This window comes from Pseudomonas sp. TWR1-1-4 (assembly GCF_049897165.1).
Classification (GTDB): domain Bacteria; phylum Pseudomonadota; class Gammaproteobacteria; order Pseudomonadales; family Pseudomonadaceae; genus Aquipseudomonas; species Aquipseudomonas canadensis.
Genome location: NZ_JAFCVS010000001.1, coordinates 681,892 through 737,272 on the forward strand (window position 1 = coordinate 681,892; position 55,381 = coordinate 737,272).

General features: G+C 59.7%; 58 protein-coding genes and 4 tRNA genes (2 of these 62 running past the window's edge). 17 read left to right on the forward strand and 45 right to left on the reverse strand.

What is annotated here, in order from left to right:
* From pheS to thrS, 5 genes are all read right to left on the reverse strand, one after another.
* Positions 1-853, reverse strand: partial view of a phenylalanine--tRNA ligase subunit alpha gene (gene pheS, locus ACP7C6_RS03180; protein WP_017737822.1) — the 5' portion only. Its footprint begins 164 nt before the window's first position; the window shows 853 of its 1,017 coding nt (coding positions 1-853); the start codon lies at positions 851-853; the stop codon falls past the left edge of the window.
* A gap of 109 nt (positions 854-962) precedes the next feature.
* Complete coding sequence (rplT, locus tag ACP7C6_RS03185; protein ID WP_003174975.1) at positions 963-1,319, reverse strand: 50S ribosomal protein L20; 357 nt, start codon at positions 1,317-1,319, stop codon at positions 963-965.
* Positions 1,320-1,349: 30 nt separating this feature from the next.
* Positions 1,350-1,544, reverse strand: coding sequence for a 50S ribosomal protein L35 (gene rpmI / locus ACP7C6_RS03190; protein WP_002553160.1), 195 nt, complete (start codon positions 1,542-1,544; stop codon positions 1,350-1,352).
* Positions 1,545-1,604: 60 nt separating this feature from the next.
* Positions 1,605-2,156 (reverse strand): translation initiation factor IF-3, encoded by a 552-nt coding sequence (gene infC / locus ACP7C6_RS03195; RefSeq protein WP_169850653.1) that lies wholly within the window; start codon positions 2,154-2,156, stop codon positions 1,605-1,607.
* Positions 2,156-4,078 carry a threonine--tRNA ligase gene (thrS, locus tag ACP7C6_RS03200; RefSeq protein ID WP_028617090.1) on the reverse strand — a complete coding sequence of 641 codons (1,923 nt, stop codon included), beginning with the start codon at positions 4,076-4,078 and terminating at the stop codon, positions 2,156-2,158. Before thrS ends, infC begins: the two co-directional genes overlap by 1 nt.
* 368 nt (positions 4,079-4,446) lie before the next feature.
* Between thrS and ACP7C6_RS03205 the strand changes: the two genes are divergently transcribed.
* Both ACP7C6_RS03205 and ACP7C6_RS03210 read left to right on the forward strand, forming a co-directional pair.
* Entirely contained in the window at positions 4,447-4,761 is a 315-nt protein-coding gene (locus ACP7C6_RS03205) for a hypothetical protein (protein ID WP_016978147.1), read from the forward strand.
* Positions 4,762-5,050: 289 nt separating this feature from the next.
* Positions 5,051-5,263, forward strand: a complete 213-nt coding sequence (locus ACP7C6_RS03210) for a cold-shock protein (protein WP_003234260.1) — start codon at positions 5,051-5,053, stop codon at positions 5,261-5,263.
* Between the two features lie 73 nt (positions 5,264-5,336).
* Here ACP7C6_RS03210 and ACP7C6_RS03215 read toward each other — a convergent pair whose 3' ends face one another.
* Positions 5,337-5,657 (reverse strand): I78 family peptidase inhibitor, encoded by a 321-nt coding sequence (locus ACP7C6_RS03215; protein WP_025857833.1) that lies wholly within the window; start codon positions 5,655-5,657, stop codon positions 5,337-5,339.
* A 144-nt stretch (positions 5,658-5,801) separates the two neighbouring features.
* A complete protein-coding gene (locus tag ACP7C6_RS03220; protein WP_311893142.1) occupies positions 5,802-6,110 on the reverse strand; it encodes a hypothetical protein in 309 nt (102 codons plus the stop codon).
* A gap of 170 nt (positions 6,111-6,280) precedes the next feature.
* Between ACP7C6_RS03220 and ACP7C6_RS03225 the strand changes: the two genes are divergently transcribed.
* Positions 6,281-6,493: a hypothetical protein gene (locus ACP7C6_RS03225; protein WP_010209115.1), complete on the forward strand. Its 213-nt coding sequence runs from the start codon at positions 6,281-6,283 to the stop codon at positions 6,491-6,493.
* A 33-nt stretch (positions 6,494-6,526) separates the two neighbouring features.
* Here the strand turns inward: ACP7C6_RS03225 and ACP7C6_RS03230 are convergent, their stop codons facing one another.
* The 7 genes from ACP7C6_RS03230 to ACP7C6_RS03260 are packed head-to-tail and all read right to left on the reverse strand — an operon-like array spanning position 6,527 to position 13,490.
* Positions 6,527-7,555, reverse strand: a complete 1,029-nt coding sequence (locus tag ACP7C6_RS03230) for a nucleoside hydrolase (RefSeq protein ID WP_068934153.1) — start codon at positions 7,553-7,555, stop codon at positions 6,527-6,529.
* A gap of 25 nt (positions 7,556-7,580) precedes the next feature.
* Positions 7,581-7,985, reverse strand: coding sequence for a D-ribose pyranase (gene rbsD, locus ACP7C6_RS03235; protein ID WP_068934151.1), 405 nt, complete (start codon positions 7,983-7,985; stop codon positions 7,581-7,583).
* Positions 7,982-8,899 (reverse strand): ribokinase, encoded by a 918-nt coding sequence (rbsK, locus tag ACP7C6_RS03240; protein WP_426108253.1) that lies wholly within the window; start codon positions 8,897-8,899, stop codon positions 7,982-7,984. The genes rbsD and rbsK overlap by 4 nt, the downstream gene beginning before the upstream one ends.
* A gap of 23 nt (positions 8,900-8,922) precedes the next feature.
* A complete protein-coding gene (locus tag ACP7C6_RS03245) occupies positions 8,923-9,945 on the reverse strand; it encodes a LacI family DNA-binding transcriptional regulator (RefSeq protein ID WP_016978154.1) in 1,023 nt (340 codons plus the stop codon).
* A gap of 3 nt (positions 9,946-9,948) precedes the next feature.
* Positions 9,949-10,926: an ABC transporter permease gene (locus ACP7C6_RS03250; RefSeq protein WP_010209107.1), complete on the reverse strand. Its 978-nt coding sequence runs from the start codon at positions 10,924-10,926 to the stop codon at positions 9,949-9,951.
* Entirely contained in the window at positions 10,923-12,476 is a 1,554-nt protein-coding gene (locus ACP7C6_RS03255) for a sugar ABC transporter ATP-binding protein (RefSeq protein ID WP_016978156.1), read from the reverse strand. The genes ACP7C6_RS03250 and ACP7C6_RS03255 overlap by 4 nt, the downstream gene beginning before the upstream one ends.
* A gap of 57 nt (positions 12,477-12,533) precedes the next feature.
* Positions 12,534-13,490, reverse strand: a complete 957-nt coding sequence (locus tag ACP7C6_RS03260; RefSeq protein WP_028617095.1) for a sugar ABC transporter substrate-binding protein — start codon at positions 13,488-13,490, stop codon at positions 12,534-12,536.
* Positions 13,491-14,044: 554 nt separating this feature from the next.
* On the opposite strand from ACP7C6_RS03260, the gene ACP7C6_RS03265 reads away from it, so the two are divergent.
* The 3 genes from ACP7C6_RS03265 (at position 14,045) to ACP7C6_RS03275 (ending at position 16,320) form a co-directional block, all read left to right on the forward strand.
* The gene (locus ACP7C6_RS03265) at positions 14,045-15,133 is read left to right on the forward strand and encodes an asparaginase (protein WP_010209102.1); all 1,089 of its coding nucleotides are present in this window, start codon (positions 14,045-14,047) and stop codon (positions 15,131-15,133) included.
* Positions 15,134-15,374: 241 nt separating this feature from the next.
* Positions 15,375-15,626 carry a DUF1654 domain-containing protein gene (locus ACP7C6_RS03270; RefSeq protein ID WP_028617096.1) on the forward strand — a complete coding sequence of 84 codons (252 nt, stop codon included), beginning with the start codon at positions 15,375-15,377 and terminating at the stop codon, positions 15,624-15,626.
* A gap of 4 nt (positions 15,627-15,630) precedes the next feature.
* Positions 15,631-16,320, forward strand: coding sequence for an endonuclease (locus ACP7C6_RS03275; RefSeq protein ID WP_028617097.1), 690 nt, complete (start codon positions 15,631-15,633; stop codon positions 16,318-16,320).
* Positions 16,321-16,351: 31 nt separating this feature from the next.
* Here the strand turns inward: ACP7C6_RS03275 and ACP7C6_RS03280 are convergent, their stop codons facing one another.
* Positions 16,352-16,717 (reverse strand): SPOR domain-containing protein, encoded by a 366-nt coding sequence (locus ACP7C6_RS03280; protein WP_032864195.1) that lies wholly within the window; start codon positions 16,715-16,717, stop codon positions 16,352-16,354.
* A 262-nt stretch (positions 16,718-16,979) separates the two neighbouring features.
* On the opposite strand from ACP7C6_RS03280, the gene csrA reads away from it, so the two are divergent.
* Positions 16,980-17,174 carry a carbon storage regulator CsrA gene (csrA, locus tag ACP7C6_RS03285; RefSeq protein ID WP_003192511.1) on the forward strand — a complete coding sequence of 65 codons (195 nt, stop codon included), beginning with the start codon at positions 16,980-16,982 and terminating at the stop codon, positions 17,172-17,174.
* Positions 17,175-17,467: 293 nt separating this feature from the next.
* On the opposite strand, the gene ACP7C6_RS03290 is transcribed toward csrA, so the two are convergent.
* Positions 17,468-18,145 carry an HAD family hydrolase gene (locus tag ACP7C6_RS03290; protein WP_236321341.1) on the reverse strand — a complete coding sequence of 226 codons (678 nt, stop codon included), beginning with the start codon at positions 18,143-18,145 and terminating at the stop codon, positions 17,468-17,470.
* A 206-nt stretch (positions 18,146-18,351) separates the two neighbouring features.
* On the opposite strand from ACP7C6_RS03290, the gene ACP7C6_RS03295 reads away from it, so the two are divergent.
* The 5 genes from ACP7C6_RS03295 (at position 18,352) to ACP7C6_RS03315 (ending at position 21,941) form a co-directional block, all read left to right on the forward strand.
* Complete coding sequence (locus tag ACP7C6_RS03295; RefSeq protein ID WP_028617100.1) at positions 18,352-19,122, forward strand: alpha/beta fold hydrolase; 771 nt, start codon at positions 18,352-18,354, stop codon at positions 19,120-19,122.
* Between the two features lie 111 nt (positions 19,123-19,233).
* Positions 19,234-19,479 carry a DUF2790 domain-containing protein gene (locus ACP7C6_RS03300; protein ID WP_028617101.1) on the forward strand — a complete coding sequence of 82 codons (246 nt, stop codon included), beginning with the start codon at positions 19,234-19,236 and terminating at the stop codon, positions 19,477-19,479.
* Positions 19,480-19,521: 42 nt separating this feature from the next.
* Positions 19,522-20,193, forward strand: a complete 672-nt coding sequence (locus tag ACP7C6_RS03305) for a heavy metal response regulator transcription factor (RefSeq protein WP_033901736.1) — start codon at positions 19,522-19,524, stop codon at positions 20,191-20,193.
* Complete coding sequence (locus ACP7C6_RS03310; protein ID WP_068934142.1) at positions 20,190-21,590, forward strand: heavy metal sensor histidine kinase; 1,401 nt, start codon at positions 20,190-20,192, stop codon at positions 21,588-21,590. Before ACP7C6_RS03305 ends, ACP7C6_RS03310 begins: the two co-directional genes overlap by 4 nt.
* A 126-nt stretch (positions 21,591-21,716) precedes the next feature.
* The gene (locus tag ACP7C6_RS03315) at positions 21,717-21,941 is read left to right on the forward strand and encodes a hypothetical protein (RefSeq protein ID WP_028617104.1); all 225 of its coding nucleotides are present in this window, start codon (positions 21,717-21,719) and stop codon (positions 21,939-21,941) included.
* Positions 21,942-21,956: 15 nt separating this feature from the next.
* On the opposite strand, the gene pcp is transcribed toward ACP7C6_RS03315, so the two are convergent.
* From pcp to ACP7C6_RS03330, 3 genes are read right to left on the reverse strand one after another with little or no spacing between them, the layout of a single operon-like run.
* The gene (gene pcp / locus ACP7C6_RS03320) at positions 21,957-22,598 is read right to left on the reverse strand and encodes a pyroglutamyl-peptidase I (protein ID WP_028617105.1); all 642 of its coding nucleotides are present in this window, start codon (positions 22,596-22,598) and stop codon (positions 21,957-21,959) included.
* A 7-nt stretch (positions 22,599-22,605) separates the two neighbouring features.
* Complete coding sequence (locus tag ACP7C6_RS03325; RefSeq protein ID WP_028617106.1) at positions 22,606-23,556, reverse strand: DUF979 domain-containing protein; 951 nt, start codon at positions 23,554-23,556, stop codon at positions 22,606-22,608.
* Positions 23,553-24,269: a DUF969 domain-containing protein gene (locus ACP7C6_RS03330; protein ID WP_028617107.1), complete on the reverse strand. Its 717-nt coding sequence runs from the start codon at positions 24,267-24,269 to the stop codon at positions 23,553-23,555. Before ACP7C6_RS03330 ends, ACP7C6_RS03325 begins: the two co-directional genes overlap by 4 nt.
* Positions 24,270-24,593: 324 nt before the next feature.
* Between ACP7C6_RS03330 and ACP7C6_RS03335 the strand changes: the two genes are divergently transcribed.
* Both ACP7C6_RS03335 and ACP7C6_RS03340 read left to right on the forward strand, forming a co-directional pair.
* Complete coding sequence (locus ACP7C6_RS03335; RefSeq protein ID WP_028617108.1) at positions 24,594-25,139, forward strand: DUF4410 domain-containing protein; 546 nt, start codon at positions 24,594-24,596, stop codon at positions 25,137-25,139.
* A 9-nt stretch (positions 25,140-25,148) separates the two neighbouring features.
* Complete coding sequence (locus tag ACP7C6_RS03340; protein ID WP_028617109.1) at positions 25,149-25,334, forward strand: hypothetical protein; 186 nt, start codon at positions 25,149-25,151, stop codon at positions 25,332-25,334.
* A gap of 85 nt (positions 25,335-25,419) precedes the next feature.
* Here the strand turns inward: ACP7C6_RS03340 and ACP7C6_RS03345 are convergent.
* A tRNA-Val gene (locus ACP7C6_RS03345) sits at positions 25,420-25,496 on the reverse strand.
* A 184-nt stretch (positions 25,497-25,680) separates the two neighbouring features.
* Here ACP7C6_RS03345 and ACP7C6_RS03350 point away from each other — a divergent pair.
* Positions 25,681-26,964 (forward strand): NAD(P)/FAD-dependent oxidoreductase, encoded by a 1,284-nt coding sequence (locus ACP7C6_RS03350; RefSeq protein ID WP_426108254.1) that lies wholly within the window; start codon positions 25,681-25,683, stop codon positions 26,962-26,964.
* Positions 26,965-27,165: 201 nt separating this feature from the next.
* Here ACP7C6_RS03350 and ACP7C6_RS03355 read toward each other — a convergent pair.
* The 19 genes from ACP7C6_RS03355 to leuC form a co-directional block, all read right to left on the reverse strand.
* A tRNA-Asp gene (locus tag ACP7C6_RS03355) sits at positions 27,166-27,242 on the reverse strand.
* A 105-nt stretch (positions 27,243-27,347) separates the two neighbouring features.
* Positions 27,348-27,424: transfer RNA gene (locus tag ACP7C6_RS03360), tRNA-Asp, on the reverse strand.
* A 55-nt stretch (positions 27,425-27,479) separates the two neighbouring features.
* Positions 27,480-27,555 (reverse strand) — tRNA-Val (locus ACP7C6_RS03365).
* Between the two features lie 107 nt (positions 27,556-27,662).
* The gene (locus ACP7C6_RS03370; protein WP_020372640.1) at positions 27,663-28,427 is read right to left on the reverse strand and encodes an SDR family oxidoreductase; all 765 of its coding nucleotides are present in this window, start codon (positions 28,425-28,427) and stop codon (positions 27,663-27,665) included.
* A gap of 11 nt (positions 28,428-28,438) precedes the next feature.
* Positions 28,439-29,650: an O-succinylhomoserine sulfhydrylase gene (locus tag ACP7C6_RS03375; RefSeq protein ID WP_028617111.1), complete on the reverse strand. Its 1,212-nt coding sequence runs from the start codon at positions 29,648-29,650 to the stop codon at positions 28,439-28,441.
* Positions 29,651-29,715: 65 nt separating this feature from the next.
* Positions 29,716-31,221 carry an amidophosphoribosyltransferase gene (gene purF / locus ACP7C6_RS03380; RefSeq protein ID WP_015884965.1) on the reverse strand — a complete coding sequence of 502 codons (1,506 nt, stop codon included), beginning with the start codon at positions 31,219-31,221 and terminating at the stop codon, positions 29,716-29,718.
* Between the two features lie 41 nt (positions 31,222-31,262).
* Positions 31,263-31,820, reverse strand: coding sequence for a CvpA family protein (locus ACP7C6_RS03385; RefSeq protein ID WP_028617112.1), 558 nt, complete (start codon positions 31,818-31,820; stop codon positions 31,263-31,265).
* Positions 31,821-32,022: 202 nt separating this feature from the next.
* On the reverse strand, positions 32,023-32,682 hold the full coding sequence (locus ACP7C6_RS03390) for an SPOR domain-containing protein (RefSeq protein ID WP_028617113.1): 660 nt from the start codon (positions 32,680-32,682) through the stop codon (positions 32,023-32,025).
* A complete protein-coding gene (folC, locus tag ACP7C6_RS03395) occupies positions 32,666-33,973 on the reverse strand; it encodes a bifunctional tetrahydrofolate synthase/dihydrofolate synthase (protein ID WP_028617114.1) in 1,308 nt (435 codons plus the stop codon). The genes ACP7C6_RS03390 and folC overlap by 17 nt, the downstream gene beginning before the upstream one ends.
* Entirely contained in the window at positions 33,970-34,890 is a 921-nt protein-coding gene (accD, locus tag ACP7C6_RS03400; RefSeq protein ID WP_016976632.1) for an acetyl-CoA carboxylase, carboxyltransferase subunit beta, read from the reverse strand. The genes folC and accD overlap by 4 nt, the downstream gene beginning before the upstream one ends.
* A 244-nt stretch (positions 34,891-35,134) precedes the next feature.
* Positions 35,135-35,767, reverse strand: a complete 633-nt coding sequence (locus tag ACP7C6_RS03405; protein ID WP_028617115.1) for a phosphoribosylanthranilate isomerase — start codon at positions 35,765-35,767, stop codon at positions 35,135-35,137.
* 64 nt (positions 35,768-35,831) lie between these two features.
* A complete protein-coding gene (gene truA / locus ACP7C6_RS03410; RefSeq protein ID WP_028617116.1) occupies positions 35,832-36,656 on the reverse strand; it encodes a tRNA pseudouridine(38-40) synthase TruA in 825 nt (274 codons plus the stop codon).
* Between the two features lie 141 nt (positions 36,657-36,797).
* The gene (locus ACP7C6_RS03415; RefSeq protein ID WP_426108255.1) at positions 36,798-39,350 is read right to left on the reverse strand and encodes a FimV/HubP family polar landmark protein; all 2,553 of its coding nucleotides are present in this window, start codon (positions 39,348-39,350) and stop codon (positions 36,798-36,800) included.
* A gap of 162 nt (positions 39,351-39,512) precedes the next feature.
* Positions 39,513-40,523 carry an aspartate-semialdehyde dehydrogenase gene (locus tag ACP7C6_RS03420; RefSeq protein WP_028617118.1) on the reverse strand — a complete coding sequence of 337 codons (1,011 nt, stop codon included), beginning with the start codon at positions 40,521-40,523 and terminating at the stop codon, positions 39,513-39,515.
* 150 nt (positions 40,524-40,673) lie between these two features.
* Positions 40,674-41,786, reverse strand: a complete 1,113-nt coding sequence (gene asd / locus ACP7C6_RS03425; RefSeq protein WP_016976627.1) for an aspartate-semialdehyde dehydrogenase — start codon at positions 41,784-41,786, stop codon at positions 40,674-40,676.
* A 64-nt stretch (positions 41,787-41,850) separates the two neighbouring features.
* Positions 41,851-42,933: a 3-isopropylmalate dehydrogenase gene (leuB, locus tag ACP7C6_RS03430; RefSeq protein ID WP_028617119.1), complete on the reverse strand. Its 1,083-nt coding sequence runs from the start codon at positions 42,931-42,933 to the stop codon at positions 41,851-41,853.
* 53 nt (positions 42,934-42,986) lie between these two features.
* Positions 42,987-43,751: a class I SAM-dependent methyltransferase gene (locus tag ACP7C6_RS03435; protein ID WP_028617120.1), complete on the reverse strand. Its 765-nt coding sequence runs from the start codon at positions 43,749-43,751 to the stop codon at positions 42,987-42,989.
* A 135-nt stretch (positions 43,752-43,886) separates the two neighbouring features.
* Positions 43,887-44,531 (reverse strand): 3-isopropylmalate dehydratase small subunit, encoded by a 645-nt coding sequence (gene leuD, locus ACP7C6_RS03440; protein ID WP_017256547.1) that lies wholly within the window; start codon positions 44,529-44,531, stop codon positions 43,887-43,889.
* Between the two features lie 10 nt (positions 44,532-44,541).
* Complete coding sequence (gene leuC, locus ACP7C6_RS03445) at positions 44,542-45,960, reverse strand: 3-isopropylmalate dehydratase large subunit (protein ID WP_426108256.1); 1,419 nt, start codon at positions 45,958-45,960, stop codon at positions 44,542-44,544.
* A gap of 140 nt (positions 45,961-46,100) precedes the next feature.
* Between leuC and ACP7C6_RS03450 the strand changes: the two genes are divergently transcribed.
* Together ACP7C6_RS03450 and ACP7C6_RS03455 are read left to right on the forward strand one after the other, a co-directional pair.
* Positions 46,101-46,991 (forward strand): LysR family transcriptional regulator, encoded by an 891-nt coding sequence (locus ACP7C6_RS03450; RefSeq protein WP_028617122.1) that lies wholly within the window; start codon positions 46,101-46,103, stop codon positions 46,989-46,991.
* Between the two features lie 66 nt (positions 46,992-47,057).
* A complete protein-coding gene (locus ACP7C6_RS03455) occupies positions 47,058-50,354 on the forward strand; it encodes an EAL domain-containing protein (protein WP_028617123.1) in 3,297 nt (1,098 codons plus the stop codon).
* Here the strand turns inward: ACP7C6_RS03455 and ACP7C6_RS03460 are convergent.
* From ACP7C6_RS03460 to ACP7C6_RS03485, 6 genes are all read right to left on the reverse strand, one after another.
* The gene (locus ACP7C6_RS03460; protein ID WP_426108257.1) at positions 50,351-52,276 is read right to left on the reverse strand and encodes a hypothetical protein; all 1,926 of its coding nucleotides are present in this window, start codon (positions 52,274-52,276) and stop codon (positions 50,351-50,353) included. The two genes, ACP7C6_RS03455 and ACP7C6_RS03460, sit on opposite strands and share 4 nt — an antisense overlap.
* A 57-nt stretch (positions 52,277-52,333) precedes the next feature.
* Positions 52,334-52,750 (reverse strand): hypothetical protein, encoded by a 417-nt coding sequence (locus ACP7C6_RS03465; RefSeq protein ID WP_426108258.1) that lies wholly within the window; start codon positions 52,748-52,750, stop codon positions 52,334-52,336.
* 92 nt (positions 52,751-52,842) lie between these two features.
* Positions 52,843-53,820, reverse strand: a complete 978-nt coding sequence (locus ACP7C6_RS03470; protein ID WP_028617127.1) for a tRNA dihydrouridine synthase — start codon at positions 53,818-53,820, stop codon at positions 52,843-52,845.
* Between the two features lie 55 nt (positions 53,821-53,875).
* Positions 53,876-54,310, reverse strand: coding sequence for an acyl-CoA thioesterase (locus ACP7C6_RS03475; RefSeq protein WP_028617128.1), 435 nt, complete (start codon positions 54,308-54,310; stop codon positions 53,876-53,878).
* A gap of 39 nt (positions 54,311-54,349) precedes the next feature.
* Complete coding sequence (locus tag ACP7C6_RS03480) at positions 54,350-55,183, reverse strand: alpha/beta hydrolase (protein WP_426108259.1); 834 nt, start codon at positions 55,181-55,183, stop codon at positions 54,350-54,352.
* A 15-nt stretch (positions 55,184-55,198) separates the two neighbouring features.
* Positions 55,199-55,381 carry the final stretch of a TetR/AcrR family transcriptional regulator gene (locus tag ACP7C6_RS03485; protein WP_010209050.1) on the reverse strand. It continues 357 nt past the right edge of the window, so 183 of the gene's 540 nt are visible here — the last part of the coding sequence; its start codon lies off the right edge, out of view; the stop codon is at positions 55,199-55,201.

Consider the following 55,381-nt stretch of genomic DNA (forward strand, 5'->3'; position numbering starts at 1 on the left):
TGCCGCAGCCCATGACTTCCAGCCAGCCGGTCTGCTTGCAAACGCGGCAGCCTTTGCCGCTGCACATCACGCATTCCATATCGACTTCAGCGGATGGCTCGGTGAACGGGAAGAACGATGGGCGGAACCGCACCGCCAACTCCTTCTCGAAGAACACCCGCAGGAATTCTTCGATGGTGCCTTTGAGGTCGGCGAAGTTGATGTCGCGATCAACCAGCAGGCCTTCGACCTGGTGGAACATCGGCGAGTGGGTGATATCGGAGTCGCTACGGTACACACGGCCTGGGCAGACAATGCGGATCGGCGGCTTGTTCGCTTCCATGGTGCGGACCTGTACCGGAGAGGTATGGGTGCGCAACAGCATGTTCGCGTTGAAATAGAAGGTGTCGTGCATCGACCGGGCCGGGTGATGGCCTGGGATGTTGAGCGCCTCGAAGTTGTGATAATCGTCTTCGACCTCGGGGCCTTCGGCAATGCCGTAGCCAATGTGGGTGAAGAACTGCTCGATACGTTCCAGAGTCCGGGTGATCGGGTGCAGACCGCCCGAGGCCTGGCCGCGACCAGGCAAGGTTACATCAATGGACTCGGCGGCGAGTTTGGCCGCGAGATCGGCCTCCTCCATGGTCGCCTTGCGCGCATTGAGTACCTCTGTGACACGCTCCTTGGCGACGTTGATCAGCGCACCGACTTGCGGACGCTCTTCAGCCGGCAAATTCCCCAGGGTCTTCATCACCTGAGTCAATTCACCTTTCTTGCCAAGGTAGTGAACCCGGATTTGCTCCAGGGCATTGATATCTTCAGCGCTTTGCACAGCCTCAAGGGCTTGGGCGACGAGCGCGTCCAGGTTTTCCATGTACAGACTCCAGATACAAAATAGGGGAAGAGCTTGAAGGCTCTTCCCCTATTTAAGACGTTTACCACCTTGGGCTACAGACGTAACCCAGGGTGATTGTCGGGGGTACTTAAGCCAGAGTGGCTTTAGCTTTCTCGACAATCGCAGCAAACACCGCTTTTTCGTTCACTGCCAGTTCGGCCAGAACCTTACGGTCGATCTCGATGGAAGCTTTTTTCAGGCCAGCGATGAAACGGCTGTAGGACAGACCGTTAACACGTGCACCAGCGTTGATACGAGCGATCCACAGAGCGCGGAACTGACGTTTTTTCTGACGACGGTCGCGGTAGGCGTATTGGCCTGCCTTGATTACCGCTTGCTTGGCAACACGGAATACGCGTGAACGCGCGCCGTAGTAGCCTTTAGCAAGTTTCAGAATTTTTTTGTGACGTTTACGGGCAATGACGCCACGCTTTACACGAGCCATGAGTTACTTCCTCTATTCTTGATCCAAAAATTAACGAAGGCGCAGCATGCGCTCGACTTTTGCCACGTCAGACGGATGCAGCAAGCTGCTACCGCGCAGTTGACGCTTACGCTTGGTCGACATTTTGGTCAGGATGTGGCTCTTGAAAGCGTGCTTGTGCTTGATACCGTTAGCAGTTTTCAGAAACCGCTTAGCAGCACCACTTTTAGTCTTCATCTTTGGCATGTTCGGATACTCCGCATTCAGTTGATAAACATAATCAGAAGGCCTGCCGTGCCCTGTTGATTACTTCTTCTTTTTCGGGGCGATGACCATGATCAGCTGGCGTCCTTCCATCTTAGGATGCTGTTCAACGGAACCGTACTCCAACAGGTCAGCTTCAACCCGCTTGAGGAGTTCCATGCCCAGCTCCTGGTGGGCCATCTCACGGCCGCGGAATCGCAAGGATACCTTGGCCCTGTCCCCATCACTCAGGAAACGTACCAGGTTGCGCAGTTTTACCTGGTAATCCCCTTCCTCCGTCCCTGGACGAAACTTGATTTCTTTTACTTGAATCTGCTTCTGGTTCTTCTTCGCCGCTGCAATCTGCTTCTTCTTTTCGAAGATCGACTTGCCGTAATCCATCACCCGGCAAACAGGCGGGACTGCGTCGGCGGAGATTTCCACCAGGTCCAATTTGGACTCTTCAGCGATACGAAGCGCTTCATCAATCGAGACGATGCCAATCTGCTCGCCGTCAGCGCCAATTAACCGAACCTCGCGTGCCGAGATATTCTCGTTGATCGGGGCTTTCGGTGCAGCTCGTTTATCTTGTCTCATTTCACGCTTAATAATAATTACTCCGAATCTGGGCGACCACGCCGGGAAACCGCTTGCGCGAGGAACTCAGCGAACTGGGCGACGGGCATCGAGCCCAGGTCAGCACCTTCACGAGTACGCACAGCGACAGTCTGCATCTCGACTTCCCGATCTCCGATAACCAAAAGATAGGGAACCTTGAGCAAAGTATGCTCGCGGATTTTAAAGCCGATCTTTTCATTTCTCAAGTCGGACTTGGCACGAAACCCGCTTTCGTTGAGAGTTTTTTCAACTTCGGCGGCAAAATCTGCCTGTTTATCAGTGATATTCATGATCACTGCCTGGGTCGGAGCCAGCCACGCAGGGAATGCACCCTCGTAGTGCTCGATCAGGATCCCGACGAACCGTTCGAACGAACCGAGGATCGCCCGGTGCAGCATAACCGGGTGTTTACGGCTGTTGTCTTCGGACACGTATTCGGCGCCCAGACGGATCGGCAGGTTAAAATCGAGCTGCAGGGTACCACACTGCCAGACGCGACCAAGGCAATCTTTCAGCGAGAACTCGATCTTCGGACCGTAGAAGGCGCCTTCGCCAGGCTGCAGATCGTACGCAAGGCCCGCGCTGTCGAGCGCAGCGGCCAGTGCAGCTTCGGCGCGATCCCATAGCTCGTCGGAACCGACGCGTTTTTCCGGACGAGTGGACAGCTTCATCTCGACTTCGGTAAAGCCGAAATCGCGATAAACGTCCATGGTCAGCTTGATGAAGGCGGCGGATTCGGCCTGCATCTGCTCTTCGGTGCAGAAGATGTGGGCGTCGTCCTGGGTAAAACCACGCACGCGCATGATGCCGTGCAGCGCACCGGATGGCTCGTTACGGTGGCAGGCACCGAACTCGGCCAGGCGCATCGGCAACTCGCGGTAGCTTTTCAGGCCTTGGTTGAACACCTGCACGTGGCACGGGCAGTTCATTGGCTTGATAGCGTAGTCGCGGTTTTCCGACTGAGTCGTGAACATGTTGTCGGCGTAGTTGGCCCAGTGCCCGGATTTTTCCCAGAGGCTACGGTCAACAACCTGGGGCGTCTTGATCTCTAGGTAGCCATTGTCGCGCTGTACTTTGCGCATGTACTGCTCAAGCACCTGGTACAGGGTCCAGCCGTTCGGGTGCCAGAACACCATGCCCGGTGCTTCTTCCTGAAGATGGAACAGGTTCAGGCGCTTGCCGATCTTGCGGTGGTCGCGTTTCTCAGCTTCTTCGATGCGCTGGATGTAGGCCGCCAGCTGCTTCTTGTCAGCCCAGGCGGTGCCGTAGATCCGCTGCAGTTGCTCGTTCTTCGCGTCGCCACGCCAGTAGGCGCCGGACAGCTTGGTCAGCTTGAACGACTTGAGGAAACGTGTGTTCGGCACGTGTGGGCCACGGCACATATCGACGTATTCTTCGTGGTAGTACAGGCCCATGGCCTGCTCTTCCGGCATGTCTTCCACCAGGCGCAGCTTGTAGTCCTCGCCACGGGCGGTGAACACGTCGATCACTTCGGCGCGCGGCGTGACCTTCTTGATCACGTCGTAATCTTTTTCGATCAGCTGGTGCATGCGCTGTTCGATCGCAGCCAGGTCGTCCGGAGTAAAAGGCCGCTCATAGGCGATGTCGTAATAGAAGCCTTCTTCAATGACCGGGCCGATCACCATTTTCGCGGTTGGATACAGTTGCTTGACCGCGTGGCCAATCAAATGCGCGCAAGAGTGGCGAATGATCTCCAGCCCCTCTTGATCCTTGGGCGTGATGATTTGCAGGCTGGCATCGCCGGTGATCAAGTCGCTGGCATCGACGAGCTTGCCGTCGACCTTGCCGGCCACGGTGGCCTTGGCCAGGCCAGCACCAATGGATGCGGCGACCTCGGCTACGGAAACCGAATGATCGAATGAACGTTGACTGCCGTCGGGAAGAGTAATAGTTGGCATGGCGCCTCCTCTCCTAGTGGTGACCCCTACCAAAGGTCACGTGGGTTGGGATGAGCCAGTACAAGATCCAACACCAGGCCGTTCAATGATGAACGCCTGCCTTACAGCGGCAGGAGCCTTTCGGCCAACCGATAATCGAACCAGAGTGACTGGAGTGAGCTAAAAAAGAACCTGGCAAGGCGGTAATTGGCACGCCTGTAAATAGCCAAGCGCAAGATGCTAGCACAGATGAACGGTCATCGCGGCGCTGCTATCTTGCGTAAATACAAATTCCGCCCTTTATAGCTGCAAAAGTGAACTTGGGCTGTACGCGAGCCCTCAAACCCTCCGAGAATCGCCGTTCGTCCTCGACCCAAAGGAGCATCCTCATGATGCGTTTTACCTCTACCCTCGCTCTCGCCGCCTCCCTGACCCTACTTTCCCTCGGCGCACAGGCGGCAGCCCCGTCGAACTGGCCAGCCGGTGCCCGCGACAGCTTCGTCAGCGACTGCAGCGCCGCCGCCAGCCAGAACGTAGACGTCAAAACCGCCAAAGCCCATTGCGAATGTGGCGCTGACAAGATCAACGCCGAACTGAGCACTGCCGAAATCAAAGAACTGATGACCAATCAGAACGCTAGTCCGGAGCTTAAAAACAAAGCTGTCGCGGCTATCTCTTCCTGCAAAGTCGTGAAGAAAAAGTAAGATTTGCGACTGATCACACAGCTGTTTTGCCGGAAAAATGGCCCGAAAACTGCCATTTCTCACAAATTACACAGGTTTTACGGCTTTTTTTACCAGCTGATATTTCGAGCTTAAGCCCCGTAAATCGGGGCTTTCAGCCGATCAAGGCACTAAACGCAACGCTATTGATTAGCAAACAATGCCTTGGGGGGGCTCCCAAGCCGAACATTTCGACTATGATAGCCCGGTGTGCCCAGTTGGCCTGAGCAGCACAGCACTACTGAAAATATATGTTTCTTGGAGATACACCATGTCTAATCGCCAAACCGGCACCGTTAAATGGTTCAACGATGAAAAAGGCTTCGGCTTCATCACTCCTCAAGGTGGCGGTGACGACCTGTTCGTACACTTCAAAGCTATCGAAAGCGACGGTTTCAAAAGCCTGAAAGAAGGCCAAACCGTTTCCTTCGTGGCTGAGAAAGGCCAAAAGGGTATGCAAGCTGCACAGGTTCGCGGCGAGTAATTCTCCGCTGAGCTAAAAAAACCCCGTCCATGTGACGGGGTTTTTTATGGGCGCTGCAAAAGCCTGGAGCGACTTATCCGCAATTGACCCGTGTGATCACCAGATTGTCGTCGGTGTTCAGGTTCAAGCGATCGGAGCGGTACTCCAGGGTGATCATGTCGTTCGGCTTGAGGATGCGCGCATTCTGCGCACCGGCACGGGTACGCGCCTGCTCCAGCAACTGGGGCGAAGCTTTCTGGCCGATGGTGAATTCGGCGGCCTTCGACTCACAGCGGCTATGACCGGCATCGGCCACGGCGGCGTCTTTGGCTGGCTCAGAGGCACCCGGGGTGCTGCAACCCGCCAACGCGAGTGCTGCCAACAAAGTACCGAATGATGCGAGCTTCCAAGGCATGAAGCCTCCTATGATAAAAAATGGACAGAGATCGTGCGACAGCGATTGTGCGGATTGGTTTCAAGACGTAAACCGCCGCTGGGCAAGTCTGCCTGACTCTCGACAGGCATTCGCCCGGTCAATCGTGACCAGATATGAATGTATTCAGTAGATGTCGATGTAGTCGAACGCCGGCTTCGGCCAGTTTTCCTTCAGCGCATTGAAAATCTGCGTCACCCAGACTTCGTCGCTGGCGGCCACATTGCCTACGTACCCGGAACCCTCGGCCCAGGTCTCCAGGCGAAACAGCAGCCCGTCGATGTCTACACCGCCTACAACCTTCCCAGAGGAGATGTAGGCGATTCCAGCTTTGGTCACCCGTAACTGGTTATGTTCGTCGTCGTTGGCACTGGCGAGCAGTTGGCGCACATTCGCCAATGTCAGGTTCTCGGGGTTGCTCAAATCGATCTGCACGTGGTGTCCCCGGCAATTAAACAGGCGGACAGTGTCGCACAGCGCTGCCGTCATTCCGAATCGCCTCATGCCTAAGTATCAGTGCCAAACGCGATACAAAATGGTTAACTGGCCCGGTAAGCACCGCGTTCCAGCGCACTACCCAGTACTTTCAGCCCCGCGAGACAGTCATGACCACCGTAACGCTCCAAGCCGACATCAAAGCCAAGTGGCCCCAAGGGCAAAGCTCATACAGCCCCGGCAGCCCAGAGGAATTGGCAATCATCGGTATCGACCTGCTGGTCAAGGAACTGGGCACGCAGGCGGCACAAGCGTTCATCGGCCAGATATTCGAGAAATATCCGGCCGATCATATGGGGGCACACGACCCCGAGCGCGAATAAGAACCGGCCGGCGAACACCGACCGGTAGAACCATTACTTCAGACGCGCCAGGCGCTCGGTCAGCAGATCGAAAAAGCCCTGGGCGTCGCCGTTCTCAACCCAGAACACATTCTTTTCCTGCTTCAGGCCGTCGTACCAATCGACGATGGTCTGGCCAAAGGTCGGCCCCTCACGGCTATCCACCACCATATTGGCCTGACGACCACTGAACAGCGAAGGCTTGAGCAGGTAAGCAATGACGGTAGCGTCATGCACCGGGCCACCTGGAATACCGTAGTGCTCCATGTCGCCCTTGACGTATTCGTTAAGAATATCGCCCACCACCTTGCTCGCGTTGTTCTTGATGTCGGCGATCTTTTTCAGGCGTGCTTCGCTGGTCAGCACCTTGTGGGTCACGTCCAACGGCAGGTAGGTCAGCTTGACGCCGCTCTTGAGCACAATCTCGGCTGCCACCGGGTCGGCGAACAGGTTGAATTCCGCCACCGGAGTGATATTGCCGCCATTGAAGTGCGCGCCACCCATCACCACCACTTCCTTGATGCCTTGGGTGATTTCCGGCGCCTGGGTCAGTGCCAGCGCCAGGTTGGTCTGCGGGCCGAGCATGGCGATGGTGATGCTGTGCGGCTTGGCGGTGCTCAGGGTCTTGATCAGGTAGTCAACGGCATTGCCGTCCGCCAGGCCCTTCTTGGGCTCATGCACGGTGACGCCGGAAATACCCTCCTTGCCATGGATGTTCTCGGCGTAGATCGGCTTGCGCAGCAGCGGCGCTGGCGCACCGGCGTACACCGGGATTTCCTCGCGCCCTGCCCACTCGCGGGCCAGGCGCGCGTTGCGGGAGGTCTTGTCCAGGCGCACGTTGCCGGCGACGGTGGTCAGCGCACGGATATTCAGCTCATCCGGGGAGGCCATGGCGAACAGCAAGGCCACTACATCATCAGCACCGGGGTCGGTATCGATGATCAGATCGATCTTTTCCGCCGCCTGGGCGCTTGCAGCAGTGAGTGCGGACAAAAGCAGAACACTCCGGAACAGGTTTTTCAGGGTTGGGAGACCACGTTGCATAAAACACTCCTTGTCGTTGGGAACGCTAGAACGTTACGCCGGATACCAGCGCGATATTGCAGTAAGGCTGACATTCGCCAGTGCGCACCACGGCGCGCGCCTTGCGGCTGAGCTGCTTGAATTCTTCATGGCTGACCAGGCGTCGCTCACCGAGGGCAGCCTGTTCTGTGAGCGTGTTGAGTTCAGCCAGCGCCGGCGGTTGTTTGAGCAGGATTTCTTCGGCCAACACATGGCACTCCACCTGCATTTCACTGAGCACGATACGCAAGGTGCTGATGAAGTCCGGGATGCCTTGGGTCAACGCCAGGTCAATCAGCTCGACGCCAGGGGGCACCGGCAGGCCAGCATCACCGATCACCAGGATGTCGCCGTGCCCAAGTGAGGCGATCACACGCGACAGGGCAATATTGAGCAGAGGTGTCTTTTTCATGAGTGCACAAAACCTTGTACGTCGTGCAGCGTTGGAATAGAGGGTTGCGCGCCGGCACGGGTGACCGACAACGCCGCCGCGACCTGGCCAAAACGGATGGCCTCTGCCTCGCTCTTGCCGTTGGCCAGTGCCGCCGCAAAGCCGCCGACGAAGGTGTCGCCCGCGGCCGTGGTGTCTACCGCCTTGACCTTTGGCGCTTGCAGATGCTCAAAGCGTTGGCCGTCGGTAAACAGCGCGCCCTGAGAGCCCAGGGTGATGATCACTTTACCGGCTCCGGCCTGGATCAGTTGGGTCGCCGCCACCTTGGCGTTGTCAATTGAGTCGACCGTCACGCCGCTCAATGCGGCGGCTTCGCTTTCATTGGGAATGAGGTAGTCGATCGACGCGTACCACTCAGCCGGCAATGGGCCGCTGGCCGGGGCTGGGTTGAGGATCACCGTCTTGCCCAGCTCTCGGCCGCGCTTGAGGGTGTAGCCCACCGTATTCATCGGCACCTCCAGCTGGCAGACGATCACGTCAGCCGCCTGCAGCACCGCGTCGAACGCCTGCAACGAGGCCGGCGTCAGTTCGCCGTTGCTGCCCGCCACGATCACAATCGCGTTCTGGCTGCTGTCATCCACCACGATCAAGGCCACGCCACTGGAGCCATCCACGGTACTGACGGCCTGGCAATCAATCCCCTCAACCAGCAATGCGTCACGCAATTGAGTGCCATAGGCATCGGTGCCGACGCAGCCGATCATCGACACATCGGCGCCCAGTCTCGCCGAAGCGACGGCCTGGTTCGCGCCCTTTCCGCCAGGCACGGTGGAAAATGTCTGCCCGATGAGTGTTTCACCGGCACGCGGCAGCCGGCTGGCGCGGGTCACCAGGTCCATGTTCAAGCTGCCTACTACCACTACTTTTGCTGGCATACATCAGTACTCATCAATTCGGTTCAGCGGTATTGAGCGAATGTGCCGGCGACGGGCGCCGTCGACTCACGCAATACGATGCTCGGCGTCACGATGCGTTGATCGATCGGCATGTGGGGTGTCGCAATTCTTCGCAGTAACAGCTCGGCCGCCGTCTCGCCCAGTTGCACGATCGACTGCCCGACCGTCGTCAACGCCGGGTAGACGTAACGGCCCATTTGAATATCATCAAAACCGATCACTGACAGCTCGCCCGGCACGCGGATATTGCGCTCGGCTGCTGCGCGCAACACGCCGAAACCGATCATGTCGTTGCTGGCAAAAATCGCGCTGGGCGGATTGTGCGCCAACAACTGCACGGCGGCGGCATAACCGCCCGTGCTGGTGAAGTCGCTCTCCTGGGTGCGATTGGCTGCCACGTCGACTCCCGCCTCTCGCAGCGCGCGGTGATACCCCGCCAGACGCATCTGCGCGACACGGGTATGGGCCGGACCGCCGATGCAGGCGATGTCTCGGTGGCCCAGTTCGAGCAAGTGTCGGGTCGCCAGGTAGGCGCCCTCCTCATGGTCGATACGCACCAGGTCCACGTCAATGCCATCCAGCGCCCGGTCGACGATCACCATGGGCGTACGCACCGCGCTCAAGCCGGCGGCAAGACCGCTGTCGTCGCCGCCCACCGAGGTCACGATCAAGCCGTCGATGCGTTTTTCCAGTAACACACGCAAATAGTTGCGCTGCTTTTCAGCGTTGTCGTCGGAGTTGCACAGGATCACGCAATAGCCGTTACGCTCGCAGTAATCCTCGATGCCGCGGGCCAGTTCCGCAAAATACGGGTTGAGGCTGTTGGGCACCAGCAAACCGATGGTGGCCGTGGTCTTGGCCTTGAGCGAACGCGCTACGGCACTGGGCACGTAGTCGAGCTGCTTGATCGCCGCTTCGACCTTGATACGTACCGGCTCGCTGACCGGGCGCGTCTTGTTCACCACATGGGACACCGTGGTGTAGGAAATACCCGCAAGCGCTGCCACATCCTTGATCGTTGCCATAGTTCAGCCTCGCCGACTGGCGCGCTGACTGCGGTAGGTATCGAGGACCACGGCAATCACGATCACGGCGCCGGTAATGATGCGCTTCGTGGGCTCCGTGGCACCGATCTGCGCCAGGCCGGCGGCCAATACTGAAATAATCAACACACCAAAAAAGGTGCTGATCACTGAGCCGCGCCCGCCCATCAGGCTGGTACCGCCGATCACCACCGCCGCAATCACTTGCAGCTCAAGGCCGGAGCCGGCATTCGGGTCTGCCGCTTCCAGGCGCGAGATCTGGAACAGCGCGGCCACACCGGCCAGCAGGCCCATGAGGCTGAACACCAGGATCTTGTAGGGCTTGGGATTGATCCCTGCCAGACGCACGGCCTCTTCGTTGGTGCCGATACCGATCAGGTAACGACCAAACACGGTACGCGTCAGTACAAGCTGCGCAGCGATGATCACCAGCAAGGCAATGATGAATGACGGGGAGATGCCAAAGGCAATCGGGTTGGACAGCCAGGCAAACGAATCACCGATGTAAGCGGTACGCGAGCCGGTCATTTGGTACGCCACGCCACGAGCCATTTCCAGCACGCCCAGGGACACGATGAACGACGGAATGCGCCAGGCCACGGTGATCGAGCCGGTAATGGTGCCCGCCAACGCCGCACAGCCCATGCCCAGCACGGCAGCCGGCAACACGCTCCAGCCCCAGCCGAGAATCGCCACGCTGACAGCCGACGCCGCCAGGGCCAGTACAGAACCTACCGACAGGTCGATGCCGCCGATGATGAGGATGAAGGTCATGCCCACCGCCAGCACCATCAGGTCTGGAATCTGGTTGGCCAGGGTGCTGAAGGTGTCATAGGACAGGAAGTGGTCGCTAAGTACCGAGAACAGCGCAATCATCGCCAGCAAGGCGCCCGCCAGCCCCAGGTAAGTACCCAGGCCATAGAAATTGCCGCCAGTCTTGCCGGGGGAAGTTGTGGTTTTCATGGGGTATCCCTAAGCACTGCGTCATTGAGCAGCGCATCACGTTTCTGATAGCCGGCGAAAGCGGCGGCGAGCAATTCGTCCTGGGTCCAGCTGTCGCGCTCGAAGGTCTCGATCAAGCGCCCGGCGGACAACACACCGATGCGGTCGCAAATCAGCATGAGTTCACGCAGGTCGCTGGACACCACCACCAGCGCTTTGCCCTGACGGGTCAACTCGCCCAGCAAGGCATAAATATCGAACTTGGCACCGACGTCGATGCCACGGGTCGGCTCATCGAACAGCATTACCGAGCAATCACGCTCCAGCCAGCGGCCTATCACCACTTTCTGCTGGTTACCACCGGACAGCTCGGAGACCAACTGCGCCGGACTGGAACTGCGGATGCGCATGGCATCGATCTGACGCTTGGCCAGCGCGGTTTCATTGCGGCTGTTGACGACGCCACCGCCGGAAATTTCCGGCATGTTGCCCAGGGCAATGTTGGCGCTGATGGATTGAGTCAGCAGCAGGCCTTCACCCTTGCGGTCCTCGGTTATCAGGGCAATGCCATGACCCACCGCGTCCACCGGCGAGCGAATGCTCACCACTTGGGCTGGCGAGCCGAGCGCCACGGTGCCGCTGTCGGCCAGGTCGGCGCCGAAGATCAGGCGCAACAGTTCAGTACGACCGGCACCGATCAGGCCGGAGATGCCGTAAATCTCGCCCGCACGCACTTCGAAGGACACGTCGCGGACTTTGTCCGAGCGGGTCAGGCCTTTCACCGTCAGGGCCGGGCCACCAATGGTGCGCGGGCCCAGGTCGATGTGCTCGCCCAGCTCGCGACCTACCATCAAAGTGACCAGTTGTTCGCTGTTGTAGTTGGCCATCGGCTCGACACAGACCAGCTTGCCGTCGCGCAATACCGCAATGCGTTGAGCCACACGGGCCAGCTCTTCCAGCCGGTGTGAAATGTAGATGATCGCCACGCCCCGGGCCTGCAGGCGGGTGATTTGTTCAAATAGCATCTCGACTTCACGCGCCGTGAGCATCGCCGTGGGTTCGTCGAGGATCAGTACGTGGCAGTCGCCAATCAGGTTACGGGCGATCTCGACCATCTGCTGATGGCCAATACCCAGGCTGCCGACCAGTGTGTCCGGGTCGATAGCATCCAGGCCGACTTGGGCCATGGCCTCGATCGCAGCCTTGCGCAGTTGTTTGCGGCTGATCCAACCACAGTGGCTGGGCAGGTTATCCAGGAACAGGTTTTCGGCGACGGTCAGTGTCGGCAGCAGGTTGAGTTCCTGCATGACCATGCGCACGCCCAGTTCTTCGGCCTGGGTGCGACTGCCGGGGCGATAGTCCTGCCCATTGAACTGCATGTGCCCGGTGGTCGGCGTGACCAGCCCGCCGATGATCTTCGACAAGGTGCTTTTGCCTGCGCCGTTCTCACCGGTCAACGCCAGCACTTCCCCGCGATTGAGCGTCAGGGTGATGTCGGACAGAACCGGCTGGGCATAGGTCTTGCCGATACCGCTGACCGAGAGGACAGCGTTCGGGGCGGAAGATGACATAGGAAAATCTCCAGGCGCCCGCTCAGGACGAGCGGGCGCTGTTGGGTACTGCCAGGATTACTTCTTGAGAACGAGCTCGACCGGGGTTTCGATCACGCCATCTTTGGCATCGACTTTCTCACCCTTGACCAGCTTGAGCGCATTCTGGATACCGAACACGGCTTGCTGGGCAGCGGCCTGGTCAGCGGTGGCGAGTACGCGGCCGTCTTGCAACATCGGCTTGATGGCTTCGATGTTGTCGTAGCCCACGACCAGTACTTTGCCGGCCTTGCCTGCCGCACGTACGGCGGAGACAGCGCCCAACGCCATGTTGTCGTTACCGGCCAGCAGGGCCTTGAGGTCCGGGTACTCACTCAGCATGGCGGACGCGACCTTCTGGCCCTGGTCGATTTCCCAGTTGCCGGATTGGGTGGAGACGATCTTCATGCCGGCAGCGTCCATCGCATCCTTGTAGCCTGCGGTACGCTGCTGGGCGTTGGTGGTCGTCGGCACGCCTTCGATGATGCCGACCTTGTCACCCGAGGCCAGCTGCTTGGCCAGGTAGTCGCCCACCAACTTGGAGCCTTTGCGGTTGTCCGGACCTACGAACGGAATATCGAGGTTTTTGCTTTTGAGCACATCCGGGTCCAGGCGGTTGTCGATGTTGACGACCTTGATACCGGCATCCGAAGCCTTCTTCAGCACGGTGACCAGCGCCTTGGAGTCAGCCGGCGCGATGACGATGGCATTGACCTTGGCGAGGATCATCTGGTTGACGATATCGATCTGCGCACTGGTGTCGGTTTCGTTCTTGATCCCGTTGGTGATCATGTCGAAATCGGCGGCGTGATCTTTCTGATAGGTCTTGGCACCGTCTTGCATGGTGACAAAGAATTCATTGGCGAGGGATTTCATGACCAGGCCGACCTTGGGTTTGGCGGCGTCATCGGCAAATGCAGAGGAGAGAGGCAAGGCAGCGGATGCGGCAGCAAGCACAGCGACAGCAAGAAGACGTCCAGCGAATGGCAGCTTCATGGGTTCACTCCGATCTTATGATTATTGTGAGCAACGCTTGCACCGAAGATCGCTTCGGCAGCCTTCCCACCCGGGTGGCTGATACGAGCTGTCACGATACTCCAGGAGTAATCCGTGAAACATCCCGCAAACGTTTGCGTTGTTCAAACTATGAGAACCTTGTCGAGATTTGTCAACGGTTGAAAACTGCCTTTCATCCACGCCCTCCCTTACGCCTGACCTTGGGTGCAGTTAAACATTGCACGCTTCCGGTCGTTCTCTAAAACGACAGGCTGCGCGACATCATTCATGCAAACTCAAAAGCCAAGCGGTCAACACTTTTCGGACAACCGAACGCAATACCGTCCGATGTTCGGAAAGCCGGACGCCTACTTCATCCCAGTCACCAGAAAAATAGTAAAAACCGTTATATATCAAATATTTATTTTATAACCATAAACACAATCAGCCTGGTACAGATCCTGCTCTACTCCATCACCTCGTGGCATTCAGAACCGCCCGGGTGTTCTAGATGAACCTGCTACAGCACTCATCAAAAACCAGAGAGAAAAATAATGAAATCTGCACTGAAAAACTTTGTTCCGGGCGCTTTAGCCCTCCTGCTGTTGTTCCCCGTTGCCGCCCAGGCAAAGGAAGTTGAATCCAAGACCAAACTGTCCAATGTGGTGATCCTTGCCACCGGCGGCACTATTGCCGGCGCCGGCGCCAGCGCGGCCAACAGTGCCACCTACCAGGCGGCCAAGGTCGGCATCGAGCAATTGATCGCCGGTGTTCCTGAGCTTAGCCAGATCGCCAATGTACGCGGCGAACAAGTTATGCAAATTGCGTCCGAAAGCATCAACAATGAAAACCTGCTGCAACTGGGGCGTCGCGTCGCCGAACTGGCTGACAGCAAGGACGTGGACGGCATCGTGATCACCCACGGTACCGACACCCTGGAAGAAACCGCCTACTTCCTGAACCTGGTGGAAAAAACCGACAAGCCAATCGTAGTGGTCGGCTCCATGCGCCCAGGCACCGCCATGTCGGCAGACGGCATGCTCAACCTGTACAACGCCGTGGCCGTGGCCGGTAGCAAAGATGCACGCGGCAAGGGCGTGCTGGTCACCATGAACGACGAGATCCAGTCGGGTCGCGACGTCAGCAAGATGATCAATATCAAGACCGAAGCATTCAAGAGCCCATGGGGCCCGCTGGGCATGGTGGTTGAAGGCAAATCCTACTGGTTCCGCTTGCCAGCCAAGCGTCACACCATGGATTCTGAATTCGATATCAAAAACATCAAGAGCCTGCCCGATGTCGAGATTGCCTATGGCTATGGCAACGTGAGCGATACCGCTTACAAGGCTCTGGCTCAAGCTGGCGCCAAAGCGATCATCCACGCTGGCACCGGCAATGGCTCAGTGTCCTCCAAGGTCGTGCCTGCTCTGGTAGAACTGCGCAAGCAAGGTGTGCAGATCATTCGTTCTTCCCATGTGAACGCCGGCGGCATGGTGCTGCGTAACGCCGAACAGCCTGACGACAAATACGATTGGGTCGCGGCCCTCGACCTCAACCCACAGAAAGCCCGCATCCTGGCGATGGTCGCCCTGACCAAGACCCAGGACAGCAAAGAGTTGCAACGGATGTTCTGGGAATACTGATTCCTGCCGTCCTCTGTAGGAGCGAGCTTGCTCGCGAAGGTCGTTAACACTGACGCTGTTTGTCTGGATTAACCCATCGCCTCAAGCTTCTCGCGAGCAAGCTTGCTCCTACAAACCCCTTCTACCGCCCTACACGAAATTGCCTGAATTGCTGTCAGACGGACTTCTTGAAGTTTAAGTAGTTGCGAAATCACCTACAGTTAAATACTGTATGTGCGTACAGCTTATTAAGGAATACTCCGTGGCAAAGTCCTCTCCCGCAGTGCCAACCCCACCTGGTGCCTACGAACGCCTGGCCATTCGTGTGCAAAAGATCATCAATTCGACCAACGCGCAGAAAGCCAAGGCGGCCTTGATCTTCCGTTTGCCTGACGAACCTGAAGATGAGTGGGCGCGTTTGCTGGAGGAAATCGCGGAAAACGACAACGTCACCCTCGCTTATCGCGACGACGGCGGTGTGCAGATTTTCTGGGTTGTGCCGAAGGAAGATTGATTCAATGAGTGTCCGTTTTATCGCTGTGTGCTGTCTGTTTTTTGCCATCACCGCCCACGCCCAGGCGCCCCGCACCTTCAGCGAAGCCAAGAAGGTCGCCTGGAAACTCTACGCTCCCCAATCTACCGAGTTCTATTGCGGCTGCAAGTACACTGGCAACCGGGTGGATTTGAAAGCCTGCGGCTACATCCCACGCAAAAACGCCAACCGCGCTGCGCGCATTGAGTGGGAGCATATCGTTCCGGCTTGGCAAATCGGGCATCAGCGCCAGTGCTGGCAAGATGGCGGGCGCAAGAACTGCACGCGCCACGATAATGTGTTCAAGCGCGCCGAGGCCGACCTGCACAACCTGGTGCCGAGCATCGGCGAGGTCAATGGAGACCGTAACAACTTCAGTTTTGGTTGGCTGCCAGTGCAAAGCGGGCAATACGGCTCATGCCTGACCCAGGTGGACTTCAAAGCCAAGAAGGTGATGCCACGCCCATCCATCCGGGGAATGATCGCCCGCACGTATTTCTACATGAGCAAGCAGTACGGCTTGCGCTTGTCAAAACAGGATCGCCAGTTGTACGAAGCCTGGAACAAGACCTACCCAGTGCAAGCCTGGGAACGCCAGCGCAACCAGACCGTGGCGTGTGTGATGGGGCGCGGCAATGAGTTTGTCGGCCCGGTGAACCTTAAAGCCTGCGGTTGAATGTGTGCGGGGCTTGCGCCCCGCCAGGCTATTACTGGGCGGCCTTGTGCTCAATGATCTCTGACACCGTGTCAGTTTTCTTGGCACGGGCCATCTTCTCGTTAAGTAGCGTCTGCTTGGCCTCAGCCTCCGCCTTGGATGCGAACGGCCCCAGCAGGACTTCATCCTTGCCGTCCATCTTCACGATATAAAAATTGAAACCATGTTCCAGCAACCAGGCCGTGAGGTCGGTGATTGCCTGCAGCTTGTGGTCGGGCGGGCCTACCCGAATATCCCATTCCTGAGCGGCAATTGCGCCGGTTTGAGGCTGGCTTTCAGTCACGGCAGGCTTGGCCTTGGGCGCATCGACGCTTTTGCCTTCACCGCAACCGGCCAATGCCAACACCGCAATTGCCATCGCTACTTTACGCACTGCCCTGCTCCTTCAAAGATAAAGAGGCGACTTTATCATTCACTGTCTATTCTGGCCGTCATAAACGTTGGCTTAAACAATGCGAATCATGTATCGCAGACCTGTATGATGCCGCCATGGGAATTAATGTCGCCTCTATGCGTCCTAAAAGAGGCAGTCACAGGGAAGCGCTTAGCAGTAAGCTACACACATCCGACACCTGCCCTGTCTGAAACATGTGTCCTTAAAAGTAATCAAGGAGAAGTCCATGCTTATACTCACCCGCAAAGTTGGTGAAAGCATAAACATCGGTGATGACATCACGATCACCATCCTGGGCGTAAGCGGCCAGCAAGTACGAATCGGCATTAACGCACCCAAGGATGTTGCCGTGCATCGCGAGGAAATCTACCAGCGCATTCAGGCTGGCCTGACTGCTCCGGACAAAAACCAGACGCCTTGAAGCCCTCCCAGTAGCCAGCCCTTTCGTTCACTGTAACGGCTGGCGAAAACCTCCTTGAACGGCTCTGTCTTTGTTGCGTGAATCACGTCCTCTCTGCGTTCATCTTCATGGAAAGATGAAGCTGTGTTCACGCCTGGAACTGACGCCTGGAACTGTTAGTTTCACTCACGGCGGAATCGCTTGCCTGCCCTCCCACCATCCGTGTGTATTCAGGAATACATCCACGAGGATGTGAACGGATCCAGCCAACGCCCAACAAAGCCAAGCCCTATTACGGACTCGACCTTTTCATGTCAGGCGACCCCGTCCTGCAAGTACAGCAAACCGTCCGCGTCACGCAGCACGCTTAGCTGTTCGTATCCGTCTATCGAAGAATGCTCGGTGAGCATGGGCGCATGATGCGTCGACGTCACAACCATCACGTCCGCCCCCGCAGCCTCTCCCGCCCGGATGCCTACTGTCGCATCTTCAAACACCAGACAATCCTGCACCGGTACGCCCAATCGTCGCGCCCCCAGCACGTAACAGTCGGGGTTCGGTTTGCCGTTCGCGACATCTTCGGCGGTGACCATTATTGCCGGCGGCGCAATGCCTGCCGCTTGCAGTCGACGTAGCGCCAGCTCCCTGGGCGCCGAGGTAACCAGCGCCCATTGAGCATCCGGCAGACTGTTCAAAAACGTGACGGCGCCGGGAATCGCCACGACACCTTCGACATCATTGATTTCAGCCTGGGTAATCCACTCTGCCTCCACCTCGGGATCGACGCCCGGCAATGCCTGACGGGTGATGGTATCGATCGCACGGGCACCGTGAATGGTGGCCAGGAACGCCGCCACTTCCAGACCATGGTTCTTAGCCCAGATGCTCCACACCCGCTCGGCGGCGGCAATGGAGTTGAGCAACGTCCCGTCCATATCGAACAGAAAGGCACGGTAACGGCGGTTGTATACGGCTGAACCTCGGATGGACACTGCGCAGTTTCCTCATGGGCGGAGACAAATAATGGGCCCACTGCAATCTACGGATCACCTGGACGGTTGTAAACGCCACCGACGCGATTGCATTACAGCTTTGTAATCAAGCGGTAAGTCTTTCCACCACCCTCACTTCATACAGTTAAGTCGTCAGTCGCCCACATCGGATGACGCCACTTCCTACTGATGAAAAGGGTCCACCTATGAAACCTGCTAGCAAACTCTGCCTGATCGCCGCCAGCCTCCTGATGCTGGGCACTGGCAGCGCCATGGCGGGCACCATCGCACCGGTCAAAGCCAAGAATGTGGTGCTGGTGCACGGCTCCTGGGCTGACGGTTCGAGCTGGTCCGAGGTGATTACCCGCCTCCAGGCCGCGGGGCTGCACGTCACCGCCGTGCAAAACCCGCTGACCTCGGTGGCCGACGATGTTGCCGCCACCCACCGTGTGCTGGATCAACAAGACGGCCCGACCGTGCTGGTCGGCCATTCCTATGCAGGCACCGTGGTCAGCGACGCCGGGGTCAACCCGAAAGTCAGCGCCCTGGTCTACGTGGCCGCCAGGGCTCCAGACGCCAACGAAGACTTCGTCGCGCTCTCAGCCAAGTACCCGACCATGCCTGTTCGCGCTGGCGTCGAAGACCACGACGGCTACCTCACCCTGAGCCAGGACGCCTTCCTCAAGTACTTCGCCGCCGATGTGCCACACGCCAAGGCCATGGAGCTGTACGCCGTGCAGCAACCCATCACCAAGACCCTGTTCAGCGGCCGCACTGTCAATGCGGCCTGGCACACCAAGCCATCGTGGTATGCGGTGTCGGCGAATGACCAGACCATCAACCCTGACCTTGAGCGCTTCCTCGCCAAGCGTATGAACGCCACCACCATCGAGCTGCCATCGAGCCACTTGTCACTGGTGTCCCACGCCAAGGAAATCACCGACCTGATCCTCGAAGCCTCGGGCCGCCAGCCTTAAGCCTTGCATTACAAACTTGTCATCATCCTGTTGGTTGGCTGTTCGGGGCGCCTGGTTACTGTGAAGTCACTGCCATGACCTGGCAGCCAACCCTTTAAGAGAGATACCACCATGAAACTGTTTATCCTCGGCTTTACCGCTTTGCTCGCTACCGGTTCCGTACTTGCCGCTGAACCTGTCATCCACGACAAAACCGGCTTCTTCGTCCACCTGGACGTGGCCAAAGTGCTGTCGAGCACCGACACTTATGGCCAATGCGGCATCGTCCCCGCCCGCCTCAACTACCTCGACAGCCAAGGCCGCGAACACGTGTTGGACTACCAGGTGCAGGGCATCGGTTGCGCCAGTGACAATTGATCGGGCTACACTTGCGCCACGCATTGAAACAGGGCATTACCCATGAACATCCTCGTAGTCGAAGACGAACCCAAGGCCGGCAACTACTTGCTCAATGGCCTACAGGAGCTGGGCTATTCCGTCAGTCTCGCCCGCGACGGCGTGGACGGCTTGCACCAGGCCCTGGAAACCCCGTTCGACGTGATCGTACTGGATGTGATGATGCCGAAAATGGACGGCTGGGAAGTGCTGCGCCGCCTGCGCAAGGAAGCCGACACACCGGTACTTTTTCTGACGGCTCGCGATGACATTGCCGACCGCATCAAGGGCCTGGAACTGGGCGCCGACGATTACCTGATCAAACCGTTTTCCTTCGCCGAACTGGTAGCACGCTTGCGTACGCTGACCCGCCGTGGCCCGAGCCGGGACGAGGAACAGCTGCAGATCGCTGACCTGCAGATCGACGTACTGAAGCGCCGCGTTACCCGTGCCGGCACGCGCATTACCCTGACCAATAAAGAGTTCGCCCTGCTGCACCTGTTCGCAACTCACCAGGACCAGGTGCTGTCCCGTTCGATGATCGCATCGCGGGTGTGGGACATGAACTTCGACAGCGACACCAACGTGGTAGACGTCGCCGTACGGCGCCTGCGCTTGAAAATCGACGATCCGTTCCAGCTCAAGCTGATCCACAGCGTGCGCGGCATCGGCTACCGCTTCGATACCCAGCCATGAACAAACGTCGTCATTACTCCTTGACGCTGCGTCTGGCGCTTGTCTTCGCCCTACTCGCCTTCGCCTTGCTGGCAACCCTGGGTGTGGCGCTGTACCGCGAGCTGGAGCGAGAGTTGATCAAGCGGGACGATGCCGCATTGATTTCCCGCGTCGACCAACTGCGCAACCTGCTCAACGACAGCAATACCCTGGACCTGATCAAGACCAAGCCGGAGCTGTTCCAGAACATGCTGGGCAACCGTGAATCGATACTGAGCATCGCCGCGCCTGGGCAAAAACCTCTGCTGACGGTCAATCCCGGTAATATCGACCTGCCTTCCGTTCCCCCGGTGCCCAAGAACCACGAGCTGACGTTTGCCGACGTGCACCACTTCCCCAGCATTAACGGTGTGCCGTTCGCGACCGTGGCCGCGTCCATCGACTCCGGCGACCTGGGCAGCCTGCAAGTCACCACGGGGCGCCTGATGACAGAGCGCACCGCCATGCTCGCCAGCTATCGCTTGAGCGTTTATATCCTGGCGAGCATCGCCGCAATCATTCTGGCGGTGGCCGGTTATCTACTGGTGCATCGTGGACTTGTACCGTTGCGCCGCCTGGCCCGGCACGCCCAAGGCATCGGCGTCGGCAATCTCGCCGAACGCCTCGACAGCCACGGCGCACCCAAAGAACTGCTACCGATGATTGATTCGTTTAACACCATGCTAGAGCGGCTAGCCAAGGGTTTTGTCCAACTGGGCCAGGTGTCCACCGACATGGCCCACGAACTGCGCACCCCCATCAATAACCTGCTGGGCGAAACCCAGGTTGCCCTGCAACAAAACCGCAGCATCGAGAGCTATCAGCAACTGCTGGCGTCCAATGTCGAAGAGCTTGAACGCCTGGCGCGGATGCTCGACAACATGCTGTTCCTGGCGCGCACCGACCCGGCCAGCGCCCTGCGCCAGCGTCAGGAACTCAATGCCGCAGATGAAGTGGAACGCATCGCCGAGTACTTCGAAGGCTTGGCGGCGGATCGGGATATCAGTATTCGCGCTGAAGGTGACGGGGTGATCTGGGCGGAGCCGATGCTACTGCGCAGGGCCCTGGCGAACCTGTGTGCCAACGCCATTAAATATGGTGCGCCGAGCACCGAGTTGGTGATACGGGCGATTCCCGATGCCGAGGGCATTCACCTGAAAGTCAGCAACCGCGGTGAGACCATCGCTGCCGAGCATCTGCCGCGACTGTTCGAACGTTTTTACCGTGTGGATGAATCACGGGAACGGTCAGCGCAATCCAACGGGTTGGGCTTGTCGATTGTGGCGACCATCATGCAGTTGCATAACGGGCAATACAGCGTGAGCAGTGAGGCCGGGGTGACGTGTTTTGATTTGTTCTTTCCGAAGCGGGAAGACTGAGCAGCAGACCCCCGGTGTTATTTTGCAAAGGTTTGTCCCTTATCGCTGGACGAAAGCCACACTATTCTGGCTTCCCAAGGGGCTCAAGGCAGAGCCGGCAACAGTAAAAACCATGGAGATTCGGGAATGGAAATACGATTAGGTCTACTGGAAAAGGGGCTGGCTGAAATGAACGAGAAGCTGATCACCGTTTCGAGCAAGGCAGACGCCATGGATAAACACTTCGCTTCCAAGGCAGACCTGGCAACCACTGAGCTGAACCTTATCAAGTGGTACGTGGCAACCGCATTCGCAATGACAGGCCTGGCTTGCGCCATCACCTTCGGACTTACCCGATTGTTTGCGATGTGAGAGGCGCTGGGCCGGTCAACCGACCTGCCCGCCCGCCTCCTTTACATCCACAAGCGTTTGCCACGCAGCCAGTAAAGCTACCTGCAATCCCGCAACCATCATACCCAGCGCCATTGAAGGCTGCTGCGAACCCGCCACCTGCTCTGGCAGAAACGGTACGTGGATAAACCCACTGCGCACTCCCGACCCTGCAAGCGCATGCTGCAAGAGATAAAACACCTGATTACACACAAATGTCCCCGCCGTCTGTGATACCGAGGCTGCGATCCCCGCTTCACGCACGGCCTTGACCATCGCCTTGATCGGCAGCGTCGTGAAGTAGGCCGCCGGGCCATCAGCGATGACCGCCGTATCGACAGGCTGCTCGCCCAGGTTATCCGGAATACGAGCATCGTTGACATTGATCGCCACCCGCTCGATAGAGAGAGTGCTACGGCCTGGTCCCAGACCAGTAGCGATCACCATCGCCGGACGCAACTCATCGATCAACCGGTTCAGGCACTCACCGGCAGTGGCAAATGCGCAAGGCAATCGACGCGCAACTATCTGCACATCGGGCGCTAGTTGCGCACCGTCCAGTTGGCGCACAGCCTCCCAGGACGGATTAACCAAGTCTTTATCAAAGGGCTCAAAGCCCGTCAGCAATACGGTTTGCATCTTGACCTCACATCAACACGTAGAGCAGCACAATATTGACCACCAACATCATCAGCGCCGTGGGCAGTTGAGCCTTGATCACGGCGTTCTTGTCCGGCAGTTCGAGCAACGCAGCAGGCACGATATTGAAGTTGGCGGCCATCGGCGTCATCAGTGTGCCGCAGTAGCCGGAGAACATGCCAATCGCTGCCATTACGGCCGGGTTACCGCCGTAGATACCCACCAGTACCGGCACGCCAACACCGCCTGTCATCACTGGGAAAGCCGCGAATCCATTACCCATGATCACCGTAAACAAGGCCATGCCCAGCACATAGACCATCACCGCCACCAACTTGAAATCCATGTTGATGTAGGTCGTGGTGACGTGCGCAACGGCCGTACCGACCCCGGCTTCGTTAAACAGCAAGCCGAGCATCGCGAGCATTTGCGGAAGCACCATCGCCCAGCCGAGGGCTTCGGTGAGACGGCGGGATTCGCGCAAGGCTTGCACCGGCGTATCACGAGTGAGCCAGCAGGCCAGGCCAAGTGCGATCAAGCAGCCGATGCCAAGGGAAACGAAGGTGGTGTTTTTCGGATCCAGCAGCGGCACGCCGCCGATCTCGGTGTGCTTGAGCAATACCGAGCCGATCACCGTGGTCAGCGGAATAGCCAACGCAGGAATGAAGAGTTTGTGACCCAGTCGACCGGCACTGGCGCGGGATGCCTTGTCATGCAACTCGGCATGCTTGCCACGGCCGACGCCGCCCATGCCGGCGATCAATGCCATCACCACGACGCCAGCGCCGATGGCGACCGACGGCAGGCGCTCGCCGATCAGGAACGGAATAGCGAACAACAGCCAGAACAACGCACTGGACCAGCGCTTGGGATGGCTCCGGTCCATCAAAATCATCCCCGCGGTGATCAGCAGCAGAACCCCAGCGAGCCAGTACAGGTATTGAATGGAAATGATCATTGCGCGGCCTCCGCTGGCGTAGTGGCAGATGTCATCTCACGGGTGAGCCTTCGATCAAACCGATGCAGACGGATTGCATGAATGATGAAGGCACAGATCGCAGTAGGGATGCCCCACACCGCAATGTGCAGAGGCTCAACATCAATCCCTGAGCCGAGCAGGAAGGTGTGCATCAATGCGATGGCGCCAAATGCGACAAAAATATCTTCACCAAAAAACAGGCCGACGTTGTCAGTCGCGGCGCACATGGCCAACACCTTGTGACGCAGCTTGTCCGGCAACTTGCCGTAGCGTTTTTCTGCTGCACCTTCGGCCATCGGCGCCAGCAGCGGGCGCACCATCTGCGGGTGCCCACCCAAGCTGGTCAAGCCCATGGCAGCAGTGGATTCACGCACAAACAGATAGATGATCAGCAGGCGCCCCACCGTGGCGCGTTCGAAGCGTGCGATCCAGTTCTGCGCATGCAGGCGCAGCCCGTGACGCTCCAGCAGACCGATAACGGCAAGGGGCAACAACAGGATCAATTGCAGGGCACGGGTCTGAAGGAAGCCATCGCCCATGGTCGCGAGGATTTTTTCCAGTGGGAAATGGGCGGCAAGCCCGGTGGCGATGGCGGCGGCGGTGACCACCAACAGCGGATTGAAGCGCAAGATAAAGCCAACCACGATCACAAGTACGCCGATCAACGGCCATAAGTTCACAACAGTTTGCATGGCGTGAGGTCCTTAAGTGCGCGCTGCGGCGCCATTACAGCAGGATGTGAACAAAGGGTTCACAGCAAGAAGTGGCGTGCAGTCGGCTCGGTTTTTTATTGTTGACCCGAAAGGTCGAGCGTCAGTGGCGGCAACTTTGCTGCCTGGGGACGGGAGGTGTCCAACAAGAAAAATTGTTGCTGCGAACCAATAATTCTTGTGGGTGATTGGACGCGGTACACGTAACAAGATGTGGACAGACCTGACGGGATTCGCGCATCTTAGCGCCGCCCGTTTCTCAGGCCTTTGCGGCCCTCCCGTTAACGTTGTGGATATGGAAATTCAATGAAAACCCAAAAAATCCTGATCGCTATCTCCTGCGCCGTTGCGCTGTCCATGCTGGGTGGTTGCGCCGCCAAGGTGAAAAGTGGTGGCAGCGCCGCCCTGGCGATCCCGGACGCCGCCAAACACAACTTGGTGGTGAGCATCAAAGGCGAAGGCCAGGTCGAGCAAAACCCGGACTGGAACCTGCTCAAGCGCGACTGGAACAATGCGCTCCAGGTCGAAGCCCGCCAAGCCGGCTTCAATGTCACTGAAAGCTCCGCGGTGGCTCCCAGCGGCGAAGACGGTGTCGGCATCAACATCAATGTGAGCAAGTTCCGTTACATCGAGCCGGGCTCGCGCTACGTCGCGGGTGCGCTGGTAGGTAATGCCTGGGTGTTCTCTCGCGCCGATTACTCTGACCTTAAATCCGGCGCACCGATTGGCTCGCGCACCTACGACACTTCGTCGTCCGCCTGGGAAGGCATTGCCTCGGCCATGACACAGAAGCAAGTACAGGCGATCGCCAAGCAGATGATCAGCGATATCAAAAGCGCCAAGGCCAAGTAAATCGCCACCGTGAGCGAATTTCTAGAATTTATCTGGCGGCTCATCGGCACGCTGTTCAATCTGCTCGAGTTGGCGAGCGATTACACACCACCACGGCGAAAACGCGTGCTCTCATTCGGGTTCGTGATGTTTTTGCTGTTGGTGGCGCTGGTTGAACTGGTGTTGTTGCAGATGTTTCTTGGCGAGACCGGCTGAGGCGGGTTTTAGAAATCCCAGACAACAAAAAAGGGCCCACCTTTCGGTGAGCCCTTCTAGACCGCCCAGCAGAGCGGATTTTGTTTGGTAGGCGCGATTGGACTCGAACCAACGACCCCCACCATGTCAAGGTGGTGCTCTAACCAACTGAGCTACGTGCCTGCTGTGAGGCGGCATTCTACGGAATTCCGGAGGGGTGTCAACATCTTTTTTGCAGCTAACCCTATGAATATGCGAATTTTTTATTTGCGCGGAGCACACCCGTGAATTTCGGGTGGCTGGCAGGCAATTTTCAACTCAGGTAGGATCGACGCACTCGTAAAAAATATAAAACAGAGGTTCCAGGATGGCGAACACCCCCTACCCCCAGTCGTACTACGCCGCATCCGCGAATGCCGTTCCGCCTCGCCCGGTACTGCAAGGTGAGGTCGAAACCGATGTGTGCGTGATTGGCGCCGGCTACACCGGCCTCTCCAGTGCGCTGTTTCTGCTGGAGAGCGGTTTTCGCGTGACGGTGCTCGAAGCCGCCAAGGTGGGGTTCGGCGCCTCGGGCCGCAACGGCGGGCAGATCGTCAATAGCTACAGCCGCGATATCGACGTGATCGAGCGCAGTGTTGGGCCTAAACAGGCGCAACTGCTTGGGCAGATGGCATTCGAAGGCGGCAAGATCATCCGCGAACGCGTGGCCAAGTACCAAATCCAGTGCGACCTGAAGGATGGCGGCGTATTCGCCGCACTCAACAGCAAACACATGGGCCACCTGGAGTCGCAGAAGCGCCTGTGGGAGCGCTACGGCCATACACAGCTGGAGCTGCTGGACGAGCGCCGCATCCGTGAAGTGGTGGCCTGTGACAACTATGTAGGTGGCTTGCTAGACATGAGCGGAGGCCATATCCATCCACTCAACCTGGCACTCGGCGAAGCGGCGGCCGTGGAATCTCTGGGCGGCACGATCTACGAACAATCGGCAGCCGTACGAATCGAGCGCGGTGCCAATCCGGTGGTGCATACCGCGCAGGGCAAGGTCAGGGCCAAGTTCATTATCGTCGCGGGCAATGCCTACCTGGGCAACCTGGTGCCGGAGTTGGCGGCCAAGTCTATGCCGTGCGGCACGCAAGTGATCACTACCGCACCCCTCGGTGACGAACTGGCAAAAACGCTGCTGCCGCAGGATTACTGCGTCGAAGACTGCAACTATTTGCTCGACTACTACCGCCTCACCCGCGACAAGCGCCTGATCTTCGGCGGTGGCGTGGTGTATGGCGCGCGCGACCCGGCAAATATCGAGGCGATCATCCGTCCGAAGATGCTCAAGGCCTTCCCGCAACTCAAGGACGTGAAGATCGATTACGCCTGGACTGGCAATTTCCTGCTGACCCTGTCGCGATTGCCGCAGGTGGGACGCCTGGGCGATAACATCTACTACTCACAGGGCTGCAGTGGCCATGGCGTGACGTACACGCACCTGGCCGGCAAGGTACTGGCAGAGGCGCTCAGAGGCCAGGCAGAGCGTTTTGACGCGTTTGCCGACCTGCCGCACTACCCTTTCCCGGGCGGGCAACTGTTGCGTACGCCGTTTGCAGCGCTGGGTGCCTGGTATTACGGCCTACGCGACAAATTAGGATTCTGACTCGAAACCTGTAGGAGCCCGCTTGCGGGCGATGGCGTCCGTGAAATCGCCATCGCCCGCAAGCGGGCTCCTACAGCGCGCGCGCATCAAATCGCAGACACAAAAAACCCCGGTCTTTCGACCAGGGTCTTTGCTATCGGATCAAAGTAGCCAGAGGCTTGCTTCGTGCTTCAAGGCGTTCAGTGGGCCTTGAGGCAGATATGGCGCAGCGGACGGGACTCGAACCCGCGACCCCCGGCGTGACAGGCCGGTATTCTAACCGACTGAACTACCGCTGCGTATCGCTTGACTGATTGAGTGAAAACCCTCAACCGTCTTTAAACATCTGATCGATCAACCTTGGTTGTTCAATCTCAAGCCCGACGAATCAGACCTGGAAAATATGGCGCAGCGGACGGGACTCGAACCCGCGACCCCCGGCGTGACAGGCCGGTATTCTAACCGACTGAACTACCGCTGCGCGTCGGTGCAACCTTTAACGTTGCGTCTTGCCCTGGGGCAAAACTCTCAAGAAGTGGTGGGTGATGACGGGATCGAACCGCCGACCCTCTGCTTGTAAGGCAGATGCTCTCCCAGCTGAGCTAATCACCCTTTGCTTCGTTGAGGCCGCGAAATTTACGCAGGTAGCGGACCTAAGTCAATAGCCTGCTTGAAGTTTTTCTGAAAAAGACAAAATTGCTTCAAGACGGCTACCCGCCCTACTCGCTGTAAATCATCTTCTTGCTCATGCCACCGTCCACGACAAACTCTTGCCCGGTGACAAACCCCGCCTGGCGCGACAGGAGCCACGCCACCATCGCCGCCACGTCTTCTACAGTGCCTACCCTGCCCGCCGGATGCTGCGCATGATCAGCATCACTCAACGGCTCGGCCCGACGTGCAGCCGGATCACGCGCATCGATCCAGCCAGGGCTGACCGCATTGACCCGTACTTCCGGCCCCAGGCTCATCGCCAAGGCATGCGTGAGGGCCAGCAGACCACCTTTGCTCGCCGCGTAGGCTTCGGTGTCCGGTTCCGACTGGCGGGCGCGGGTCGAGGCCAAATTGACGATGGCACCGCCATGGGCGCGCAGGTAAGGCGCACAGTGCTTGGCCAACAACATCGGCCCACTGAGGTTCACAGCAAGCACCCGATTCCAGTACGCCAGGTCGAGGCTTTCCAGGGTGATATTGCGCGGGTCAGCCACCGCCGCATTGCAGACCAACGCGTCCAGGCGCCCAAACTGCCCCAATACCTCGGCAACACCTTGGGCCACTTGCTTCTCGTCGGCCACGTCCATGCTGATGAACCAGGCGTTTTCACCCAGCACCTTGGACACCTTGGAGCCGCGCTCGCGGTCCAGGTCAGTCAACACCACCTGCCAGCCTTCGCTGATCAGCCATGCGGCAATCCCGAGACCAATGCCTCGCGCCGCACCTGTGACCAGCGCAACGCGCCCGTTAGTGGCAGCCGCCGCTTCCATGGACCACTCGATCACAAGGCCGCCAGCCCGCGAGCCAAGTCAGCTTGCAAGTCAGCTACGTCTTCCAGGCCAACCGCAATGCGGATCAGGCTGTCACGGATACCCGCCGCTTCACGCTCCTGCGGCGCCAGGCGCCCGTGGGAAGTGGTACTCGGATGGGTAATGGTGGTCTTGCTGTCACCCAGGTTGGCGGTGATGGAAATCAGGCGAGTCGCATCGATAAAGCGCCAGGCGCCCTCTTTGCCGCCCTTCACCTCAAAGCTCACCACAGCGCCGAAACCACGCTGCTGGCGCTGGGCCAATTCGTGTTGCGGGTGGCTCTTGAGGCCGGCGTAATGCACCTTCTCGATACCGTCCTGCTGTTCCAACCACTGCGCCAGAGCCTGGGCGTTGGCGCAGTGGGCCTTCATCCGCAGGTTAAGGGTCTCAAGCCCCTTGAGGAAGATCCAGGCGTTGAACGGGCTCAAGGTCGGGCCAGCCGTGCGCAGGAAGCCGACGATTTCTTTCATCTGCTCGCTGCGACCTGCAACCACACCGCCCATGCAACGGCCCTGGCCGTCGATGAACTTGGTCGCCGAGTGCACGACGATGTCCGCCCCCAGCTTCAACGGCTGTTGCAGCGCCGGGGTGCAGAAGCAGTTGTCCACGACCAGCATGGCACCTTTGGCATGCGCCACTTCAGACAACGCAGCGATGTCCACCAACTCAGCCAATGGGTTGGACGGCGACTCGACGAACAGCAACTTGGTGTTGGCCTTGATTGCCGCATCCCAGCCGGAAAGATCCGCCAAGGGCACGTAGTCCACTTCGATACCGAAGCGCTTGAAATACTTCTCGAACAGGCTGATGGTCGAACCAAACACACTGCGCGACACCAACACATGGTCGCCAGCACTGCACAGGCTCATCACCACCGCCAGGATCGCCGCCATACCAGTGGCCGTCGCTACCGCCTGCTCAGCACCTTCCAGTGCCGCAATACGCTCTTCGAACGCGCGTACCGTCGGGTTGGTATAACGCGAATACACGTTGCCCGGCACTTCCCCAGCGAAGCGCGCAGCGGCATCGGCGGCGGTGCGGAACACATAGCTGGAAGTGAAGAACATCGGATCACCGTGCTCACCTTCCGGGGTGCGGTGCTGGCCGGCGCGCACAGCCAGGGTATCGAAAGCTACGCCATCGAGGTCGCTGTCCAACCGACCGGCATCCCATTCCTGACTCATGCTGCGACTCCTTACTCAATTCTTTATTTAAGATACAAAACCGGCCCCTCAGGGCCGGTTGTCACTCAGTTGTTGTACAGGTCGATGATCGCGCTGACCGCCTGGGTCTTGATCTTCGACGAGTCGTTACGCGCCTGCTCGATCTTGTTCAGGTAGGCCTCGTCGACATCACCGGTCACATACTTGCCGTCAAACACGGCGCAGTCGAACTGGTCGATCTTGATCTTGCCACCACCGACCGCCTCGATCAGATCAGGCAGGTCCTGGTAGATCAGCCAATCAGCACCGATCAGGTCGGCCACGTCCTGGGTCGAACGGTTGTGAGCGATCAGCTCATGGGCGCTCGGCATGTCGATGCCGTAGACGTTCGGGTAACGCACCGCTGGGGCTGCAGAACAGAAGTACACGTTCTTCGCACCAGCTTCGCGGGCCATCTGGATGATTTGCTTGCAGGTAGTCCCGCGCACGATGGAGTCATCCACCAGCATCACGTTCTTGCCGCGGAACTCCAACTCGATGGCGTTGAGCTTCTGGCGCACCGACTTCTTGCGCGCAGCCTGGCCCGGCATAATGAAGGTACGGCCAATGTAGCGGTTCTTCACAAAGCCTTCGCGGAACTTGACGCCCAAGTGGTTGGCCAACTCCAACGCAGCGGTGCGGCTGGTGTCCGGGATCGGGATCACTACATCGATGTCGTGTTCAGGACGCTCGCGCAGGATCTTCTCGGCCAGCTTCTCGCCCATGCGCAGACGCGCCTTGTACACCGAAACACCATCGATGATCGAATCCGGACGCGCCAGGTAGACGTGTTCGAAGATGCACGGGGTGAGTTTCGGCGCCACGGCGCACTGACGGGTGTGCAACTTGCCGTCTTCGGTGATGTACACCGCTTCGCCCGGCGCAAGGTCGCGAATCAGGGTGAAACCCAGCACGTCCAGGGATACGCTTTCGGAAGCGATCATGTACTCGACGCCTTCGTCAGTGTGACGTTGGCCGAACACGATCGGACGGATGCCATGCGGGTCACGGAAACCGACGATGCCATAACCGGTGACCATGGCCACAACGGCGTAACCACCAACGCAACGATTGTGCACGTCAGTGACGGCGGCGAACACGTCTTCTTCGGTCGGTTGCAGCTTGCCGCGCTGGGCCAGCTCGTGGGCGAACACGTTGAGCAGCACTTCCGAGTCGGAACTGGTGTTGACGTGGCGCAGGTCAGATTCGTAAATCTCCTTGGCCAGCTGTTCAACGTTGGTCAGGTTACCGTTATGCGCCAGGGTGATGCCATAAGGCGAGTTGACGTAAAACGGTTGAGCTTCAGCCGACGTAGAGCTACCGGCGGTCGGGTAACGCACATGGCCAATGCCCATGTGCCCGACTAGGCGCTGCATGTGACGCTGATGGAACACGTCACGCACCAGACCATTGTCCTTGCGCAGGAATAACCGGCCGTCGTGGCTGGTCACAATACCGGCAGCGTCCTGGCCGCGGTGCTGGAGGACGGTTAGCGCGTCATACAGCGCCTGATTGACGTTCGACTTACCGACGATACCGACGATGCCACACATGCGACGCAACCCCTACTTAATGAATCTTGACTGAACACAGCTTACTGAGGCGTTTTGGCCGGTAAGAGGTGCTCCTTGAACGGTATATCAGCGGGTACGCTGATTCCGCTGGCCAGCCACTGACTGCTCCACCCCAATATGAGGTTCTTGGACCAATCTGCAACCAATAGAAATTTTGGCACGAGCACAGACTCCTGCCACCACGAATCCTGCTGTACCGGCCCCAGGCTCAACAGCCCGACCGCCACGACCACCAGCAACGCGCCACGCGCGGCGCCGAAGGCCATGCCGAGGAATCGATCGGTACCGGAGAGGCCGGTGACACGTATCAACTCGCCAATAAGATAATTGACCATTGCTCCCACCAGCAGCGTGGCGATGAACATGATGGCGCAGCCCGCGATGACGCGAGCCGAAGGTGTCTCGATGTATCCGGCCAGGTAGACCGACAACGAACCGCCGAACATCCAGGCTACGACTCCTGCGATGATCCAAGTCAGCAACGACAGTGCTTCTTTTACGAAGCCGCGGCTGAGACTGATCAAAGCGGAGATGGCGACGATTGCAACAATCGCCCAGTCAACCCAGGTAAATGGCACGTTTGAGCCTACGGACAGATAAGGCGGCGCATTTTAGCAGAGCGTCGGGCTATCGGTAAGCTGTGATTACGGCTGCTTTGCAAATCAACGGGTTGTACCCCTGAATGTAGGAGCCCGGCTTGCCGGCGATAGCGATTTTATAGATGCCATCGCCGGCAAGCCGGGCTCCTACAGGTCGGCCACACGTCAAGCAGGGATCAAATCAGCCGCGTTCAGGCTGGAAACGGGTCACAAAACCCTTGAGGTTCTGCTGGCGATCCAACAAGTCCCGCAGGCGATCCGCCTCGGCGCGCTCGATCAGCGGCCCAATAAACACGCGGTTTTTGCCGTCGGCGCTGCGGATATACGCGTTATAGCCCTGGCTGCGCAGCTTCTTCTGCAAAGCATCAGCGCCTTCGCGGTTACCCAGGCTGGCCACTTGAATCGACCAACTGATCGGCAAGCCATTCGGATCAATACGGCTCTGGCCCACATCCGGCTTGCCCGGTGCCGCAGGTTGCGGCGCTACCGGCTTCGGTGCGGGTGCAGGCGCGGCAGGCTTGGCCGCTACGGTCGGCGCAGGCGCCGGCTTGACCACCGGCACGCTCGGCTGAACCGGCATCGACGGCGCTTGCTGGGCCGCAACCTCAGCATCGCTCGGCACCGGCTCTTCTTCCGGCAAGGCCTGGGGCTCAGGCACCACCACCGGTTCAACCTGTACTTGCGGCACCGACGGCGCCTGCGGGGCAGCCGGCGCTTCGACGACTACTTGACGCTCCTCGTCCTGACGCGAAAACAACATCGGCAGGAAAATCACCGCCAACGCCACCAGAACCAGGGCTCCGACCATTCGCTGCTTGTATGCGCTATCCAGTAATGCCATGTGCAGCTTCCTCCGTGGAGCGCCGGGCCAACCACTCGAGCGCCTCGGCAACACAATAAAATGACCCGAACAACAGAATCTCATCATCGGGGGTGGCAAGGGCGCACTGTGCTTCAAGGGCAGCGGTCACGCTTGCATACGACGCCACCGGCGCACCAAGGTTCTGCAAGGCCACTTCCAGCTCGGCGGCCGGACGGCTGCGCGAGGTATCCAGTGGCGCTACAGCCCACGCCTGGACATTGCCCAGCAAGGGTGCAACTACACCGTCCAGATCCTTATCGGCCAGCAAGCCAAAGACTGCAAGGCGACGACCGACCGGCGGCGTACGCGACAGGCGTTGTGCCAGGTACTCGGCCGCATGGGGGTTATGCCCCACGTCCAGCAACAGATTCAGGCACTTGCCTTGCCATTGGAACGCACGACGATCCAATCGCCCGACCACACGGGTCGATAGCAAGGTGGCAGCAATCTGCCCGGCATTCCACGGCAAGTCCAGCAACAGATAGGCCTGCAGTGCGAGCGCGGCGTTTTCCATTGGCAGGTTCAGCAGCGGCAGGTCGCGCAGCTCTATTGCCTGGCCGCGAGCATCGTGCCCACGCCATTGCCAGTGTTGCGCACCGATTTCGAGATTGAAGTCGCGACCTCGCAGGAAAAACGGGCAATCCAGCTCGCGCACCTTGTCGAGCAAGGTGTGCGGCGGATCCAGGTCGCCGCACAGCGCAGGCTTGCCCTGGCGGAAGATCCCGGCTTTTTCATAGGCCACGGATTCGCGGGTATTGCCCAGGTAGTCGGCGTGGTCCACACCAATACTGGTGACCAACGCCAGGTCGGCATCTACCACGTTGACCGTGTCCAGACGCCCGCCCAGGCCGACCTCCAGCACCACCACATCCAGTTGCGCACGCTCGAACAGCCAGAACGCCGCCAGGGTGCCCATCTCGAAGTAAGTCAGGGAAATCTCGCCACGGCCGGCATCGAGCGCAGCAAAGGCTTCGCAGAGTTGCTCATCGGTGGCTTCGACACCATTGAGCTGCACCCGCTCGTTGTAACGCAGCAGGTGCGGGGAATTGTAGACGCCAACTTTCAGCCCTTGGGCCTGCAGCAGCGCCGCGACAAAGGCACAGGTAGAGCCCTTGCCGTTGGTGCCGGTCACCGTGATCACGCGCGGTGCCGGCCGGCCCAACCCGAGGCGGGCCGCTACCTGTTGCGAGCGCTCCAGGCCCATGTCGATGGCGGACGGATGCAACTGCTCAAGGTAGGCGAGCCATTCGCCCAGGGTACGCTGGGTCATAGGTTTGCAGGCACCGGCGGCACGACAATCGGTTCAACCTTAGGCGCGACGTACACAGGCGTCGGCAGGCCCATCATTTGTGCCAGCAGGTTGCCCAGGCGTGGACGCAGTTCACCGCGCGGAATGATCAAGTCGATCGCACCGTGCTCAAGCAAGAATTCGCTACGCTGGAAACCTTCCGGCAGTTTTTCACGCACGGTCTGCTCGATCACACGCGGGCCGGCAAAGCCGATCAGGGCCTTTGGCTCGCCGACGATCACGTCACCCAGCATCGCCAGGCTGGCGGAAACGCCGCCGTAGACCGGGTCGGTCAGCACGGAGATGAACGGGATGCCTTCTTCGCGCAGACGCGCCAGTACCGCAGAGGTCTTGGCCATTTGCATCAGGGAGATCAGGGCTTCCTGCATGCGCGCACCGCCGGAGGCGGCGAAGCAGATCATCGGGCAACGGTTTTCCAGGGCGTAGTTGGCAGCGCGAACAAAGCGCTCACCGACGATGGCACCCATGGAGCCGCCCATGAAGGAGAACTCGAACGCCGACACCACGACAGGCATGCCGAGCAGTTTGCCGCTGACGGAAATCAGCGCGTCCTTCTCGCCAGTCTGCTTCTGCGCGCCGACCAGACGGTCCTTGTACTTCTTGCTGTCGCGGAACTTGAGGCGGTCAACCGGCTCCAGGTCTGCGCCCAGCTCGTTGCGGCCTTCGGCGTCCAGGAAGATGTCAATGCGGGCGCGAGCGCCGATACGCATGTGGTGGTTGCACTTGGGGCAAACGTCCAGGGTCTTTTCCAGCTCCGGACGGTACAGCACCGCGTCGCAGGATGGGCACTTGTGCCACAGACCTTCAGGAACCGAGCTTTTCTTCACCTCGGAACGCATGATCGAAGGGATCAGTTTGTCTACTAACCAGTTGCTCATGCTTTCTTTCTCCAGTACCGGTGGCTTGAACACAGCCCCGCGTATGCCCTTGAGCTAAATTCATATGTGGCGATGAAACATGCTGGACGGGGTCAGACGTTCGACCGGCCTTTTCCCGCATGTCCCCTCAGCCTTCCAGACAACCTGCCAGCGCAGGGTTGCCACTTCGTTTCCAGGCCACCCTCAGGCGGCACCGGGCTGTTTTACACAGTGGTAGTTATGGACGGCGGCAGACTGCCAGCCGTCACATCCGGTCACTGCTGTTGCGCACGGCCTGCATGAATGCGCGAATCTTGCTGTGATCCTTGATGCCCTTGCCCTGCTCCACGCCGCCGCTGACATCCACGGCATAGGGTCGCACCTGCTCTATCGCCGACCCGACATTGCCGGGGTTGAGCCCGCCGGCCAGGATGATCGGCTTGCTCAAGCCAGCAGGAATCAGCGACCAATCAAACGCCTCACCGGTGCCGCCGGGCACGCCCTCGACATAGGTGTCGAGCAGAATCCCACGGGCGCCACCGTAGGCGGCACACGCTGCCGCGATGTCATCCCCGGCCTTCACGCGCAACGCCTTGATGTACGGACGCTGGTAGCTCTCACATTCGTCCGGCGTCTCGTCGCCGTGAAACTGCAGCATATCCAGCGGTACGGCATCCAGGGTTTCGTTGAGTTCGCAACGGCTGGCGTTGACGAACAACCCCACGGTGGTCACGAAAGGCGGCAAGGCGGCGATGATCGCCCGCGCCTGCAACACATTCACCGCCCGCGGGCTCTTGGCATAGAACACAAAACCGATGGCATCCGCCCCCGCCTCGACCGCCGCCAGCGCGTCTTCTATGCGGGTAATCCCGCAAATCTTGCTGCGAACGGCTGACATGTCGTGGAAACCCCAGGGATTGGACCGAGAAAGTCCCGGATGGTAACAAAAGCTTTTCCGGGCGTCAGCCGCCAAGTTCGCTGAAACCTGTGAGGAAGTGTGGCCCGATGAAACGTTCCGGCAATTCGAACTCGTCGCGGTACTCCACATCCACCAGGTACAGGCCGAACGGATGCGCCGTGACCCCACCCGTACGGCGGACGCGGCTTTCCAGCACTTCCTTGGCCCACTCCACCGGGCGCTCGCCGGTGCCGATTGTCATCAGCACCCCGGCAATGTTTCGAACCATATGGTGCAGGAACGCACCGGCACGGATATCCAGCACGATCATCTTGCCGTGACGGGTCACCCGCAAATGATGGACCTCCTTGATCGGCGACTTGGCCTGGCACTGGCCGGCACGGAAGGCGCTGAAATCATGCACACCCACCAGATGCTGCGCGGCCTCGGCCATGCGCTCGGCGTCGAGCGGGCGGTGGTTCCAGGTGATTTCTTCGTTGAGGTGCGCAGGGCGGATCTGGTCGTTATAGATCACATAGCGATAACGCCGCGCGATGGCCTTGAAGCGCGCATGAAAATGCGCCGGCATGACCTTGGCCCAACTGACGCTGACGTCGTGGGGCAAATTGATATTAGCGCCCATCACCCAGGCCTTCATGGACCGCTCAGCCTGGGTGTCGAAGTGCACCACCTGGCCACAGGCGTGCACGCCTGCATCGGTGCGCCCGGCGCACATCAGCGATACTGGCGAATCAGCGACTTTCGACAGTGCTTTTTCCAGGGTTTCCTGCACCGTCAGTACGCCGGACGCCTGACGCTGCCAGCCGCGATAGCGCGAGCCTTTGTATTCCACGCCCAGGGCGATGCGGTAAAAGCCTGCGGCCGCCATTTCGGCGGCCGCGTTATCTATATTTGCCAAGAACTGAGAGCCTGATGAGTTGCGCAAAGACGGCCATTATAAAGACCGTAAAGCGTGATGGGCACTTTTGTTACGGATTGGCCCGCTCCCACACTGGATAGGCGTCGCCGGTTAAATGCGACCGAGCATTTCCTTGGCCTCGCCGCGCTGAGTCTCGTCGCCCTCAGTCAGCACTTCGGTGAGGATGTCTCGCGCACCGTCCGCATCGCCCATGTCGATATACGCCTGGGCCAGGTCGAGCTTGGTGGCCACCTCGTCTGTGCCGGAGAGGAAGTCGAATTCCGGCTCATCGTCGCCCTTCGCCGCATCTTCTGCGGTGAAGGAAGGCTCGATGGACGGATGTTCCAGGCTCTGGGACAAACGGTCCAGCTCGGCGTTGACATCGTCCAATTCGGACGCAAATGCATCAGGCTTGGCCGCTACTTCCGGCTCATCGGCCAGGGACAGGTCAAAATCCTCCGGCAGATCGAAGTCGTCCAGTGCCGCAGGTGTGAGGGTCGGCGGCTCTACGGCCGGCGCATCCTTCATCTGCTCTTCCAGGCCAGAGAGGAAGTCGTCATCGGATTGCGCCGAAGCCGGGGCGTCCAACTGCAGGTCCAGGTCGAAGTCCGACAGGTCGTCCGGGCTGGCCTTGGCTTCAGTCTGCTGCTTTAGAAGCGACTCAAAGGTTTGCTGATCGTCCTTGACCTCGGCCGGGGAAGCTTCTTCGAGATCGTCCAGGCTCAGGTCAAAATCGGTATCAAAGGCCTCCGGCTGCGCAGGCGCCGGTTTGTCTTCGAGCAAATCCTTGACGTATTGAGCGTCCAGGGCAGCAGCGGCCACCGCCGCACTGACACCCGCCGCCAGCACGGCCATGGCCGGGAAGCGACTCTTGAGCTGCTCGACCTGGGCATGGTTGTCACCATTGGCCACCAATTGGCGCTCCTGGGTCACGAAGCCGTCCTTGTTGTTTTGCAGACCGTAGACTTCCATCAGCTTCAAACGCAGGTCGCTGCGCTTGGGCTCCTGCTTGATCGCCCGCTCCAGCACGTCGGCAGCCTGGTTCAGGTGACCACGGTCGACGAGAGAAAGGGCTTGGGCCAGCGCATCGCTGGAGTTCGCCGGGGCCACGGCAACCGCCAGAGGCGCCAGCACGGAAGCGACGGTCGGCACGGCAACTGCAGGCTCAACCGCAGGGGCTGGCACCGGAGCGGCGGCCAGCTTGACGTTTGGCGGCGGCACCTCCAGGCCTTCGAAGCTGTCTGGCGGCAAGTCCTGGTCGATGTTCGAGGTGAATACTGGCTCTTCCGCCAGGGCCCGCGCCATACGCAGGTGTTTTTCCTCTTCGCGACGGGCGTTGCGATGGCGTATCCCCAGCAGCAGGAGCAAAAACGCCAATAACGCTGCAGCGCCGCCGATCACCCATAGAACGATAGGGTTGGTCAGCAGGTCGTTGAATTTGCCCTCGTTGGCGGCAGGCGTTGCATCCGCCTTGACCGGCTCAGGCACTGGCGCGGCCGGTGCCGGGATCGCAGCGGCTGCGTCGGGCGCTGCCGCATTGGCCGCCGGCTCACCCGCCAACTGCGCAGGCATTGCCGCCGTGACCGGAGCTGTCGGGGCGCCTTTCTCAGCCTGCAGACGCGCGAGCTGATCGTTTTTCAGTTGAATCAGTTTCTGCAACTTGTCCAACTGGCTTTGCAGGTCTGCTGCGCGACTTTTGAGTTCTTCGTTGTCGCGACGGGTGGTGTCCAGTTGCTCCTGGGTCATCGCCAGTTTGTCGCTCAACCCCGCACTATCGCCCGCCTTGCCCTTGGCCCCCTTCTTGGCCGCTTCGGCAGAAACCAGGCTCAGGTTGTCCTTGGCGTTAGTGCTCGCCGGGGCATTGCCGGCCTGGGTGCGTTTGGTCGCGTCCAGTTGCTGCTTGCCCGCCGTCGGGTTGGTGGCGGCGCGTCGGCCTTGGCGCCAGGCGGCATTCTGCGCGCTGACTTCGGCGATCGCCTGGGGTTGCGGCAGCGCGGTGCTTTGTACGGGATCAGGCAGGCGCAGGACCTGGCCGGTCTTCAAACGGTTGATGTTGCCGTCGATAAACGCGTCAGGATTCAGCGCCTGGATCGCCAGCATGGTCTGCTGTACCGAGCCGCCGTTGCGGTTTTTTGCGGCAATTTCCCACAAGGTGTCGCGGGAGGTGGTGGTGTGCTGCGCCGGCTTGCTCGCGGCCGGCGCGCTGCTGGCCGGAGCCGCCAGGCGCGGTGCCGGCGCGGCGGTCGTCGGTGCCGGCTGGTCGAACTTGGCCGGGTCGAGCAACACGCTGTAGTCACGCATCAGACGGCCATTAGGCCATTGCACCTGCAACAGGAAACGGACGTAGGAATCAGGCAGCGGCTTGCTGGAGGTGACGCGCACCACACTGCGGCCGTTTGGATTGACCACCGGGGTAAACGTCAGGTCATCGAGAAATGCCTGGCGATCAACGCCCGCGTCCACAAACGCCTGGGACGAAGCCAAGCTCGGCGTGATCTCGGACGCCGTGAGGCCGCCGACATCGAGCAATTCGATTTCCACCGCCAACGGCTGGTTCAACTTCGACTTGAGGGTCATCTCCCCCAGCTGCAGCGCCTGCGCCATACCGGAGGACAGCGCCGAGGCGGCCGCTATTGCTAACACCAGTTTGCGAACTTGAACCATAGCCTCATCCTTTGTTTGAACACTCCCCGGCCTGCGAGAAGGTTGGTAACCGCTGCCATAAGGCATGGCGAGCCGATAGGTCACCGACGCGCAACTTTTCCTGCCTGGGGCCAAGCATAGCGCTTGGCTAGAATCAATCTACAAATTGCCGCCAAGTATCTTTTACGCAAGGCCTTTTATCAACAACTGCGCCAGCTGCACGGCGTTCAGTGCGGCGCCTTTGCGTACGTTATCTGACGTCAGCCACAGATTTAGTTCCGCCGGGTCATCCACACCTGCGCGAACCCGTCCTACATAGATCACGTCCTGGCCTACCGCATCGCCCACCGCCGTTGGGTAGTCACCCTCCTCCACAAGCTCTATTCCTGTCGCTGCGTCGAGCAGGCGGTTCACGGCGGCGAGGTCGACCGGTGCGCCCAGTTGCAGAGACACAGTCAGGCTATCGCCAAAAAACACCGGGGCTTGAACGCAGGTTGCGGAAATCTTTAGTAATGGAGTTTCCAGCACTGCACGCAATTCGTGTATCAGCCTTTTCTCCAGATCAGTATGACCTTGGGCGTCCGGCTTGCCGACTTGTGCCAAAAGATTGAAAGCAACCTGCCGATCAAAGAAAGTGGGCTCCAGCGGGCGCATATTCAGCAACTCGGCGGTTTGCCGGGCCAGTTCGCTGACGGCTTCACGCCCCTGGGACGACATCGCCAGGTTGGCGGTAACGCTCACGCGCTGGATATCCAACAGACTGCGCAATGGCGCCAGGACTACCGCCAAATGGGTCGCCGACGGGCTTGGGCTGCCGAGCCGGAAGGGTTTTTCCAGGCCGTCGAGCACATGGGCATTGGCTTCCGGCACCACGCGCGGTGCCTGTTCGGCCGACAACGCGCCGGACAAGTCGATCACCGAGCAGCCCGCCGCCGTGGCACGCGGCGCGAAACTCAAGGTCACCGCCGGCCCCGCTGCAAAGAACGCCAGCTGTGCTTTGCCGAAGTCAAACTCATCGACTTCCCTCACCCGCACGTTCTTGCCACGAAACGGCACCGACGCACCGGCGGAATTACTGCCCGCCAGCAGATGCAGGGTACCCACCGGGAAGTCCAGTTCTTCGAGGATCTGCACCAGGGTTTCACCCACGGTGCCGGTGGCGCCAATCACGGCGATATCAAAGGTCTGGGTCATGGAGGCTGCCTCGGGCATTGCGGGGGGAGCGGCACTTTACCGGGTGGCTGGGGGTGAGGCAATTAACCCGGCTTTTGTGGTGTGGCTGATGGCCAATAAAAAACCCGCGCCTGTCACCAGAACGCGGGTTTCTTCAACACATCAAAGCGATCAACGCTCCAGCAAGATCCGCAGCATCCGGCGCAGCGGTTCGGCCGCGCCCCACAGCAGTTGGTCGCCTACGGTGAACGCACCGAGGAACTGGCTGCCCATGTTCAGCTTGCGCAGGCGGCCCACCGGTACATTCAGGGTGCCGGTGACCTTGGTCGGGCTCAGCTCCTGCATGCTGATGTCGCGGTTGTTCGGCACCAGCTTGACCCAAGGATTGTGCTGGCTGATCAAGGCTTCGATATCACTGATCGGTACGTCTTTGTTCAGCTTGATGGTCAGCGCCTGGCTGTGGCAGCGCATCGCGCCGATACGCACACAGATGCCATCCACCGGGATCGGGCTCTTGAAGCGACCGAGGATCTTGTTGGTCTCGGCCTGGGCCTTCCACTCTTCACGGCTCTGGCCGTTCGGCAGCTCTTTGTCGATCCACGGGATCAGGCTGCCGGCCAATGGCACGCCGAAGTTCTCGGTCGGGTAGGCGTCGCTGCGCATGGCTTCGGCCACACGGCGGTCGATGTCGAGGATCGCGCTGGCCGGGTCGGCCAGTTGATCGGCGACAGCGGCGTGGGTCGCGCCCATCTGTTTGATCAGCTCACGCATGTTCTGCGCGCCGGCACCGGAGGCCGCCTGATAGGTCATGGCGCTCATCCACTCGACCAGGCCGGCTTCGAACAGGCCACCCAGGCCCATCAGCATCAGGCTGACGGTGCAGTTGCCGCCGACGTAGTTCTTGGTGCCCGCGTCCAGCTGCTGGTCGATGACCTTGCGGTTCACCGGGTCGAGGATGATCACGGCATCGTCCTGCATACGCAGGCTCGACGCGGCGTCGATCCAGTAACCCTGCCAGCCGGCTTCACGCAGCTTCGGGAAGACTTCGCTGGTGTAGTCGCCACCCTGACAGGTCAGAATCACGTCGAGGGTTTTCAGCTCTTCAATGTTGTAGGCGTCCTTGAGCGGGGCAATATCCTTACCCACGGACGGCCCTTGGCCACCAACGTTCGAAGTGGTGAAAAACACCGGCTCAATAAGATCGAAATCCTGCTCTTCCAGCATCCGCTGCATGAGCACGGAACCGACCATACCGCGCCAACCGATCAGACCTACACGTTTCATCGCAACTACACCTTGTTAAAAAGTGGGCCGCCTTGCAGCAACAACTGCAAGCGGGCCCGAGAGATTACAGATTCCGCAGCGCGGCGACTACTGCGTCGCCCATTTCTTGCGTACCGACCTTGGTGCAACCCTGCGACCAGATGTCGCCGGTGCGCAAGCCCTGGTCCAGAACCAGGCTCACGGCCTTCTCGATCGCGTCCGCCGCGTCCGCCAGGTTGAAGCTGTAACGCAGCATCATCGAGACCGACAAAATCGTCGCCAACGGGTTGGCAATGCCCTGGCCCGCGATGTCCGGCGCCGAACCGTGGCAAGGCTCGTACATGCCCTTGTTGTTGGTATCCAGGGAAGCCGACGGCAGCATGCCGATGGAACCAGTAAGCATCGACGCCTGGTCGGACAGGATGTCGCCGAACAGGTTGTCGGTGACGATCACGTCGAACTGCTTGGGTGCACGCACCAGTTGCATGGCCGCGTTATCGACGTACATGTGGCTCAATTCGACGTCCGGGTAGTCCTTGGCCACTTCTTCGACGATTTCACGCCACAGCTGGCTGGAGGCCAGCACGTTGGCCTTGTCCACCGAGCAGACCTTCTTGCCACGCACACGGGCCATGTCGAAGCCGACACGGGCGATACGGCGGATTTCACTCTCGCTGTACGGCAGGGTGTCGTAGGCCTGGCGCTCGCCATTTTCCAGCTCACGCACGCCACGTGGCGAGCCGAAGTAGATACCACCGGTCAGCTCACGCACGATCAGGATATCCAGGCCCGCGACCACTTCCGGCTTGAGGCTCGACGCATCGGCCAGTTGCGGGTAGAGGATCGCTGGGCGCAGGTTGCCGAACAGGCCCAGTTGGGCACGGATTTTCAGCAGGCCGCGCTCAGGGCGGATGTCACGTTCGATCTTGTCCCACTTCGGGCCGCCCACGGCGCCGAGCAGTACGGCGTCGGCCACACGCGCACGGTCCAGTGTCTCATCGGCCAGCGGTACGCCATGCTTGTCGATGGCGGCGCCGCCGATCACGTCGTGGCTCAGCTCGAAACCCAGGCTGTACTTGCTGTTGGCGAGTTCCAGCACCTTGACCGCTTCGGCCATGATTTCCGGACCAATACCGTCGCCAGGGAGAATCAGAATCTGCTTGCTCATGCGTTCCTCATTTCATCAAGCGACCCGCCCGTGGGCAGGTCGGGAAAAATCAATCAGCGTTCAGCGAAGACCACCAGCACGTCGGTGCTGAAGGTACCGTCGGCCTGAATTTCGTAATAATCGCGCACTTCCTGGCCCATCGCCTTTTGCAGCTCAAGGATGGCAGCGCGCAGTACTTCTGGTGTGCGCATGCGCTCGACCCACGAGGTGTATTCCAGGCGCAGACGCTGGCGACTGCTGGTGCGCACATGCAAGCCGGATTCGCTGAGCTGCTGCATCCATTCGGCGGCGGCGTAATCGCGCACGTGGCTGGTGTCGCGCAGCACTTCGACGGTTTGCAGGTAAGTGTCCAACAGCGGGCTGCCCGGTGACAAGACGTCGACGAACGCGGCCACACCACCCGGTTTGAGCACGCGGCGCACTTCACGCAGCGCCAGGCCGAGGTCGCTCCAGTGGTGGGCCGAGTAACGGCTGAACACGAAGTCGAACTCGCCATCGGCGAACGGCAGGCGCTCGGCGGCGCCGTGGACGGTGCGGATGTTGTCCAGACCGCGATCTGTCGCCGCAGCGGCGACTACGTCGAGCATCTGCTGGGACAGGTCGTAGGCGACGACTTCTTTGACCAGTGGCGCCACATGGAAACTGACGTGACCGGCACCACAGCCCAGATCCAGCAGTCGTGCAGCGCCCTGCCCGGCCAGTTCGGCCTGGAGCAGCGCGAATTCGGTGCCTTGGGCGTGCACGGCACTGCTCAGGTAGGCGGAGGCTTGCTCGCCGAATTGTTTTTGCACGACTTGGGTGTGGGCGGTGGTGGTCATGGTGATTTCCTTGGGTTTTGTGGTGTTGGTACGGGCGTTATCGCAGGCAAGCCAGCTCCCACAATTGACCGTGTTAACAGGTCAACATGTGGGAGTCGGGCTTGCCCGCGATGGGGCCCGCACGGTTACCGCAAATCAGGCATCGCGAAACAACCAAGGCTGGCTCGCCCGGTGCTTGGCTTCAAACGCGGCAATCGCATCGCCGTCCTGCAAGGTCAGGCCGATATCGTCCAAGCCGTTGATCAGGCAGTGCTTACGGAACGCATCCACTTCAAAGTGATACACCTTGCCGTCTGGACGGGTCACAGTTTGCGCGGCCAAGTCGACGGTCAGCTGGTAGCCCTCTTCGGCTTCCACCTGCTTGAACAGCTCGTCGACTTCCTCGTCGGTCAAGATGATCGGCAAAAGGCCGTTCTTGAAGCTGTTGTTGAAGAAGATGTCGGCGTAGCTCGGCGCGATGATGCTGCGAAAGCCATATTCTTCCAGGGCCCACGGCGCGTGTTCACGGCTGGAACCGCAACCGAAGTTCTCACGGGCCAGCAGTACGCTGGCGCCTTGGTAACGGTCGGCGTTGAGAACGAAGTCCTTGTTCAGCGGGCGCTTGGAGTTGTCCTGGTAGGCGTAGCCCACGTCCAGGTAGCGCCACTCGTCGAACAGGTTCGGGCCGAAGCCGGTGCGTTTGATCGACTTCAAGAACTGCTTGGGGATGATCTGGTCGGTGTCGACGTTGGCACGATCCAAAGGGGCGACAAGGCCGGTGTGTTGAGTAAAAGCACGCATCGGGTATTCCTCAGATCAATTCGCGAACGTCGATGAAACGACCGTTGACGGCCGCCGCAGCGGCCATGGCCGGGCTGACCAAGTGGGTACGCCCACCCGCGCCCTGACGCCCTTCGAAGTTACGGTTGGAGGTGGACGCGCAATGCTCGCCCGATTCCAAACGGTCCGGGTTCATCGCCAGGCACATCGAGCAGCCTGGCTCACGCCATTCAAAACCGGCTTCAAGGAAGATCTTGTCGAGGCCTTCGGCTTCGGCTTGCGCTTTGACCAGGCCCGAACCCGGCACCACGATGGCTTGCTTGATGGTCGACGCCACTTTGCGGCCCTTGGCGATCACCGCCGCTGCGCGCAGGTCTTCAATCCGCGAGTTGGTGCAGGAACCGATGAACACGCGATCCAACTGGATATCGGTGATCGCCTGGTTGGCCTGCAAACCCATGTACTTCAAGGCGCGCTCGATGGAACCACGCTTGACCAGGTCGGCCTCTTTGGCCGGGTCCGGCACGTTCTGGTCAACGGCCAGGACCATTTCCGGCGAAGTGCCCCAACTGACTTGTGGCTTGATCTGAGCAGCGTCGAGTTCGACCACGGTGTCGAACACCGCATCGGCGTCGGAGACCAGGTCTTTCCAGGCTTCTACCGCAGCGTCCCAATCCGCGCCTGCCGGAGCGAAAGGACGACCCTTGACGTATTCAACGGTCTTTTCGTCCGCCGCCACCATGCCCACGCGGGCACCGGCTTCGATGGACATGTTGCAGATGGTCATGCGGCCTTCGATGGACAGGTCGCGAATGGCGCTGCCGGCGAACTCGATGGCATGGCCGTTACCGCCGGCGGTGCCGATCTTGCCGATCACGGCGAGGACAATGTCTTTGGCGGTCACACCGAACGGCAATTTGCCCTCAACGCTAACCAGCATGTTCTTCATTTTCTTGGCGACCAGGCACTGGGTGGCGAACACATGCTCCACCTCGGACGTGCCGATGCCATGGGCCAGGGCGCCAAAGGCACCGTGGGTCGACGTGTGCGAATCACCGCAGACCACGGTCATGCCCGGCAAAGTGGCGCCCTGCTCCGGGCCGATCACGTGCACGATGCCTTGACGCACGTCATTCATCTTGAATTCGGTAATGCCATATTCGTCGCAGTAGTCGTCGAGGGTCTGCACCTGCAAACGCGACACCTGGTCAGCAATGGCTTCGATGCCGCCCTTGCGCTCAGGGGTGGTGGGCACGTTGTGGTCAGGGGTGGCGATGATGGAGTCGACGCGCCAAGGCTTGCGCCCGGCCAGACGCAGGCCTTCGAACGCTTGGGGCGAGGTCACTTCATGGATGATGTGACGGTCGATATAGATCAGCGACGAGCCATCGTCGCGCCGTTTCACTTCATGGGAATCCCAAAGCTTGTCGTAAAGCGTTTTGCCGGCCATCAGTCGGTCCTCATCAGCGGTGTTTCTTTATGCCGGGCTTTTCAATAACCCTTTGGCTTGTGAGGCTGATGGTATGGCGCTACATTAAATAACTCAAATTCATATTTTTTATGCTTTGGATTACCAACTGGAATACCACAATGGACCTGGCCAACCTCAACGCCTTTATTGCCATCGCCGAGACCGGCAGCTTCTCCGGCGCGGGTGAACGCCTGCACCTGACCCAACCGGCCATCAGCAAGCGTATTGCCGGCCTGGAGCAACAATTGAAGGTGCGCTTGTTCGATCGCCTGGGTCGGGAAGTCGGTCTGACCGAGGCTGGACGGGCCTTGCTGCCCCGCGCTTATCAGATTCTCAACGTGCTGGACGACACGCGTCGCGCCCTGACCAACCTGACCGGCGAAGTCAGCGGCCGCCTGACCCTGGCCACCAGCCACCACATCGGCCTGCATCGCTTGCCGCCGGTGCTGCGTACTTTTACCCGGGAATACCCGAATGTGGCGCTGGATATTCAGTTCCTCGATTCGGAAGTGGCCTACGAAGAAATCCTCCATGGCCGCGCCGAAGTGGCGGTGATCACGCTGGCGCCCGATCCTCACAACCTGGTGCGCGCCACCCCAGTCTGGGACGACCCGCTGGATTTCGTGGTGGCGCCGGAGCACAGCCTGATCAGCAACGGACGCATCAGCCTGGCCGATATTGCCGGCCACCCGGCGGTTTTCCCCGGTGGCAACACCTTTACCCACCATATCGTCAGCCGGTTGTTCGAGGCCCAGGGCCTCACGCCGAACATCGCGATGAGCACTAACTACCTGGAAACTATCAAGATGATGGTGTCCATCGGCCTGGCCTGGAGCGTGTTGCCGCGCACCATGCTCGATGATCAGGTGGCAAGTATCGCTTTGCCGGGCATACAGCTCAGTCGCCAGCTAGGCTATATCGTGCACACCGAAAGGACGCTGTCGAATGCTGCGCGGGCTTTCATGAGCCTATTGGATGCACAAGTCGATCTGCCAGGGACCCCGGCATGAAACTGTGCGGCCTCAAGGTCTGAACTGAACCGCGCCTTACGCCCATTGAGCCAAGGCCCTTTGATAATGCGCAACCCCGTCGATTCCGTGCCACCCTTGCCCCGCATCTACGCCCTTGATCCTCAAGCGGCGGAACAAAGCTGGGACAATGCTCCGCAATTGCTGGCAGCGCTCAATGCTGCCCGGCTGGGTGCGTGGAGTTGGGAGATCGACACCGGCAGAATAAGCTGGTCGCGCGGCACCCAGGCACTGTTCGGTTTTGATCCGCGCCAGCCGCTGCCCAAGGATCTGGATTACCTCGACCTGCTCGCGCCAGAGGATCGCGCCCGTGTGGTGCGGGCCTTTCATGCCGTACTGGCGGGCGAGCCGTTCGAACAGGCCATGCATCACCACATCCAGTGGCCGGACGGCACTCACCACTGGCTGGAGATCAATGGCAGCCTGGCACCCGACAAGGCGGGCCGGCGCCGCATGATCGGGGTGATCCGCGAGACCACCCGCCAGCGCGAACGGGAGTACGCCCTCAGTCACTCCGAAAAACGCTTCGCCACGTTGTTCCACCTGTGCCCGAACATGGTCCTGCTGACCCGCCAGGCCGACGGGCTGATCAGCGAAGCCAACCAATACTTCGAAATGCTGTTCGGCTGGCCGCTCGCCGACGCCATCGGCCGCACCACCCTGGACCTGGGTCTGTGGCGTCACCCGGAGCAACGTGCGCAGTTGGTGAAGGCTACGCAGCGCAAGGGCGAGCCCATCACCATGGAGGTGCAGTTTTGCGCCAGCAACGGCCAGATCCACGACGGCACCCTAAGCGCGCAAAAGGTCGAGCTGGAGGGCGAGGCCTACCTGATCAGCACGTTTCTGGACACCACCGAGCGCAAAAACGCCGAGCAAGCCCTCAAGGACAGCCAGGAACGCCTCGACCTGGCTCTGGATTCAGCGCAACTGGGCACCTGGGACTGGCACATCCCCACCGGCATGCTCTATGGCTCGGCCCGCGCCGCCCAATTGCACGGCCTGCCGCCGGAACCCTTCCATGAATCCTTCGACGCCTTCTTCGAAGGCATGCCCGATGACGAGCGCGAGAGCATGCGCAACGCCTACCGCACTCTGCGTGAGGGCCCGGCCGGCAACTACCAACTGACTTACCGCGTGCCCATGGAAGACGGCAGCTCACGCTACCTCGAAAGCCGCGCGCGCCTGTACCGCGATGAACACGGCGCGCCGCTGCGCATGGCCGGCACCTTGCTCGACATCACCGACCAGGTCGAACGCGAACAACGCCTGACCGCCTCCGAAGAGAAATTCGCCAGCCTGTTCCAGGCCAGCCCCGATCCGATCTGCGTCACCAGCCTGGACAGCGGCGCGTTTATCGAGATCAACCCCGCGTTTACCCAGACTTTTGGCTGGACGGCCGCCGAGGTAATCGACAAAAGTGCCGAGCAGATCGGCCTGTGGGACGAATCCAGCAAGCGCCTGCAGCGAATCGAGCGAGTGATCCGCGAGCAGGCGCTGAGCAATGTGGCGATCGTGGTGCATCACAAGAATGGTCAGGCACTGACCTGCGTGATTTCCAGCAGGCTGATCAAAGTGGGGGACCAGCCGTGTATCGTCACCACCTTGCGTGACATCACTCAGCAACAACGCTCGGAAGCCGCGCTCAAGGCCAGCGAAGAGAAATTCGCCAAGGCCTTCCATTCCAGCCCTGACGCGATTTCCATCACCGAGCGCGACACTGGCCGCTATGTGGAGGTCAACGACGGCTTCTGCCGCCTGACCGGCTATCGCGCCGAGGAAGCCATCGGCCTGACCCTTTACCAGATCGGCATCTGGGCCGACGAGAACCAGCGTGCCGCGCTACTGGCCGAATTGCAGATCAAGGGCCGCATCCATCACCTGGAAATGCTCTGGCACAACAAACGCGGTGAGTTACTGGCGGTAGAAGTCTCGGTTGAACCCATCACCCTCAACGAAACCCCCTGCCTGCTGCTGACCGCACGGGACGTGAGCCTGCTGAAAAACGCCCAGGCGCAGATCCGTCACCTGGCCTACCACGACCCACTGACCAACCTGCCCAACCGCGCCTTGTTGATGGACCGCCTGAGCCAGCAGATCGCGCTGCTCAAGCGGCATAACCTGCGCGGCGCGCTGCTGTTCCTCGACCTCGACCACTTCAAGCACATCAACGACTCCCTCGGCCATCCGGTCGGCGACACGGTGCTGAAGATCGTCACCGCACGCCTGGAAGCCAGCGTACGCATGGAAGACACGGTGGCGCGCCTGGGTGGCGATGAGTTCGTGGTGCTGCTCAGCGGCCTGGATGGCACCCGCCTGGAAGTCAGCAATCAGGTACAGGAACTGGCTGACACCTTGCGCGAGCTGCTTTCGGAACCGATGTTCTTGGATGGCCATCGCCTGCAGGTCACGCCCAGTATTGGCGTGGCGCTGATTCCCGACCACGGCACCACGCCGGCGGACTTGCTCAAGCGGGCCGATATCGCTCTGTACCGCGCCAAGGATTCCGGGCGCAATACCACGCAGATGTTCCACAACAGCATGCAGAAAACCGCCAGCGAACGCCTGCGCATGGAGACCGACCTGCGCCTGGCCCTGTCGCGTGGCGAGTTCAGTGTGCATTACCAACCGCAGGTGGATGCACGCGGCAACCGCATCGTCGGCGCCGAGGCCCTGGTGCGCTGGCAGCATCCACAACTGGGGGCGCAGTCGCCTTCCGAATTCATCAAGGTGCTGGAGGACAGCGGCCTGATCCTTGAAGTCGGCACTTGGATCCTGGATGAAGCCTGTGCGGCCTTCCAACAGTTGATCGGGGAAGGCCTGGTCGACCCGCTGAATTTCAGCCTGTGCGTGAACATCAGCCCTCGGCAGTTCCGCCAGAACGACTTCGTGGAGCGGGTGGAGCGCAGCCTCAAGCAGCACGAATTGCCATTCAGCCTGTTGAAACTGGAAATCACCGAGGGCATCGTGATCCAGAACCTGGACGACACCATCAGCAAAATGCGCCGCCTGAAAAAACTCGGCGTGAGCTTTGCGATGGATGACTTCGGCACCGGGTACTCATCACTGACCTACCTCAAACGCCTGCCGGTGGATGCGCTGAAGATTGATCAATCCTTCGTGCGTGACGCCACCCATGATCCCAACGACGCCGAGATCATCCGCGCCATTGTCGCCATGGCCCGTAGCCTGAACCTGGAGGTGATTGCCGAAGGCGTGGAAACCCAGGACCAACTGGCCTTCCTGCAGGGCCTGGGTTGCCATTTGTACCAAGGGTATTTGCACAGTCGACCGCTGCCTATGATCGGATTCCGGGAGCGTCTGCTCGCGGGAGATGGCCGGGGTTAAACCAGTTTCAAGGCGTGACCGCCCTGTTGCATCCAGGGCGAACCTGGCAACTTGCGCTTGATGCCATATTCATCAATGGCCCCCTCAACCACGACCACCGAATGCCCGAAGTTCGCCAAGGTGCCTGGCACGCCTGATGCCAGCTCCTGCACGCTACTGGAGCGGGTAAAGGCGTACAGGCCGAGGCGGCGTAACGCATCGCCCGGAACCTCACCGTCGTTCAGCGTTTTCAGGGCGGCGTCGAAACCCGCGCCCGCGCGAAATTCGTGATTTTCCAGTTGGGCACGCTTGGCGCTCGCCGCGTAGAGAAAGACAGCATCGTCAACCAGGCCTTTATCCTCACCATGAAAGTTGGCGGCCGCTCGCGCCCTTTCCAACTCGGCATGAGTGAGACTCACCGTGCAACCATCACGCATGGTGAGGGTGAAACCTTCGGGCGTTTCGGTGACACGCTTGAAGGTCCCCAGAGGGTTTTGCCCGTACTTCATCATCGCTGCCTTGATGGCCGACACCGTGACGCAGTTACCCTCAACACCTTGATAGAAACCGCTCCAGATATTGTCGGGCTTGACGCCGACGGGTGCAGCCGGGAACTGCGCAAGCCTGGCGCTGTGGTTGACAGGCAAGTCCGCAGCCAGCTGGTAGCCGTAGCTTTTACCGACGGACTCCTTCTTGTTACCGCTATGTTTGATGCCATTCACTACCAATGCACCTGCATAGCTATAGGTATCGGTGACGCCGACGCTGTGCGGTTCGAGCAGTTTGTCGGGTGGCACCATCCGCAAATAGCCGATTACCCCCATCCCCTTCAAGACGCCGTAAATGTGTGCTCCCTGCAAGGAGCTCGATAACGCCGTATCAAACGGGACATTACTCTTAACTTGTTTGCCCTTGACATAGGCGGCCAGCATGAAATTGGCATCGGCGACCATTTGCGCGTCAGGGCCGGTAAACCGGGAGGCTTCGGCAGTGCGTCGCAACTCCTCCTTTGACAACTTCACTCCAAAACCATCTTTCATAGTGACGCTGTATCCATTCTCAACGACCTCGACCTTTTCAAACATGTCGGAGGGCGAACGACCGAACCTGAGCATCATCATCTTGATCACAGAGATATAGCTGCTCATCTCAGCTACGTCACCGAAACTTCGCTCGGCCTCAGTGAAACCACGCAAAACCTCGGCGGCCTTGGGGCGGAGACTCGTCGTGGCCAGGTCGACTTCTGGCTCGACGATCGGAGTGAAGGCCGCCGGGATGATGCAGGGCTTCGGCGCACTTTCGTGCACCAGCGTATACATGTAGCTACGGTCAGGCGAACTCGCCCCGCCCAACCGGTGAGCCACGCCAGCGTGAATCAGAGAGCCACCAAGGTCCCAACTGTCAGCCACTCCCATCCCGCCTGTGCCGACAACCGCGGCAGTGGGTACATATTGAATCTGGCCGGACAGCCCCAGCCCTTTGAGTATGTTAAAGGGCGTTTCACCCTGTAGGGTTCGAGTCAGGACCGAGGCAAAACCTGGCAGACCAGCAGCGTCTGCATTGCGCAGTTGCTTGCGTTTGACGAACGCAGCCAGCATGAAATTGGCGGTGTTCAATACCCCCTCGTCATGACCGGTAAAACGCGATGCAGCAGCCGCCTGCTGCAACTCCTGCCTGGAAAGATGCACCCTGTAACCATCTTTCATGGTTACATCGTAACCATCGCAATCAATCCGTACATCGTTGAACATATCGATAGGATGCGGGCCAAACGTGAGCATCATCAACTTGATGACCGCGCTGTGCGAGCTCGCGTTGAAATGCTCGCCGAAACCCCGATCCGGCGCATCGAATGCTGGAATGCGAGAGATTTCAGCGTGGCTCGACAACTGCGCTGCCATGGGATTTGAGCGCGCGAAAGATCCAATTGCAAACGTACTCATATCGTTAACTCTTTTACTAATAAGTTGGACGAGTTCGTGCCAGATCATATGTTGTCGTCAGATCAACGCGATGGCTTGGCCGTGTGTAGGCCGGCCGCCTTTGCGCCCATAGAGCTCTTCATGCCCATCCACGACAGCCACTGAGTGCCCGCTCCGATTGACCATGCCAATCAAAGATTTATCAGCGAAATCACGTGCCGATACGCGCTTCATATGATCCTTTAGCCCCAGCCGCATGAAGCCCTCCCCCGGCCCACACTCATCCTCACCTTCGTTAAGGCTTCTTATGGCGGCTTCAAAATTTTTACCTGCCCACCCGTCGTTATTCTCGTTTTGCGCTCGCTTGGCAGAACATGCAAACAGGAAGTGCGCATCCTTGAGCATTTCAAGATCAGTTCCCCCAACGAAGTTCGAGCCGCGAATGGCACTTTCCAGCTCCGTCTTACTGAGTTTTACAGTCACGTCATCACGCATTGCCTGGTGACGCCAAACGCATTTTTCAGACAAAAAAAAGGCGCCTTTCGGCGCCCCTTGCAGCAATAGATGAAACACCTATATATGTAAACCTAATCTTGCAATGCAGCCGGCTGTTCACGCTGTGCGGGCATGCCCAGCAAACGCCCGACCTGCTCCAGGTCGGTTTCCCTGCGCATCAGCGTAAACAACTCCACCGCCTCTGGATAATTGCGGGTGAGCATCGCCAGCCATTGCTTCAAACGCCCCGGCGCCTGGCGCTCGGTCAATTGCGCCACCGATTGAGTCCAGAAATCCTGAAGCATGGGCTGCATGTCTGCCCAGGTCATCTCGACGACTTCCTCGCCCGCCCGCGCGGCAGCGATCTGCCGCGCCAGGTCCGGACGCGCGACCAGGCCACGGCCCAGCATGATGTCTTCGGCGCCACTCACTTCGCGACAGCGCTTCCAGTCTTCAACGCTCCAAATATCACCATTGGCGAAGACTGGCACCTTGACCACATCCTGTACGCGCGGGATCCACTCCCAGTGGGCGGGCGGCTTGTAGCCATCGGTCTTGGTGCGCGCATGTACCACGATATGCGCCGCGCCACCCTCGGCCAGCGCCGTAGCACAGACCAGGGCGCCATCCGGACTGTCGAAGCCCAGGCGCATCTTGGCGGTGACCGGAATGTGGGCCGGCACGGCGCGGCGCACGTGTTCGACGATCTGGTTGAGCAGCTCGGGCTCTTTGAGCAGCACCGCACCGCCACGGGACTTGTTGACGGTCTTGGCCGGGCAGCCGAAGTTCAGGTCGATGACCTGCGAGCCGAGCTCACAGGCCAATGCCGCATTTTCCGCCAGGCACACCGGGTCGGAGCCGAGCAATTGCACGCGCAGCGGCACGCCGGCGGCAGTGTGGGCGCCGTGCAGCAGTTCCGGGGCGAGCTTGTGGAAATACGCGGGGGTGAGCAGGCGGTCGTTGACGCGGATGAACTCGGTCACGCACCAGTCAATACCGCCGACACGGGTCAGCACGTCCCGCAGGATGTTGTCGACCAACCCCTCCATGGGCGCCAAAGCAATTTGCATGGAAAACACTCAACAAAAATCGTGGCGCAGTTTACTGGGTTTCCCACAGCAACCGTTAACCCCCTGTCAGGGCGGGGCCATAACCGTCGAGAAACTCAGCGGGCATACGCTTGGGCTTGCCGGTGGAGAGTTCGATGCAGACAAAGGTGGTTTGCGCACGCAGCAGGGTGGTGCCATCACGCGGGCGGACCAGCTGGAACCGCCGGGTCATCTTCAGGCGCTGGTCCCAGTCGACGATCCAGGTGGCCAGTTGCAGTTCATCGCCCTCGTAGCCGGCGGCCAGGTAGTCGATCTCATGGCGCACCACCGCCATGGCGCGGTCCAGGCGGCGGTATTCGGTCAGGTCCAGGCCCAAGCGCTGGGAATGGCGCCAGGCACAGCGCTCCAGCCAGGACACGTACACCGCGTTGTTGGCGTGCCCCAGGCCGTCGATGTCTTCAGGGGCGACCTGCAGATCGATGATAAACGGCGTTGCCAAATCCCAGCCCATGCCTTGCTCCCAGTCGATTAACTTAACCGGGGCAGTGTATCAGGCGGTTTGCCGCGCCTGTAGACGACGGCCGGCGAGCAACGCCAGCACAGCGTCGATTACGCGAGGGTCGGCCAGCACTTTCTGATGCCCACCCTGCTCCAGGCGCAACAGGCGGCTGTCGAACCAGACTTCGTGAATGGCCTGAGAGGCCTTGACCGGGACGAAAGCATCGTCTTCGGCATGCACGATCAGGCCAGGGATATTCATCTGGTAGTGGGCCACATCCAAGTGCTTGAGCGGCATGCCGAACGTTCGCTCGACTTCCTGGATGAAGGCTGAGCGCGCCCGCGCCGGCAAACCGACCATCTTGGTGAAGCCGCGCAGCACATCCAGGAAGCGAGACGGCGCAGCGATGCTTACCAACGCCTCGGCCCGTAAACCCAACTGCATCGCCAGCATCGCACTGGCGCCGCCCATGGAATGGCCAATCACCGCGTGCAGTGGCGGCAACTCGGCTGCCGCTTCGAGCATGGCACGGGCGAACAGCAGCACATGGGCTTCACGCCCTGGCGAACGGCCATGGGCGGGACCGTCCAGCGCAATCACTGAGTAACCGTTATCGACCAATGCCGTGATCAGGCTGGCAAATTGAGTCGGCCGCCCTTCCCAACCGTGCATCAGCAACACTGCCGGCCCTTGGCCCCAGCGCAAGGCGGACAAGCCAAAACGCAAGGTGATGCGCTCCGATTGCGCCAGCAGCGGCAGCTCCCAATCACGCGGCGGCAGGTCGCGGGGCGTCATGAAGGCACGGCGCATCTTGTTGGCCACCGTTTGCGGCGCAAGATGCCCCAGGGTGCCGTTGAAGCGACGAATCCAGGTTAACGTGCCCATCGTGACAGCCCTCTTCTAGCGCACGGCCGACTTGGCGGCGCGCAGCACACGGTCAGACAACTCACCCGGCCCCAAGGCACGGGCCAAGGCCAGGCCACCGATCATCAGTGCCATGTCGGCCAGGGCTTTATCGGTGTCTTCAGGACTGGCGGCGAGTTGCGCGGCCATCAGCTCGCAGTGTTCGTTCAGCGCTTGGCG

What these genes read in the sequence shown, in the direction of transcription:
- ACP7C6_RS03205 (WP_016978147.1), top strand. Translation starts at nt 4,447, where the DNA reads ATGATGCGTTTTACCTCTACCCTCGCTCTCGCCGCCTCCCTGACCCTA.
- ACP7C6_RS03260 (WP_028617095.1), bottom strand. Translation starts at nt 13,490, where the DNA reads ATGAAGCTGCCATTCGCTGGACGTCTTCTTGCTGTCGCTGTGCTTGCT.
- purF (WP_015884965.1), bottom strand. Translation starts at nt 31,221, where the DNA reads ATGTGTGGCATCGTCGGTATCGTCGGTAAGTCGAACGTCAATCAGGCG.
- csrA (WP_003192511.1), top strand. Translation starts at nt 16,980, where the DNA reads ATGCTTATACTCACCCGCAAAGTTGGTGAAAGCATAAACATCGGTGAT.
- ACP7C6_RS03390 (WP_028617113.1), bottom strand. Translation starts at nt 32,682, where the DNA reads ATGGCATTACTGGATAGCGCATACAAGCAGCGAATGGTCGGAGCCCTG.
- ACP7C6_RS03375 (WP_028617111.1), bottom strand. Translation starts at nt 29,650, where the DNA reads ATGAGTCAGGAATGGGATGCCGGTCGGTTGGACAGCGACCTCGATGGC.
- ACP7C6_RS03370 (WP_020372640.1), bottom strand. Translation starts at nt 28,427, where the DNA reads ATGGAAGCGGCGGCTGCCACTAACGGGCGCGTTGCGCTGGTCACAGGT.
- pcp (WP_028617105.1), bottom strand. Translation starts at nt 22,598, where the DNA reads ATGCAAACCGTATTGCTGACGGGCTTTGAGCCCTTTGATAAAGACTTG.
- ACP7C6_RS03225 (WP_010209115.1), top strand. Translation starts at nt 6,281, where the DNA reads ATGACCACCGTAACGCTCCAAGCCGACATCAAAGCCAAGTGGCCCCAA.
- ACP7C6_RS03305 (WP_033901736.1), top strand. Translation starts at nt 19,522, where the DNA reads ATGAACATCCTCGTAGTCGAAGACGAACCCAAGGCCGGCAACTACTTG.
- ACP7C6_RS03480 (WP_426108259.1), bottom strand. Translation starts at nt 55,183, where the DNA reads ATGGGCACGTTAACCTGGATTCGTCGCTTCAACGGCACCCTGGGGCAT.
- ACP7C6_RS03300 (WP_028617101.1), top strand. Translation starts at nt 19,234, where the DNA reads ATGAAACTGTTTATCCTCGGCTTTACCGCTTTGCTCGCTACCGGTTCC.
- ACP7C6_RS03245 (WP_016978154.1), bottom strand. Translation starts at nt 9,945, where the DNA reads ATGGCAACGATCAAGGATGTGGCAGCGCTTGCGGGTATTTCCTACACC.
- ACP7C6_RS03315 (WP_028617104.1), top strand. Translation starts at nt 21,717, where the DNA reads ATGGAAATACGATTAGGTCTACTGGAAAAGGGGCTGGCTGAAATGAAC.
- rpmI (WP_002553160.1), bottom strand. Translation starts at nt 1,544, where the DNA reads ATGCCAAAGATGAAGACTAAAAGTGGTGCTGCTAAGCGGTTTCTGAAA.
- ACP7C6_RS03275 (WP_028617097.1), top strand. Translation starts at nt 15,631, where the DNA reads ATGAGTGTCCGTTTTATCGCTGTGTGCTGTCTGTTTTTTGCCATCACC.
- thrS (WP_028617090.1), bottom strand. Translation starts at nt 4,078, where the DNA reads ATGCCAACTATTACTCTTCCCGACGGCAGTCAACGTTCATTCGATCAT.
- ACP7C6_RS03465 (WP_426108258.1), bottom strand. Translation starts at nt 52,750, where the DNA reads ATGCGTGATGACGTGACTGTAAAACTCAGTAAGACGGAGCTGGAAAGT.
- ACP7C6_RS03330 (WP_028617107.1), bottom strand. Translation starts at nt 24,269, where the DNA reads ATGCAAACTGTTGTGAACTTATGGCCGTTGATCGGCGTACTTGTGATC.
- ACP7C6_RS03470 (WP_028617127.1), bottom strand. Translation starts at nt 53,820, where the DNA reads ATGCAAATTGCTTTGGCGCCCATGGAGGGGTTGGTCGACAACATCCTG.
- leuD (WP_017256547.1), bottom strand. Translation starts at nt 44,531, where the DNA reads ATGCGTGCTTTTACTCAACACACCGGCCTTGTCGCCCCTTTGGATCGT.
- ACP7C6_RS03415 (WP_426108255.1), bottom strand. Translation starts at nt 39,350, where the DNA reads ATGGTTCAAGTTCGCAAACTGGTGTTAGCAATAGCGGCCGCCTCGGCG.
- ACP7C6_RS03450 (WP_028617122.1), top strand. Translation starts at nt 46,101, where the DNA reads ATGGACCTGGCCAACCTCAACGCCTTTATTGCCATCGCCGAGACCGGC.
- ACP7C6_RS03295 (WP_028617100.1), top strand. Translation starts at nt 18,352, where the DNA reads ATGAAACCTGCTAGCAAACTCTGCCTGATCGCCGCCAGCCTCCTGATG.
- ACP7C6_RS03215 (WP_025857833.1), bottom strand. Translation starts at nt 5,657, where the DNA reads ATGCCTTGGAAGCTCGCATCATTCGGTACTTTGTTGGCAGCACTCGCG.
- asd (WP_016976627.1), bottom strand. Translation starts at nt 41,786, where the DNA reads ATGAAACGTGTAGGTCTGATCGGTTGGCGCGGTATGGTCGGTTCCGTG.
- rbsD (WP_068934151.1), bottom strand. Translation starts at nt 7,985, where the DNA reads ATGAAAAAGACACCTCTGCTCAATATTGCCCTGTCGCGTGTGATCGCC.
- ACP7C6_RS03350 (WP_426108254.1), top strand. Translation starts at nt 25,681, where the DNA reads ATGGCGAACACCCCCTACCCCCAGTCGTACTACGCCGCATCCGCGAAT.
- ACP7C6_RS03250 (WP_010209107.1), bottom strand. Translation starts at nt 10,926, where the DNA reads ATGAAAACCACAACTTCCCCCGGCAAGACTGGCGGCAATTTCTATGGC.
- ACP7C6_RS03210 (WP_003234260.1), top strand. Translation starts at nt 5,051, where the DNA reads ATGTCTAATCGCCAAACCGGCACCGTTAAATGGTTCAACGATGAAAAA.
- ACP7C6_RS03230 (WP_068934153.1), bottom strand. Translation starts at nt 7,555, where the DNA reads ATGCAACGTGGTCTCCCAACCCTGAAAAACCTGTTCCGGAGTGTTCTG.
- ACP7C6_RS03475 (WP_028617128.1), bottom strand. Translation starts at nt 54,310, where the DNA reads ATGGGCTGGGATTTGGCAACGCCGTTTATCATCGATCTGCAGGTCGCC.
- rplT (WP_003174975.1), bottom strand. Translation starts at nt 1,319, where the DNA reads ATGGCTCGTGTAAAGCGTGGCGTCATTGCCCGTAAACGTCACAAAAAA.
- truA (WP_028617116.1), bottom strand. Translation starts at nt 36,656, where the DNA reads ATGGCGGCCGCAGGCTTTTACCGCATCGCCCTGGGCGTGGAATACAAA.
- ACP7C6_RS03335 (WP_028617108.1), top strand. Translation starts at nt 24,594, where the DNA reads ATGAAAACCCAAAAAATCCTGATCGCTATCTCCTGCGCCGTTGCGCTG.
- ACP7C6_RS03455 (WP_028617123.1), top strand. Translation starts at nt 47,058, where the DNA reads ATGCGCAACCCCGTCGATTCCGTGCCACCCTTGCCCCGCATCTACGCC.
- ACP7C6_RS03460 (WP_426108257.1), bottom strand. Translation starts at nt 52,276, where the DNA reads ATGAGTACGTTTGCAATTGGATCTTTCGCGCGCTCAAATCCCATGGCA.
- ACP7C6_RS03405 (WP_028617115.1), bottom strand. Translation starts at nt 35,767, where the DNA reads ATGTCAGCCGTTCGCAGCAAGATTTGCGGGATTACCCGCATAGAAGAC.
- ACP7C6_RS03420 (WP_028617118.1), bottom strand. Translation starts at nt 40,523, where the DNA reads ATGACCCAGACCTTTGATATCGCCGTGATTGGCGCCACCGGCACCGTG.
- leuC (WP_426108256.1), bottom strand. Translation starts at nt 45,960, where the DNA reads ATGGCCGGCAAAACGCTTTACGACAAGCTTTGGGATTCCCATGAAGTG.
- accD (WP_016976632.1), bottom strand. Translation starts at nt 34,890, where the DNA reads ATGAGCAACTGGTTAGTAGACAAACTGATCCCTTCGATCATGCGTTCC.
- ACP7C6_RS03280 (WP_032864195.1), bottom strand. Translation starts at nt 16,717, where the DNA reads ATGGCAATTGCGGTGTTGGCATTGGCCGGTTGCGGTGAAGGCAAAAGC.
- leuB (WP_028617119.1), bottom strand. Translation starts at nt 42,933, where the DNA reads ATGAGCAAGCAGATTCTGATTCTCCCTGGCGACGGTATTGGTCCGGAA.
- rbsK (WP_426108253.1), bottom strand. Translation starts at nt 8,899, where the DNA reads ATGCCAGCAAAAGTAGTGGTAGTAGGCAGCTTGAACATGGACCTGGTG.
- ACP7C6_RS03265 (WP_010209102.1), top strand. Translation starts at nt 14,045, where the DNA reads ATGAAATCTGCACTGAAAAACTTTGTTCCGGGCGCTTTAGCCCTCCTG.
- folC (WP_028617114.1), bottom strand. Translation starts at nt 33,973, where the DNA reads ATGACCCAGCGTACCCTGGGCGAATGGCTCGCCTACCTTGAGCAGTTG.
- ACP7C6_RS03255 (WP_016978156.1), bottom strand. Translation starts at nt 12,476, where the DNA reads ATGTCATCTTCCGCCCCGAACGCTGTCCTCTCGGTCAGCGGTATCGGC.
- ACP7C6_RS03325 (WP_028617106.1), bottom strand. Translation starts at nt 23,556, where the DNA reads ATGATCATTTCCATTCAATACCTGTACTGGCTCGCTGGGGTTCTGCTG.
- ACP7C6_RS03435 (WP_028617120.1), bottom strand. Translation starts at nt 43,751, where the DNA reads ATGACCACCACCGCCCACACCCAAGTCGTGCAAAAACAATTCGGCGAG.
- ACP7C6_RS03310 (WP_068934142.1), top strand. Translation starts at nt 20,190, where the DNA reads ATGAACAAACGTCGTCATTACTCCTTGACGCTGCGTCTGGCGCTTGTC.